General features: G+C 47.1%; 45 protein-coding genes, 1 pseudogene and 2 riboswitches (2 of these 48 cut by a window edge). Of the genes and pseudogenes, 10 read left to right on the top strand and 36 right to left on the bottom strand.

Features of this window, described 5'->3' with window-relative positions:
* The 4 genes from RS891_RS24780 to RS891_RS24795 form a co-directional block, all read right to left on the bottom strand.
* Positions 1-229, bottom strand: the 5' end (the start) of a protein-coding gene (locus tag RS891_RS24780; RefSeq protein WP_099856847.1) for an extracellular solute-binding protein. Its footprint begins 1271 nt before the window's first position; only the first 229 of its 1500 coding nucleotides appear in the window; its start codon is at positions 227-229; its stop codon lies beyond the left edge, outside the window.
* A 67-nt stretch (positions 230-296) separates the two neighbouring features.
* Positions 297-1169: a carbohydrate ABC transporter permease gene (locus RS891_RS24785; protein WP_113053475.1), complete on the bottom strand. Its 873-nt coding sequence runs from the start codon at positions 1167-1169 to the stop codon at positions 297-299.
* A 45-nt stretch (positions 1170-1214) separates the two neighbouring features.
* Positions 1215-2168: an ABC transporter permease gene (locus tag RS891_RS24790; RefSeq protein ID WP_063566889.1), complete on the bottom strand. Its 954-nt coding sequence runs from the start codon at positions 2166-2168 to the stop codon at positions 1215-1217.
* Between the two features lie 283 nt (positions 2169-2451).
* A complete protein-coding gene (locus RS891_RS24795; protein ID WP_181586578.1) occupies positions 2452-4788 on the bottom strand; it encodes a helix-turn-helix domain-containing protein in 2337 nt (778 codons plus the stop codon).
* Between the two features lie 575 nt (positions 4789-5363).
* Between RS891_RS24795 and RS891_RS24800 the strand changes: the two genes are divergently transcribed.
* The gene (locus tag RS891_RS24800; protein ID WP_315793500.1) at positions 5364-7373 is read left to right on the top strand and encodes an endonuclease MutS2; all 2010 of its coding nucleotides are present in this window, start codon (positions 5364-5366) and stop codon (positions 7371-7373) included.
* Positions 7374-7466: 93 nt separating this feature from the next.
* Entirely contained in the window at positions 7467-7715 is a 249-nt protein-coding gene (locus RS891_RS24805; RefSeq protein WP_315793501.1) for a cysteine-rich CWC family protein, read from the top strand.
* Between the two features lie 52 nt (positions 7716-7767).
* Here the strand turns inward: RS891_RS24805 and RS891_RS24810 are convergent, their stop codons facing one another.
* The 5 genes from RS891_RS24810 to gcvH all read right to left on the bottom strand — a co-directional run bounded on the left by RS891_RS24810 (position 7768) and on the right by gcvH (position 13874).
* A complete protein-coding gene (locus tag RS891_RS24810; protein ID WP_315793502.1) occupies positions 7768-8919 on the bottom strand; it encodes a mannitol-1-phosphate 5-dehydrogenase in 1152 nt (383 codons plus the stop codon).
* Positions 8916-9350, bottom strand: coding sequence for a PTS mannitol transporter subunit IIA (locus RS891_RS24815; protein ID WP_024633110.1), 435 nt, complete (start codon positions 9348-9350; stop codon positions 8916-8918). The genes RS891_RS24810 and RS891_RS24815 overlap by 4 nt, the downstream gene beginning before the upstream one ends.
* Before the next feature lie 2 nt (positions 9351-9352).
* Positions 9353-11452: a BglG family transcription antiterminator gene (locus RS891_RS24820; RefSeq protein WP_397386863.1), complete on the bottom strand. Its 2100-nt coding sequence runs from the start codon at positions 11450-11452 to the stop codon at positions 9353-9355.
* Complete coding sequence (locus tag RS891_RS24825) at positions 11452-12918, bottom strand: PTS mannitol transporter subunit IIBC (protein ID WP_315793504.1); 1467 nt, start codon at positions 12916-12918, stop codon at positions 11452-11454. Before RS891_RS24825 ends, RS891_RS24820 begins: the two co-directional genes overlap by 1 nt.
* Positions 12919-13484: 566 nt before the next feature.
* Positions 13485-13874: a glycine cleavage system protein GcvH gene (gene gcvH / locus RS891_RS24830; protein ID WP_113053467.1), complete on the bottom strand. Its 390-nt coding sequence runs from the start codon at positions 13872-13874 to the stop codon at positions 13485-13487.
* A 347-nt stretch (positions 13875-14221) separates the two neighbouring features.
* A riboswitch (glycine riboswitch) is annotated at positions 14222-14343 on the top strand.
* Between the two features lie 3 nt (positions 14344-14346).
* Positions 14347-14447: riboswitch (glycine riboswitch) on the top strand.
* A gap of 196 nt (positions 14448-14643) precedes the next feature.
* Here gcvH and gcvT point away from each other — a divergent pair.
* Genes gcvT through gcvPB form a run of 3 tightly spaced genes read left to right on the top strand, consistent with a single transcriptional unit; the run spans position 14644 to position 18715 of the window.
* Positions 14644-15780, top strand: coding sequence for a glycine cleavage system aminomethyltransferase GcvT (gene gcvT / locus RS891_RS24835; protein ID WP_315793505.1), 1137 nt, complete (start codon positions 14644-14646; stop codon positions 15778-15780).
* On the top strand, positions 15777-17132 hold the full coding sequence (gene gcvPA, locus RS891_RS24840; protein WP_315793506.1) for an aminomethyl-transferring glycine dehydrogenase subunit GcvPA: 1356 nt from the start codon (positions 15777-15779) through the stop codon (positions 17130-17132). The genes gcvT and gcvPA overlap by 4 nt, the downstream gene beginning before the upstream one ends.
* On the top strand, positions 17129-18715 hold the full coding sequence (gene gcvPB, locus RS891_RS24845; RefSeq protein ID WP_315793507.1) for an aminomethyl-transferring glycine dehydrogenase subunit GcvPB: 1587 nt from the start codon (positions 17129-17131) through the stop codon (positions 18713-18715). The genes gcvPA and gcvPB overlap by 4 nt, the downstream gene beginning before the upstream one ends.
* 209 nt (positions 18716-18924) lie before the next feature.
* On the opposite strand, the gene RS891_RS24850 is transcribed toward gcvPB, so the two are convergent.
* From RS891_RS24850 to RS891_RS24920, 15 genes are all read right to left on the bottom strand, one after another.
* A complete protein-coding gene (locus RS891_RS24850) occupies positions 18925-19659 on the bottom strand; it encodes a (2Fe-2S)-binding protein (RefSeq protein ID WP_315793508.1) in 735 nt (244 codons plus the stop codon).
* Between the two features lie 44 nt (positions 19660-19703).
* A complete protein-coding gene (locus RS891_RS24855; protein WP_315793509.1) occupies positions 19704-20684 on the bottom strand; it encodes an ABC transporter substrate-binding protein in 981 nt (326 codons plus the stop codon).
* 34 nt (positions 20685-20718) lie between these two features.
* Positions 20719-21882 (bottom strand): alpha/beta hydrolase family protein, encoded by a 1164-nt coding sequence (locus RS891_RS24860; protein WP_315793510.1) that lies wholly within the window; start codon positions 21880-21882, stop codon positions 20719-20721.
* 143 nt (positions 21883-22025) lie between these two features.
* Positions 22026-23597, bottom strand: a complete 1572-nt coding sequence (locus tag RS891_RS24865) for an ABC transporter substrate-binding protein (protein ID WP_315793511.1) — start codon at positions 23595-23597, stop codon at positions 22026-22028.
* Positions 23598-23889: 292 nt separating this feature from the next.
* On the bottom strand, positions 23890-25602 hold the full coding sequence (ptsP, locus tag RS891_RS24870; protein ID WP_113053460.1) for a phosphoenolpyruvate--protein phosphotransferase: 1713 nt from the start codon (positions 25600-25602) through the stop codon (positions 23890-23892).
* Positions 25595-25870: an HPr family phosphocarrier protein gene (locus RS891_RS24875; RefSeq protein WP_036617010.1), complete on the bottom strand. Its 276-nt coding sequence runs from the start codon at positions 25868-25870 to the stop codon at positions 25595-25597. The genes ptsP and RS891_RS24875 overlap by 8 nt, the downstream gene beginning before the upstream one ends.
* A 77-nt stretch (positions 25871-25947) precedes the next feature.
* Positions 25948-28005, bottom strand: a complete 2058-nt coding sequence (gene ptsG, locus RS891_RS24880) for a glucose-specific PTS transporter subunit IIBC (RefSeq protein ID WP_113053459.1) — start codon at positions 28003-28005, stop codon at positions 25948-25950.
* A 288-nt stretch (positions 28006-28293) separates the two neighbouring features.
* Positions 28294-29148 (bottom strand): glucose PTS transporter transcription antiterminator GlcT, encoded by an 855-nt coding sequence (glcT, locus tag RS891_RS24885; RefSeq protein WP_315793512.1) that lies wholly within the window; start codon positions 29146-29148, stop codon positions 28294-28296.
* Between the two features lie 165 nt (positions 29149-29313).
* Positions 29314-30864, bottom strand: a complete 1551-nt coding sequence (locus RS891_RS24890; RefSeq protein ID WP_315793513.1) for a flotillin lipid rafts scaffold protein FloT — start codon at positions 30862-30864, stop codon at positions 29314-29316.
* 58 nt (positions 30865-30922) lie between these two features.
* Positions 30923-31459, bottom strand: a complete 537-nt coding sequence (locus RS891_RS24895; RefSeq protein WP_113053456.1) for an NfeD family membrane protein — start codon at positions 31457-31459, stop codon at positions 30923-30925.
* 260 nt (positions 31460-31719) lie between these two features.
* Positions 31720-32883, bottom strand: a complete 1164-nt coding sequence (locus RS891_RS24900; RefSeq protein ID WP_113053455.1) for an iron-containing alcohol dehydrogenase — start codon at positions 32881-32883, stop codon at positions 31720-31722.
* Between the two features lie 91 nt (positions 32884-32974).
* Positions 32975-33562 (bottom strand): MSMEG_1061 family FMN-dependent PPOX-type flavoprotein, encoded by a 588-nt coding sequence (locus RS891_RS24905; protein ID WP_315793514.1) that lies wholly within the window; start codon positions 33560-33562, stop codon positions 32975-32977.
* Positions 33563-33718: 156 nt separating this feature from the next.
* Complete coding sequence (locus RS891_RS24910) at positions 33719-35317, bottom strand: UDP-glucose--hexose-1-phosphate uridylyltransferase (RefSeq protein ID WP_315793515.1); 1599 nt, start codon at positions 35315-35317, stop codon at positions 33719-33721.
* A 15-nt stretch (positions 35318-35332) separates the two neighbouring features.
* A complete protein-coding gene (gene galE, locus RS891_RS24915) occupies positions 35333-36322 on the bottom strand; it encodes a UDP-glucose 4-epimerase GalE (RefSeq protein ID WP_064635876.1) in 990 nt (329 codons plus the stop codon).
* Between the two features lies 1 nt (position 36323).
* A complete protein-coding gene (locus RS891_RS24920) occupies positions 36324-37505 on the bottom strand; it encodes a galactokinase (RefSeq protein ID WP_090809505.1) in 1182 nt (393 codons plus the stop codon).
* A 156-nt stretch (positions 37506-37661) separates the two neighbouring features.
* Here RS891_RS24920 and RS891_RS24925 point away from each other — a divergent pair, with 156 nt between their 5' ends.
* A complete protein-coding gene (locus tag RS891_RS24925; RefSeq protein ID WP_315793516.1) occupies positions 37662-38624 on the top strand; it encodes an AraC family transcriptional regulator in 963 nt (320 codons plus the stop codon).
* 101 nt (positions 38625-38725) lie between these two features.
* Here the strand turns inward: RS891_RS24925 and mgrA are convergent, their stop codons facing one another.
* From mgrA to RS891_RS24955, 6 genes are all read right to left on the bottom strand, one after another.
* Positions 38726-39733, bottom strand: coding sequence for an L-glyceraldehyde 3-phosphate reductase (gene mgrA / locus RS891_RS24930; RefSeq protein ID WP_063566864.1), 1008 nt, complete (start codon positions 39731-39733; stop codon positions 38726-38728).
* Between the two features lie 88 nt (positions 39734-39821).
* The gene (locus tag RS891_RS24935; RefSeq protein WP_113053450.1) at positions 39822-40562 is read right to left on the bottom strand and encodes an NAD-dependent protein deacylase; all 741 of its coding nucleotides are present in this window, start codon (positions 40560-40562) and stop codon (positions 39822-39824) included.
* 21 nt (positions 40563-40583) lie between these two features.
* Positions 40584-41369 (bottom strand): HAD family hydrolase, encoded by a 786-nt coding sequence (locus tag RS891_RS24940; protein WP_315793517.1) that lies wholly within the window; start codon positions 41367-41369, stop codon positions 40584-40586.
* A 60-nt stretch (positions 41370-41429) separates the two neighbouring features.
* Positions 41430-42197 (bottom strand): alpha/beta fold hydrolase, encoded by a 768-nt coding sequence (locus RS891_RS24945; protein ID WP_315793518.1) that lies wholly within the window; start codon positions 42195-42197, stop codon positions 41430-41432.
* Between the two features lie 87 nt (positions 42198-42284).
* Positions 42285-42950: a bifunctional 2-keto-4-hydroxyglutarate aldolase/2-keto-3-deoxy-6-phosphogluconate aldolase gene (locus RS891_RS24950; RefSeq protein ID WP_063566860.1), complete on the bottom strand. Its 666-nt coding sequence runs from the start codon at positions 42948-42950 to the stop codon at positions 42285-42287.
* An 86-nt stretch (positions 42951-43036) separates the two neighbouring features.
* A complete protein-coding gene (locus tag RS891_RS24955; protein WP_113053447.1) occupies positions 43037-44002 on the bottom strand; it encodes a sugar kinase in 966 nt (321 codons plus the stop codon).
* Positions 44003-44223: 221 nt separating this feature from the next.
* Between RS891_RS24955 and RS891_RS24960 the strand changes: the two genes are divergently transcribed.
* The 3 genes and pseudogenes from RS891_RS24960 (at position 44224) to ilvD (ending at position 47639) form a co-directional block, all read left to right on the top strand.
* Positions 44224-45276, top strand: a complete 1053-nt coding sequence (locus tag RS891_RS24960) for an acyltransferase family protein (RefSeq protein WP_113053446.1) — start codon at positions 44224-44226, stop codon at positions 45274-45276.
* 112 nt (positions 45277-45388) lie between these two features.
* Positions 45389-45637, top strand: a pseudogene (locus tag RS891_RS24965) (KGG domain-containing protein); the annotation flags it as partial.
* A gap of 316 nt (positions 45638-45953) precedes the next feature.
* Entirely contained in the window at positions 45954-47639 is a 1686-nt protein-coding gene (gene ilvD / locus RS891_RS24970) for a dihydroxy-acid dehydratase (protein ID WP_113053445.1), read from the top strand.
* A 103-nt stretch (positions 47640-47742) separates the two neighbouring features.
* Here ilvD and RS891_RS24975 read toward each other — a convergent pair whose 3' ends face one another.
* Positions 47743-49143, bottom strand: coding sequence for a polysaccharide deacetylase family protein (locus RS891_RS24975; protein ID WP_315793520.1), 1401 nt, complete (start codon positions 49141-49143; stop codon positions 47743-47745).
* A 186-nt stretch (positions 49144-49329) separates the two neighbouring features.
* Here RS891_RS24975 and RS891_RS24980 point away from each other — a divergent pair, with 186 nt between their 5' ends.
* Positions 49330-50526 carry an AI-2E family transporter gene (locus RS891_RS24980; protein ID WP_315793521.1) on the top strand — a complete coding sequence of 399 codons (1197 nt, stop codon included), beginning with the start codon at positions 49330-49332 and terminating at the stop codon, positions 50524-50526.
* Here RS891_RS24980 and RS891_RS24985 read toward each other — a convergent pair.
* The 5 genes from RS891_RS24985 to mltG all read right to left on the bottom strand — a co-directional run.
* Entirely contained in the window at positions 50505-52313 is a 1809-nt protein-coding gene (locus RS891_RS24985) for a peptidoglycan D,D-transpeptidase FtsI family protein (protein ID WP_315793522.1), read from the bottom strand. The genes RS891_RS24980 and RS891_RS24985 overlap by 22 nt on opposite strands.
* Before the next feature lie 123 nt (positions 52314-52436).
* Positions 52437-54719, bottom strand: a complete 2283-nt coding sequence (locus tag RS891_RS24990; protein ID WP_258530645.1) for a methyl-accepting chemotaxis protein — start codon at positions 54717-54719, stop codon at positions 52437-52439.
* Positions 54720-54954: 235 nt separating this feature from the next.
* A complete protein-coding gene (locus tag RS891_RS24995; RefSeq protein WP_113053442.1) occupies positions 54955-56283 on the bottom strand; it encodes a peptidase U32 family protein in 1329 nt (442 codons plus the stop codon).
* A 17-nt stretch (positions 56284-56300) separates the two neighbouring features.
* Positions 56301-57230 carry a peptidase U32 family protein gene (locus tag RS891_RS25000; RefSeq protein WP_315793523.1) on the bottom strand — a complete coding sequence of 310 codons (930 nt, stop codon included), beginning with the start codon at positions 57228-57230 and terminating at the stop codon, positions 56301-56303.
* 15 nt (positions 57231-57245) lie between these two features.
* Positions 57246-57671: the 3' end of an endolytic transglycosylase MltG gene (mltG, locus tag RS891_RS25005; RefSeq protein ID WP_258530644.1), read on the bottom strand. Its footprint extends 615 nt past the window's final position; 426 of the gene's 1041 nt are visible here — the last part of the coding sequence; its start codon lies off the right edge, out of view; it ends in the stop codon at positions 57246-57248.

Raw genomic sequence — 57671 nt, forward strand, 5'->3', positions numbered from 1 at the left:
AAGCCGGAATCCACTGAATGTCCAGCTTGGTGTTCGTATACGCCTCGATCTTTTGCTGGACCTCATTGCCTTTGCTTGGTACATCACCGACCTGTGCTATTGCAATGGACACGTTCTGCACGCCGCCCTCGGCAGCCTGACCTTCATCCGATCCGCATCCTGCCAGCAGGCCTGTTACCAATGCCAGTGTGCTCAAGACAGCTACGGCTTTCTTTTTTGTTGCTTTCATTAAACGAAAACCTCCCCTTTTTTTTATACAGTCATGAACCCGTTCTGATGTACAACCATGCGCAATTTCAACCTTTTACCGATCCCAGCATCACTCCTTTGGCAAAGTGTTTTTGCAGGAACGGATACACCAGCATGATTGGAATCGTGGAGAACACGATAACGGCCATGCGAATGGTGAGTGGCTGAATCTCGGTTTCTTCAATACTCGTATCCCCAATACGGCTCTGAGCCAGAATGACAATTTCCCGCAGCCACACCTGTACGGGCCATTTTTCACTATCATTGATATAAATAACAGCGTTGAAGAAGCTGTTCCAGTGAGCCACCGCGTAAAAGAGAGAGAATGTAGCCATGGCTGGCATCGACAAAGGCAAAACAATACGGAACAATACGCCCACATCGTTGCATCCATCCATTTTGGCGGCATCCTCCAGTTCGTCCGGAATGGCTTGGAAGAAGTTCTTAAGTACGATCAGGTTGAACGCACTTATGGCGGTAGGTAGCATCAGAGACCATAATGTATCGGTAAGGTGCAATGATTTTACGACAAAGTAGGTTGGGATCATTCCGCCGCTGAACAGCATGGTGAACAGTACACCCAGCAAGATCGGCTGACGTCCACGCAAGTATCTTCTGGAGAGCGGATACGCCATCAACGACGTGAACAACAGATTAAGCAGTGTTCCGATGACGGTGATGTAGATGGATACACCCAGACTGCGAATCAATGTGTCTGTAGAGAAAATGTAACGGTAAGCAGCGAGGGAGAATTCTTTTGGAAAAAGAATGAATCCTCCCTTGGCCACTTCATGCGGGCTAGTAAACGAGACGGCCAAAATATAAATGAACGGGATAACGGTCACGATTCCGATCAAAAGTAGAAAACCATGATTGAGGATATCAAAGATCCGGTTGCCCCACGTTTTATCCTGTTGCATTTTAATGTTCACTCCTGTCTGGTGAAGAACGTCTGCAGCCAATCATTAGTAGACGCCTTCCTCCCCGAATTTTTTGGCCATCGTGTTGGCACCCAGTACAAGCGCCAGTCCGACCACCGACTTGAACAAACCGACAGCAGCACTGTAACTGTACTGTGCCTGTGTGAGACCTTTGGTGTAGACGTAGGTATCAAATACCTCTCCCACATCCCGGTTCGTCGGCGTCAGCATCAGGAAGATCTGTTCAAAGCCTGTATCCAGGAAGTTCCCCAGACGCAGAATGAGCAAAATAATGATCGTACTGCGGATGGCAGGCAGCGTAATATGCCATGTCTGGCGCCAACGATTGGCACCATCCATCCGTGCAGCTTCATAGAGCTGTGTATCTACACCGGAAAGTGCCGCCAGGAAAATAATCGTGCCCCAGCCCACCTCTTTCCAGATGGATTGTCCAACAATCATCGTTCGAAACCAGCCAGGCTCAAGCAGGAACGCCACTTTTTGTCCCGTCAGGTTATAAAGTAATTCGTTAATAGCGCCGCCCTCGGTTGTGAACAGCATGTAGAACACACCAACCACAACAACCCAGGAAACAAAGTGCGGAACATATACCAGCGTCTGTACAAATCGTTTGAACCGTTCACGGCGAACTTCATTCATCATGAGTGCCAATACAATGGGCAGCGGGAAGAAGAACACCATATTATAGATCGCTAACAAAAACGTATTTCGGAACAAGGTCCAGAACTGCGGTTCCCCGAAGAAACGCTGGAAGTGCTTGAACCCTACCCAGTCACTGCCCAGGATGCCCTTGTAAGGCGTGTAATCCTGAAAAGCCATCGTAATGCCGTACATGGGTATGTATTTGAAAATAACAAAGTAAAGCACGCCCGGTATCAACATAATATAGAGCCACCGGTTTTTGATGATGTCCCTCCACAGCAGGTTTTTGTCACTGCGGGTAGCGGGTCGTGTTCGAGCCGCCGTTTCGGCTTTCATAATGTCTTCCTCCCCACATTGGAAACGATTACAAAATATCACTTCCTGAATTCATGTCTTCATTGTGGAGGATAAACGGGTGACTGGCTATCGTCTCGTTTTAGCTTCTTATTTTCCCTTGTGCAGCAAGGGTTTAAGGCATTGGTAACTCTGCGCTGCTCTCCTGAATGAACCACTTTTAACCTTCGATACTCCCGTCTTAACTCTGCTCCAAACACAGAACAAAGGATGACCATAAAACAAAGAAAAACCTGCCTGCCATGGCAGGCAGAGCAGGTTGCTTTTATCGCTGCTGCTCCCGGTATTTTCCGGGGGTAGTTCCCGTAATTTTACGAAATGTACGGATAAAAGCGGTAGGGTTCGTGTAATTGAGTTTCTCGGCAATCTCCGATATTTTCAGATTGGTCGTCTGCAGCCAAGTCTTGGCTTTTTCCATCCGGTATTCCGCAAGGTATTCCGTAAAGTTCACACCAGCCTCCTTCTTGAACACACGGCTCAGATAAACCGGATGAAAATTCAGTTCTTCTGCGCAAGCTTCCAGTGACAATTCACGATCATATCGCTCCTCGATCAGCCGAATCATGCGCCGGGCAATATTCAAATATTGAGACTCTTCCTGCTCGCGCCAGAATCGAATGACGGGTCGAAATAAACATTTGCGGAACCAGTTCGTCATTTCATCCAATGTGGACAACTTCAGCAATCGTGCCATGGAGGCCTTTTCACCCAATACTTCCGCAACATTCCCACCCTGCTCCTGTACAAGCTGATACACACGGGACATCAACTGAACCATGATAACGGGGTATTCGCTGAAGTGCAGCTTCTTGTCTGCGAGCAGACCGAGATATTGTTTAAAGTACGCATCGGTTTTCTCCTCGTCCCCTTGCTTTAGCGCAGAAGCCAACTGGTCTTCAATCATCCTGAGCTGTGTATATAGTGCTGCTTCTGTCTGACCGCGCGGCTGAATATCCTCGTAATGCAAAATAATACGGCTACCCAAACTAACCCTGCCTTGCAGAGCCTCCCGACTTTCCTGGTAAGCCCTCGGTGAATCACCTATTGCAGAATAGGAGCGACTAATACCGATACTTACAGGCAGATTCAGATAGGTCACGACCCGCTCACGGATCAATTCCGCTTGAGTGTGCGTCCACTCTTTGAGTTGTACTTCATCATCCAACACGGATGCCAATACCGTAACCTGGGCGTCATCAATCATGACAGGTGCGAAACGAATCTCAGAGGGCAGCAGTTCACCGACCATATTGTTTAACGCGAACAGCAGTAGATCCCGGTCCTGCTCTTCATACCTTGTCCCTTCAAGGGTATCAATCTGAAGGGTAAGTACCCCAAGTCTAGACCATGAGGTTGGAAAATCGTATAACTGGCCCTGATATCTGAAGTCATCTTCCGATATTTTGCCTGTAAGCAGTTTGGTCATAAAAAATTCCTGCAAATGAACATGCTGGCCCTTCATCTGCTCACGCATCGTTTTCTCCGAGCTGAACAAGGTCGATAATCGCTCTTCAATGTATATAAATTCATCCTGACGACGTCCCGACGGAGCCATTGGAGAATCCAGCCCTTTCGTAAACTGCAGTAGTCTGGAAATGGGAGAATACATCTTGCGGCTGCCATAGAAGGCTACTAGTCCCGTCAAACATAACATGACCAGTGTAGCCACACCTGTAACCAATGCAATTTTCTGGGACTGGGCGGTTATCTGACTCAGCGATACAACGGAAACATACAACCAGCCATTAAGTGGTGACTGCCTGTAGCTAACCGCCACCTGGCTTCCTTCCACCTCTGCGCTGAAGAAACCCTCCGACTGTCCCGTCGTTTGTACCTTTTCGTGGATTTCCTGATTCAGCGTATCGTATTTCCCGTCTTGTTCTGTGTCGTTGAGAAAATATTTCTGCTCCCGATCAAGGACGTACATATCCCCTGAATTCGGATTTCGACTTAGAAATGTACTTAGCTCTGTATCCGCTATGTCTATAACCAGAAATCCCTTTGGTTTCACATTCGTGGGTATCATTGGAATCTTGAATACCATGCTGACCACATTGTCGGATGAAATAAGGGTAGGCGCAGGTTCTTGTGCCGCTTCACCGACTCCGGCCGATACCGGTATACTTTCTTTGGTTGAACTCACATTTTGCGTCACCCAAAACAGGCTGTTTGTATATTTCAAATAGGAACCAATCCGGTCCCGAATACTGAAATCATCCAATTTTCCAAAGGATCGCATCGAAACGACCCAGTCTTCATCCAGATTCACAAGATAGGCCTGATCAATATTTGTAACCGATTGCAAATTATTAAATCCGGAAGTCAGATCACGAATTTCCTGAAATTCGCTGCTGTCCAGCGGTTTTTTCATCGCTTGTAATACCAGTGGAGAATTCACATATTGGATGGACGATAATTGCAGGCTACGCAATACTTGTTCTACCCGCATTTGGGTCTGATGCAGAATCTGCAAATTACTCTCTCGCACCTTCTGTTCAATGTCACGTGAAGCAATCGAATAGGAGACCGAACCAATAACAATGACTGGAAGGGCTCCGAGTATCATGGTAAAACAGAGCAAACGCAGCAGGTATTTAGGCAAAAAGAGCATCCTCCTTTGTGCATTTTGCGTGGTTTGAACGAGAACGATTTCGGAATCACTTCTCGAACTAATGCAAAACGTATGTATAATATCGCTTTCATTGGATTAATTTACTATTGTTATTTTAAAACCCATTGTTATTCAAGTCCACTATTTATTCTTAAAGGTTGACTTCAAAGCAATTTCCAGTTTATATTAGTTGCATATTCCTCAATCAAAGGAGAGATTTTGATGTCGGTGAGCGTTCTTAACTAACAAGTTTCATATTCAGGAGTTTGGCCTTCGATTCACTTGTGCCTTGTGGCATACGTGTATTTCATGATGCGCCATTACCCTGTACTTAGTTAAGAACAGCGGATATCATAAATCGCCTCCGGGATTGTACTTGTCCGGGTCTATTTCCGCGCTGTGTTCAGCGTGGATTTTTTTTGTATAGACCTATAACGGGCCTTACTTTCCCTTACGTTAAGGGCGGAGAATGACGTTTGTTCATTCTCCGCCCTTTTTGCGTTTTCCGGGAATATGTTCCATCGCTTTAACCGAAATTCCATTTTATATCCAAGGAGAGATCAAGCATGAATGAAAAAACTTTAACCAGTCTGGGTTATCCCCAAATTCAAAAAAATGTTGCCGCCTGTGCCCTATCCTATTTGGGCAAACGTTATGCAAGAGACATGAAGCCAATGGTAGACGCTCCTCTGATCCAAATGCGTCTGGAAGAGACCGCTGAAGCCGCTGCTTTGATTCGTAACGGCGCCAGTGTGCCCATTCCTTCACTGGATGGCATGGAGACCATCATGGATCTGCTGGGCACCGGTTATTTATTCACGGAACGTGATTTCAGCCATCTCGCCCAATTTCTTCGCAGCTGCGCGCAGCTTATGAAATACATGGAGGGCAAATCCGAAGTGGCCCCGACAGTTAGTCGCTACGCTTCATCCATGATATGGATGGAAGCCTTGCTGAGCGAGATTGAACGCTGCATCCATAGTGGACGCATTCAGGATCAGGCGAGCAAGGAACTGATACGTATTCGTAAAAAAATGACTGTGAATGAGGAACGCATGAAGCGCAAGCTGGATTCTCTTATAAGCAAACACCGCTCCATCATGCAGGAAAATGTGATCAGTCAACGTGGCGGAAGAACTGTCCTGCCCATCAAGAAAGAATTCCGCAAACATGTTAAAGGCAGTGTGCTGGATGAATCGGGAAGTGGCCAAACCGTATATATTGAGCCTGCTGAATTAGTAGGTCTGCAAATGGAGCTGGCTTCACTCCAAGCCGAGGAATCACGGGAGGAGATGAAAATCCTCGGTGACTTAACCTCCCTTGCAGAGTCTTATAACCGAGAAATCTCACTAAACACCGAAACGGTAGGAATTCTGGATTTCCTGTTCGCCAAAGCGAAATATGCAGCCACCATGGACGGACGGACTGTACGTGTCAATGCCAATGGACGGGTTCTGCTTCATCATGCCCGCCATCCGTTTATGGGTTCATCCATGGTTCCGCTTGATTTTGCAATTGGTCAGACGTATTCCTCACTAATCATTACAGGGCCGAATACGGGTGGCAAAACGGTTGCACTCAAAACATTGGGTCTGCTCACCTTGATGATGCAATCCGGTCTGCTTGTGCCTGTCGCTGAAGATGGCGAGATGGCCGTATATCATGAAGTCGCTGTGGATATCGGTGATGGACAGAGCCTGGAGCAAGCACTCAGTACCTTTTCTGCACATATTCGTAACATGATTGGCATCCTGGAGCAAGCCAATTCATCGACACTTGTGCTTATTGACGAGATGGCCTCCGGTACCGATCCCGGTGAGGGAGTGGGGCTCTCCATCGCCATGCTGGAGGAGCTGCACAGCCGCGGAGCTACCGTTATCGCCACAACCCATTTTGGGGAAATCAAACATTTTGCAGCAGGTACGCCTGGATTTGAGAATGCCCGAATGGAATTCGATACGGTCTCTCTTCAACCTCTTTATCGATTGCGGATCGGAGAAGCCGGGGATAGTTATGCCTATTCCATCGCACTGAAATTGGGTATGCCACAGCGTATTATTGAGCGCTCCAAACTCATTTCAGATCAGGGTGTCCCGCAAAGTGTCTCTTCCAGCTTCACTCCATCCGTGCCTAACGTAAATTCGTCGTCAACGCAAATAAACAGCACGGCGGAACATGAACACTTGAATAAAACAAAGAACAAGATGAAACCTGTCAGCCCGTCCGTACAAACCGGAACAAGAAAGCACTCTGCTGATCGGTCTGAATCAGTAGAACCCACCACCCCTGCCAAAGTATTCCGAAAAGGGGATCGCGTCTATGCAGCTTATCTGAACCAATCAGGCATCGTATGTGATGTGGAGGACAGTCGCGGAAATATCGGAGTCATGCTGCGTGGACGCAAAGTCAAAATTCACAAGAAGCGTCTAACTCTGCACATCTCCGCAGATGAACTGTATCCGGGTGACTATGATCTCGACATTGTGCTGGAGACCAAAGAGAACCGCAAAAAACGCAAACTGATGAATCGCAAGCATGTGGAAGGACTGAAGATTGAATTGCCCCCTGAAGAATAACCACAGGATTGATATAATAGGTTGAGTTGCTATACTTTAATAAACCTTATCGATCGTTCGTGGTTAGAAATTCATTGGGGAAGGAAGACTCATATGTCTGTTGAGCAGGATACAAAGAAAGTCACTCCAGAAGTTCTCATATGTCCTTTGTGCGGGGAGCCCAATGGCTGCTCCTATGCCGCTGGCCGTCCTCATTCAGAATGCTGGTGTAACCGGGCTGTGTTCCCAGAAGGGGTATTTGACCCCATTCCGGCAGAACAGCGAAGGAAGTCTTGCATCTGTGAGGCGTGTCTGGATACGTATAAAAAGAAGACAGATCAAAATAAAGAGCCCCACAGTTAACCCTGTGAGGCTCTTCTTCTATCGATATGATTTTGTATTGAAATACAGACCGTTACTTCTGCATTTGTTGATAATGCGCTACAGCCTGCTTCAATACAGGATGACTCTCATCCATGGACGTATACTGGCTGAGTGCTGCTTCAATTCCTTTTTGCTTGATCGTAGTCTGGAGTTCTACGGCTTCCGGGTCTTCGGAAATGTCAAACTTGCAGGCAGCGGCCATACCCATTGCCAAATGTGTTGTCTCCGTTCCGTACTCGTAAGCCTGGAGAGCCGGGCGAACCAGACGGTCATTCGGGGATAGTTTCCGCAGTGGAGAACGTCCTACACGAGTTACCTCATCTGTCAGATGTGGGTTAACGAACCGTTCCAATATTTTGGCAATGTACAACTGATGATCGTCGGCATTGAATCCAAAACGCTTCACCAGAACTGCTCCGGTTTCCTGCAAGGCACCATATACGATGGATTTGACTTTTTCATCAGCAATAGCCTTCTGAATTGTATCAAACCCGTTCACATATCCAATATAAGCGGCAATACAGTGTCCGGTATTTACGGTAAACAGCTTCCGTTCGATATAAGGCTCCAGATCATCAACATACATTACACCCTCAACCGGTTTGAACGCAGGAGCCATCTGTGAACGGTCCACAACCCATTCATAGAAAGGCTCTACCTGTACATGCAATGGATCTTCATGATGCTGAATCGGCACAATCCGATCCACGGCAGAGTCCGGGAAATACACATACTGATCCGCAAGCAGGCGAGTACGTTCATCAAGCAGACCATATACATGTTCTTTTAACTGAGTGCTGGCACCAATTGCATTTTCACAAGCAATAATGTGAAGGGGCTGGAAGACATCACCTGTTCCAAGTCTGGATGTAAGTCCTTTGGCAATACCCGGAGCAATATGTTTCAGAATGTTCACACCCACTGCGGTTGTGATCAGTTCAGCTTCTGCAACGTTCTGAGCAACAGTATCCAGATTGGTTCCATCGATTGCACTCACACCGGTAACTGTCTCCAGGTCCTTGGCCTCGTTAGCCAGTTCAACCTTGTATTCTCCACGCTGCTCCAGAGCCTTAACCAGCTCCTGGTTAACGTCCGAGAAAACGACATTGTAGCCTGCACGGGACAAAATCAAACCGATAAAGCCACGTCCAATATTACCTGCTCCAAAGTGAAGGGCCTTCATAGTTCCATTTCACTTTCCAAAATAGTGATGACTTCTTCAGCGGTTTGAGCATGACGCAAAGCTTCCATGTTCTCTTCCTCGGCGCAGATGACTGCGATGCTGGTGAGGATCTCCATATGTTCTCCGCCCTGAGCAGCGATACCAATGACCATATACGCCTTCTCTTCGCCAAAATCAACACCTTGCGGGAACTGAATGACCGATATACCTGTGGACAAAATGAATGATTTGGATTCCTTCGTGCCGTGTGGAATCGCAAGTCCGTTGCCGACATACGTGGAAACAATCTCTTCACGCTCCAGCATTTTGTCAATGTATTCAGCAGTGATATGTCCCGCGTCTTTCAAAATTTGACCTGCCATACGAATCGCTTCGTATTTGTCCTGAGCCGTTGCATTCATGATGACTTTATCTTTAGTTAACACACTCATGTTTAAATACCTCCAATTTCGGTTTTACTGCGGTAAAATCCCGCAAGTTCTTGGGACAAGTAATGAATAAGATCATCCCGGTTGCCTTTTTCAAGTAATGTGATCATTTCTTCTTGCAACAATAGTGCACTGATCTCACTCAGTACCTCCAAACTTTCCTTCGATAACTGTCTAGGTCCTAGCATCAAGAGCACATGGCTGACACCTGTCGGGTCTTCCGGCGTACGCAGAAGCGGCTCTGTCAACTGGAACAACGTGATTGAAGGACTGTGAATGCCATCACTGCGTGTATGAAACAGAGCGAGGGAAGTCCCGGGAATTTTCTGACTTCCAACCGCTTCACGCTCCTCCAGCAGCCTGGCAATCTCTTTAGGATTATTTAACACACCCGATTGATGTAAAACACTGCACATCGCATAGGCCGTTTCCAAAAATCCGATCTCCCGATTATCCAGCGGGAACACCTGAAACTTGCCGATAATCTGTACGATTTCAATCAGGGTAGCTTCCAGTCCAACCGGATCGGAAATTCGTCCTGTTGTCCTTGAATCTGCCTCAGTTGGGGGACTATGTTCCCGCTGAAGCGTGGTTGTCCTGATGAAGTGCCTTAAACGTTCGCTTTCTTCTGCCGTCAGCAGTGGGCTCACCTTGTAGTATTGATGTTTATCCATTGGCAGATCCACAGTAGAGAGAACCAGATCATATTCCGCCTTCGGTATACGTGCGGCTTCATACCAGGACACACTGTCCACAATCCGAATCTCGGGAATTTCCTTGGACAGACGGCTCGATAACATCCGTGAAGATCCGATCCCACTCGTACAGACGACGACAGCCCTGATTTCACGTTTCAGCACCCGCAGTCGTTCAATGGAAGCACCGAAGTGCATCACCAAAAATCCGATCTCCTCATCCGGAACATCCGTATTGGGCCAAGCCTCTCGAACTGCTTGCTTTACATCCTCAAAGAGTGATTCATAATCCTTGCGGATCTGTTGAAGCAGCGGATTACGGATGAGCTGCCGCTCATCCATTCGTTCCAGTACTGGCTCCATATGGGCAATCAGACCTTCACGGAGCAGACGATCCTCATGGAACGAATAATGAGTTTTCTGCTGCATCCGATCTGTGAGGGAACGAACCATGTCAAGTAAGACCAGATCGTCTACGGGCAGCAGACGCGAGGAATGAATCGAGTGCTCGATTTCAATCAGCAGCCTGTGAAAATAAGCCTGCTCCTCGCTCACAAACTCCAGTCCAAGCTGGGCAGATAGAACACCGCACAAACGGGAGGCTAAATATTCCGGTACTTTCCGCTCGTCTTGCAAAGGCATTCCAACGTCTTTTTTGTCCTGTTGAGTGCACCGACCTATGCCAAAGCCTTTGCGAATCCGCACAACGGCTACAGATAATTGAATCAGCAGCTTCATGTATTGACGCTCCGGTATATTTTCCAACCACTCAATATCCGGCTGCCATAATGCATTTTCGATCGTAAGTACATCCTCATGCCCTATCATTTCCAGAAGCTTGCTGCTTACTTTGGAAACTCCTTGGTCCGCTTGTCTACCGAACAAATCGGATTCATCCAGATATTCAAGAGCGAGCGCGGAAATAGCCATGCGATGAGCCAGCTCGCTTCCGTTGATCTTGACCCCATATCCGCGCCTGCGAACCAACTTCAATCCTGCCAGATGAATGCGTGGCTCCAGATCGTCCAGATCATTGCTTGCCGTAGACACGGTAACCTTCAGATCTGAGGCTAACGCAAGCAGCTTCACAGGCTCGGATTCATTCAGCAAAATACAAAGCATGAAGAGTTTACGCTCTTCGGGCGTAAACTCCACATATTCGTTAAGCTCAAGTTGTTGACGCAATACGGCCAAATCATCGGAACCGGGATCAATTCGAACCCCGGTTCCTGATTTTTTTTCCAATCTCATGCCAAGGGGCTCAAGCCATTGTTCAATCATCTGCAACTCTCGATGTACGGTACGAGTGCTTACTTTGACCGCAACAGCTATATCGCCAGCAGTTACCTCATGAGGATGCTCCAGCAGGAACTCCACGATCTCACGCTGTCTCCTTGTAATATTACTCATCAGGAGTCGGATTTGAGGCGCTCCACCAGTGCCTCATATTCAGGACTCTTCAGGAAGTTATCGATGGAAATATGCTCTGCATTAGGAGCCACGGATTTGGCCCGGTCTGTCAATGTTTTCTGTGTGATGACGATGTCGGCATCTTGTGGAATCTCACTGATCGCCGTGTTGGTTACAGCGACATCCACACCGGCTGCCTTCATTTTCTTCCGCAGAATCGAGGCACCCATGGCACTCGAACCCATACCTGCATCACAGGAGAATACAATTTTATTGATATCCGTTTTCACTGCCGAAGAAGCAATATCGGCTGCACGGTCAGCTTCACGATTGTCTTTATCAACGGTGAGGTTGCCCGTTTTGCCCTGATTTTTCATATCTTTCATGCGGTTGGAAGCACTGTCCAGATCTTCGTCGTCCTTCTTTTTACCTGTTTTGAGCAGCACAGATGCTACGAGGAACGAGATGATCGCAGCTACGGCTACCCCTGCAAACATGCCAAGGTATCCACCCTTAGGTGTTAACAATGAGTAGGCAATGATACTTCCCGGTGACGGTGCGGATACCAAACCAGCTCCAGTCAGCATGAAGGTCAATGTACCTGCTACCCCACCAGCCATCGCAGCCAGAATCAGTATCGGTCTCATCAGAATGTAAGGGAAATAAATCTCGTGAATCCCGCCAAAGAAATGGATGATTACAGCACCTGGAGCGGAAGATTTGGCTGATCCGCGACCGAAGAAGCAGTATGCCAGCAAAATGCCGAGTCCAGGTCCTGGATTGGATTCAAGCATGAATAATACAGATTGGCCCAGTTCTCTTGCTTGATCCGTACCAATTGGTGTCAGAATCCCGTGGTTGATCGCATTGTTCAGGAATAATACTTTTCCTGGCTCAATGATCAGGTTGACCAGGGGAAGAAGACCAGCATTCATCAAAGCTTCTACCCCAGCTGATAACACCTTGCTAATCGCTTCAACGAAAGGCCCGATGCCTTTAAGGGCCAGAAGGGCCAAAATCCCACCAATAATTCCAGCGGAGAAGTTGTTAACCAGCATCTCAAACCCTGATTTGATTTTGCCATCGACAGCCTTGTCAAATTTCTTAATGACCCAGGCTCCCAACGGCCCGGCTATCATGGCGCCAAGAAACATTGGAATGTCACTGCCGACAATAACCCCGATGGTCATGATCGCACCGACTACACCACCACGTTGGCCGTGTACCATGGTACCGCCGGTGTAACCGATAAGCAAAGGCAGCAAATATTTGATCATTGGATCAACCAATAATGCAAAATCTGCGTTAGGGAACCATCCTTTTGGAATGAACAATGCCGTAATTAAACCCCAGGCGATAAATGCACCCATGTTCGGCATAACCATACCACTTAGGAAACGTCCAAACTTCTGAACGCCGACCCGTATTCCTCCGCTTTTTTCGGACTTTGCGTCCACTGAACTCATACTGAAAACCTCCTCAACATATTAAACCTTGATTCCACTGAATTTTGACAACGATGATCCAGACGAACGAAGGTACAAATCTGCAATAAATCTTAATTTACAACCATATCGTAAATGAAAACGGTATCTTCTACAACGAAATGAAAACCTACTTCCGTCATGAACGTTGATGACAAGATTTAAATTTAAAGGATTGTTCCATATTTAAACCTGTATATGGAACGAAACCTGTTATTCCCTTTCATGTATCATACCCACGAATTGCCCCATTTTAATGACAAATGCAAATGTAAATTTATTCTATTTTGTCAAGCCGGTTCTACCTCATTTAGAAATGATGATTAACATGTTAGATTGATATTTATTTCATCTAATTCGGCGAGTAACAACGAAAAAAAAGCGCAATTGCCTCATCCTGATTCAGATGAGGCAATTGCGCCTAAGTATCTCCGAATGAGTACTATCACCATTCGGGTCTATAATCAATTAATTCATTTTTATCAAGTAAAACGGACGTTTACATTAAGCTGAAACTTCGTATCTAGCCGAAATTTGCAGCTTTAATATTATTCCGTATGTTTACGATACGCATCCGCGTTCATCAATGTGGAAAGTGCTGCTGTCAAGTCGCCCTCAACACGAATCTCGATCATCCAGCCTTCCTCATATGGAGAGTTGTTAACCAGCTCCGGTGAATCCTGCAATGCGTCATTCACAGCAATAATCGTTCCACTGACAGGAGAAAACAAATCCGAAACGGTTTTGACGGATTCAATCGTTCCAATGCCCTCTTCCGCTTTTACATCCGATTCAAGGTCAGGCAATTCCACAAACACAATGTCACCCAGCTGATGCTGCGCGAACTCGGTAATACCAATACGTACGGTATCCTCCCCTACGGTTTGCACCCATTCGTGCTCTTCACTGTACAGGAAATCACTTTTCAATTCGCTCATCGATATCCGCCTCGCTTTTCATTAATGAGTGCATGCGTTTCTTTGACCTTAACCTTTTTCCCAGAACATAGCGTATGATATTTTCAATCCAAATGTCAAGATACCTCACAATTTATTTATTTTTCTTCCTTATATGCCTGTAACTCAAATGGACCCTCTCTACATATAATGGTGAATATTAGAAAAGTAAGCGCACTCTTTATAAATAGACGAACGTTATGAAGCGAACCAAAAATATCATTCGGATTTTTTATTGATTTCTATGATATCGTTCTTGACATCACTAGACGATTCAGGCTTTAATGAGAGTAGTAAATGTGTTTAATTGGTCTATGCAATACCCGCGGATGAATGTAAAGGGAGAGATTACCCTTGACACCGAATCAGGGTGTACATGCGGTAACGCCGAAGGAGTAAACCACCGACAAGCGGAGGTGAATCTCTCAGGCAAAAGGACTTTTACGGGACGCAACTCTGGAGAGCATCTAATCGCCGTGTGTGGGCGTTATGATCACCCAAGGGGAAACCTGCTGCATCATGCGGCGGGGTAACTCTCAGGTACCAAGGACAGAGCCTAAGAATACAGCGTGCTTCTGGCATGCCGATTCTTTGGCCTGTCCTTTTCCTTTTTCCCAAAAAACGAAAACAGGTTATAGAGCGGCGCTGCCTATAGCGTCCTTACCTTACTTTTATAATAAAATATGATGCCAGTTTCATTGATCCATGGTTATACACTCGGCCCATTGACGGCCCATGACGAGGTGATTGGATGTCCGATTTGCTTAGAACCCCACTCTTTCCACTCTATCAGCAATATGAAGGGGTACGATGTATTGATTTTGGTGGCTGGGAGCTCCCGGTACAATTCAGTGGAATTCAGAAAGAGCATGAAGCGGTGCGAGAACGTGCCGGATTATTTGATGTATCCCACATGGGCGAATTCACCGTCCAAGGTGAACACGCAGAAGCTTTTTTACAGCACATGACCACCAATGATGTAACAACACTCGTTCCCGGTCAGGCCCAATACACGTTAATGTGTTATCCGGATGGTGGTGTGGTCGATGATCTGCTGATCTATAAACTGAAAGACCAGCATTATATGCTGGTGGTTAACGCCTCCAACATCGACAAGGACTGGGCATGGCTGCAACAGCACATGACGCCAGGCGTAACGATGACCAATGATTCGGATCAAACGGCGCTGCTTGCTCTGCAAGGTCCGCTGGCAGTGGATATTCTCCGAACGGTGACAGACACCGATGTGTCATCGATTGAGCCTTTCCGCTTTGTGGCAAATGCGAAGGTATGCGGCGTTACATTGCTGTTATCCCGCACCGGATATACGGGTGAAGACGGCTTTGAGCTCTACGTTCCTGCGGATCAGGCTGCTGCAGTATGGAACGGATTAATGCAAGCGGGAGAAGGTCACGGACTCGTTCCGACAGGACTGGGTGCCCGGGATACGCTGCGCTTCGAAGCCAAGCTGCCCCTGTATGGACAGGAATTATCTGCAACCATCTCGCCGCTGGAGGCTGGCGTTGGCATGTTTGTGAAGTTAAATGCAGGACCGTTTATCGGACATGAAGCCTTGTTGCAGCAAAAAAATGATGGGCCTGCCCGTAAGCTGGTCGGCATTGAAGTACTGGAGCGCGGCATTCCCCGCCCCCATTATCCGATTTACGCCGAAGGCGTGCAGATTGGTGAAGTGACCACAGGCACCCAATCGCCTACATTGAAACGCAATCTGGGGCTGGCCTTGATCGACAGCAAATATGCTGCACTGGGTACCCCGCTGGAGATTGAGATTCGTGGCAAGAAACTAAAAGCCGAGGTCGTAAAGACCCCTTTTCATAAACGGACACGTGCGCCAAAGACACCTACTCAAGGAGCTGATCAAGCATGAGCAAGCATCGCTACATCCCCATGACCGAGCAGGATCAGAGTGCCATGTTGGCAACCATCGGCGTGGAAACAATTGAGGATCTGTTCCATGACATTCCACAGGAGATTCGCTATCAGGGTGAACTGCCTGTTTCCTCCAAACTCGATGAATATGCACTGACACGTCACATGTCGAAACAAGCGGCAGCGAATGCCAACTTCGAGACACACGCCAGTTTCCTGGGTGCGGGCATTTATGATCACCACGTTCCTTCCGTCATTAATCATGTCATCTCCCGTTCCGAGTTCTATACAGCCTATACACCTTATCAACCCGAGATCAGCCAAGGAGAATTGCAGGCGATTTTCGAGTTTCAATCCTACATCTGTGAGTTGACAGGCATGGCTGTAGCCAATGCCAGCATGTACGATGGTGCAACTGCATTTGCGGAAGCAGGTAATTTGGCCGCAGCGGCTACCCGCCGCAAACAACTGATTGTGTCACGTACCGTGCACCCTGAATCCCGTCAGGTATTGCAAGCTTATGCTCACGGCCTCAATCTGGAGATTGTTGAGATTGGATATCAAAATGGAGTAACAGACTGGGATGCCCTGCAAGCCGCTGTGTCCGATGACACTGCAGCCGTCATGATCCAGAGCCCGAACTTCTTCGGCGCCGTGGAAAATGTAAAACAGGCCGCAGACCTTGCGCATGCGCACAAAAGCCTGCTCGTGGTCAGCGCCAACCCGCTATCGCTGGGTCTGCTGGAAGCCCCAGGCAAGCTGGGTGCTGACATCGTTGTTGGAGATGCACAGCCCCTTGGTATCGCCGCTTCACTCGGCGGCCCAACATGCGGATACTTCGCTGTATCCCAGGCTCATATGCGCCGGATTCCTGGCCGAATTGTAGGCCAGACAACGGACCGCAACGGCAAGCGTGGTTTTGTACTCACGCTGCAAGCACGGGAACAGCATATCCGCCGTGAAAAGGCGACGTCCAACATCTGTTCCAATCAGGCTTTACTCGCTCTGAGCGCCTCTGTCTATATGTCTATTATGGGTAAACAAGGCATGATCGACGTCGCTGATCTGAATTTGCAAAAGAGCCGTTATGCCCTTAATACGCTTACCGCAATTCCAGGCGTCTCTCTTACGTTTACCGCACCAACTTTCAATGAGTTTGTTATTCAACTACCTGAAAGAACAAATGTGGATTCACTGCAACTGAAATTGCTCAATGCAGGTTTCATTGGTGGTTATGAGCTTGGACGTGATTATCCTGAGCTCGCCGGACATATGCTGATTGCGGTTACTGAACGGCGCAGCAAGGAAGAGATCGACGAATTCGCACATGTATTGGAGGGATCGCTGTGACTCAGGAAACAACAACAACAAAGACAACGACGACATCAGCACAAGGACAATCGGAAACGGTAACCTCTACCTCCACATCTGGCCAACCTGATACTGTCACAACAGTTACTGCTCAAGCCGCCTCTCAAGCACCCGAGCAATCGTTGATTTTTGAACTCAGCAGTCCGGGTCGGGTCGCTTACTCCTTGCCTGAATGCGACGTTCCCCGTCAAGCTGTAGATTCCCTGATTCCCCGGGAAATGCTTCGGTCGGAAGCAGCAGCACTACCCGAAGTTTTTGAAGTGGACGTCATTCGCCACTACACTGCCCTGTCCCGCCGTAATTTCGGGGTCGATAACGGATTCTATCCGCTGGGCTCTTGCACGATGAAATATAATCCGAAGATTAATGAGGATGTCGCCCGTTACAACGGGTTCGCCAAAATTCATCCATATCAGCATGAATCCAGCATTCAAGGTGCACTTGAACTGCTCTACACGTTGCAAAATGACCTTGCCGGACTAACCGGCATGGATGCCGTTACGCTGCAACCGGCCGCTGGTGCACATGGCGAATGGACCGGGCTCATGATGATCCGTGCCTACCACGAAGGTCGTGGTGAACAGCGCACGAAAGTTATCGTACCGGACTCTTCTCACGGGACCAACCCGGCAAGTGCAACCGTAGCAGGTTTTGAAACGGTAACGATTCCTTCCCGCGCAGATGGTCTGGTAGATCTGGATGCACTTCGCGCAGCTGTTGGTTCGGATACCGCAGCGCTGATGCTGACTAATCCAAACACACTTGGACTTTTTGAGAAAGACATTCAGGAGATTGCCTCCATTGTGCACCAGGCAGGTGGCTTGCTGTATTACGATGGAGCCAACTCCAATGCCATTATGGGCATCACCCGGCCTGGAGATATGGGCTTCGATGTTGTGCATCTCAATTTGCATAAAACAATGAGCACTCCGCACGGCGGGGGTGGACCTGGTGCCGGCCCGGTTGGCGTAAAGAGCCGCTTGATTCCGTTTCTGCCAAAACCGATGGTTATCAAAAATGATGAGGGCATATATGCATTGGATCGCGAAGGCGATCAATCCATTGGCCGGGTCAAAGCTTACTATGGTAACTTCGGTATTTTGGTCCGTGCCTATGCCTACATTCGTACTTATGGACCTGAAGGCTTACGCCGGGTATCTGAATGTGCGGTGCTCAACGCCAACTACATGATGGCCCGTCTCGCACCTTACTACGAAATTCCGTATCCAGGCGTGTGTAAACATGAATTTGTGATGTCTGGCCGAGGCTTAAAGCAGTATGGTGTACGCACGCTGGATGTTGCCAAACGATTGCTTGATTTTGGATATCACCCGCCAACCGTGTACTTCCCGCTGAACGTTGAGGAATGCATCATGATCGAACCAACGGAAACCGAAAGCAAAGAAACACTTGATGGATTCATTGATACGATGATTCGCATTGCCAAGGAAGCAGAGGAGACCCCAGAATTGGTACTCAATGCCCCTTATGGCACGCCGGTTACCCGTTTGGATGAAACAACGGCAGCCCGTAAACCTGTACTGAACTGTGCTTGTAGTTAAAATCTAACCTAGTAAATTTGCATATAATTATGCCTGCACGACATCCGAACTAAGTGATGATCCCGGAATTGGACACGATCTTTACAATGAAAACAAAATTCAGTCGTTGATAATGATTAATAAATGCCAAAACAGCCGCATTTTGCTTTCTGCGCGGCTGTTTTTCTTTTTGCTTATTAACTTGTCTGCTCTATATTATCTTATCCGGCCTAAGGCTTCCAATTGGCTCGTTCCTTCTTGCCCAATCGCGGACAGGTGTAACAATAGGAGCGACCTTGTCTTAAATATTGCAGGCAACAGACATTTTTGATCGCAAGTCTCTTCGAAGGATCCAACGGATGATCAATCATCCGAACCCTGACACGAAGTGGATTCTTGGCCAGACCAAATACATCAGCTTCCAGACCATTTTGTACCACCTGTTCATCAGCGGCAAACTGACGCAAGAGAGCTTCATCGCCTTGATGCGTATTATGGATATTCTCCCTGTAGTTTTGCAAAGCTGTTGGCAACTGACCCCACAACATGCTTACATGCAACCCGGAAGCTTTGGCCAAACACTCCATGAGAGGACGAGCAGTTTGACTGTAAAAACGTCTTAATTCTGCGTCAAGCCAGACCGTTCTTTCCTCCGAATCCTTCGGAGCGAGAGTGACGTCGATGTTTTCAAGCTGAAAAGCAATTCGTGTATACCCGGTTTCCTTCATCAAATGTATACTCAGATTGGATAGCGAGAAATTCGGAGCTGCATGATGGACGGATACGGTATATTGTAGCGCAGCTGCCACATCACCGAACCAACTGGTGAAATAGGCTGCGGCAACCGTTAGATCCTGTCCCTCGATTAACTGTTGGTACGCGGATAGAAAGCTGCTCATTGCCTCCGGATCAACAATAGATTCTGCCCAGAGCGATGCCACGGGTACAATATGCAGTTCCTGCACAAGATTAAAGTGCTCCCCCAGTTCCTCACGAATCCGGTCAATCATCATTCGCCGAACAAACGATTCAGGTCATCCAGCATGGAAGTAGCCGCATTGGGTCCATACCCGCCAAACCACGAATCTGAAGCCACCTGAAATACCTGATTATCTTTAACAGCCTTCATGTTTTTCCAAATCCCCAAGGTCTGCAGATTGTTATAGATCTCTTCATTATCATTGATAAGGATAATATAATCCGGATCGATTTCTGGCAGCTTTTCATTAGACAACACTTCATAGCGACTTTCAGCGCTGGTCACTGGGAAAACAGCCGGTCTGGAGAAACCGAAATCATCATAAAGCCATTTGTAGTCCATATCTCCGTAATACCGAATATCATTTCTTATCCGCAATACCATCAGTGTCTTACCCTCTGCTTTGGCGTGAACTTTTTGGATTGCCTCAGCTTTATGCGTTTCATAGGTATTTATCACTTCTTCTGCCTTTTCGTTCAAACCAAAGGCCGCCGCGGTAGCTCGAAATGCCGTCTGCCAATCAGGTGCCACATATCCATTCTCAAGCATGGCGGTTGGAGCAATTTTGGCGTAATTCTCGTATTGCTCTTTGCTGTTCGTATCCGTCACAATCAGGTCTGGTCCAAGAGAGAGCATTTTCTCTGCACTTACCTTACCTTGATCCCCGATGATAGCCACATCATTCAAGAATGGCTTCAAATATAATGGAAAATCTTCGTTCTGTGATTTCACCGTAGCTTTTGGTGTCATGCCAAGTGCAATCAGGTGATCCGTCAAATATGTCACCGTGGAAGCAATATTTTCTGGCTTCTGCGGTAATGTCTGCTCACCATTTGTATCCTTAAATGTAAACGTGGCATCTTGGGACTCTTCCGATCCCGCTTGTTCCTGTTTCGTCGGTTCTGCCTCAGACGAACCTGACTTCTCTTTGTTGCCGCAGGCTACAATCAATAATAGCATCGCAAGCAAAACTGCTGTTAAAGTGAGATAGCGTTGATTTCGTTGTTTCATGTTCTACAAATCCCCTTATTCATTCGTTATTCTGTTATTTTGTTTTCTTCTCTGTCATTCTCTCATTTCTCATTACGCGTGTGCTCGTGATCCAGCCCTTTTTATTTCTTAGATTCATAAAAAACGAACTCCCATGCTGTGGAAGACGTATGAGTGCCCTGCAGTTCGCCCTATCCAACGAAGCGGGAATGGACTCCCATCTTGCGGTTCTCCAATTACGATCATCCACGCACCAATAAAGATTGGCCTCCAGGACAGGAAGGCATGAATCATACCGAACGACAAACCAACCGTCCTCGTGCTTCTCCTCACATATTTCAATAAGCGCAGATTTCGCTTTAACGATGCTGTCCGCAAAAGCGAAGACCTCCTCACATGCCCAAGCCTCCTTATAAGAATGCCCGAGACCGGGATGAAGGCTTAGTCTGCTGTTGTTTTTCGGATGGCACTCCAAATGCTGTTCATAAGACTTATTAAATATGCTCAACGGAAAATGGGTATCATTACTACCATTAAGCCATAACATCGGCAAGTGGCTTTCAGACAGATACGTAGATGGATCCCACAATAGACGAATACGTTCTGCCTCTGCCTCGGGCATCGATGCAAAGCTAAGCCCATAATAGGAGCCCGGTTCATGCAGATACGCACAGCCATAAACGGGCATGGCAAAAGAAAGCCTGGTGTCTAACCCCGCAACCAAACTTGTGATAATGCCTCCCCATGAAATTCCTGTTATGCCTATGCTCTGCTTGTCCACTCCTTGATAAGAGCGGAGCAGCGAATGAGCCAATATTACAGCAGCTACGGCATGATACATCCATTGATCATCAACAGGCTGTTCGTAATCCGCAAACACACCCTGCTTCTCCGGACCACCCCATGAATGAGAAGGCCATTCCATCCGTTCGGTGTGCTCTTCATCCCCGAATGGAACATGACCTTCCAGATCCATGGCTATCGCAGCATACCCTCGTGCCATCCATTCTTTTACCCAACTGCTAAAGGCTGTTCCCGCACCCCCGTGAACCAGAATCACCGCGGGAACTTCCTCGTTAGGAGAGACCGGACGCGGGATGCCGTAGTAGGCAAATATGCGAGTACCACGACCTTTATATGACACACCCTCATAGAAGCAGGCGTGTACGCCGGTATGTTGATCTACGGAAACAGGGTATAATCGAGGTACTTTAAACAATTGCTCCAGATTCCAAGGCGGCTTTCCAGAAATGGAATGTCACCTCCCTTTGAACTGATAATGATTTTCTTTCTCAATACGTATCATATCATTCATTGCTTCAGCTAAACATGGATATTTAAACGGAGTGAACTGGACTTTAGTCAGCCAAACAATCGCAGAAAATAGGTCAGCGCCCGATCATGCGACCAGGCTGAATACTCAAATAATTTTTCTGTCCCAACCTCGTACACATGTCCATGCCGAACAGCTATCAATCGATGCCACTGCTCGCTGGCCTGAAGCGCCTTCCATTCCCGGGCAGCCTGCTGTGTGGAATCTACCATGATAATCAGCATATCTGCGTCGTATTTTTCCAGAGCTTCTTTGGCCACCGCTTCAAAAACATTGATGTCATCAAGACGATGCGTAGCTGCCAATCTAAAATCATTATAAAGGACCGCCCCAGCATTACGTTTGCCATATATCCGATATTCCGAATCTGTGATACGCCATATGTTAACGGTAGCTCCACCGATGTTACGCCTTACTTTGCGGTAGACCGCTTCCGCCCTGCCATCATATTCCGACAGCCATGTCTCTGCTTCTGCCCGATGCTCCATGACTTCTGCAATCGTTCGAAGCTGCTCGCGCCAGTCTGTGGATAACCAAGGGATGGCAACTGTAGGTGCAATCTGTTCCAGCTCTTTTCGCGCCCGCTCGGCCAGAATGTCGGTGCAGAAAATAAGCTCCGGCTCCGACGCACGCAATTGATCCACATTTTCTTGCCAGATCTGCCCTTCCCCAAGCTCATAAGAATGCAGACGAGTCATTCGGTTGTATAATTCATGATTTGGATAAAAAGCAGCAGCTTTCGGAAGCAGGCCAAGAGCCAGTAAACTGCCCGAGATTGGATCAGAGACACTTGCGATACTATATCTGCGACTTTTGACAAACGCGTTAGGCGAAAGTCCCATCTTCTGTTTGAATCTGCGGCTAAAATAAAATTCATCTTCATAGCCCAATCGAACCGCAGTCTCTTTTACACCGTCACCTGACAAAAGGAGCTCCTTGGCTCGTTTCATTCTGACATCCATCAGATAGGCCGTGGGGGTCTTTCCTGTATATTGTTGAAATGCCCACGAAAAATACCCTGGACTCAGGCCTGCAAGCATGGCCAATTCATCACGTTTTAACTCATGATCCAGATGCTCATTCATATAATCGGCAACACGGGCAATCGCAGAAGCGGTTGGCTCAGTGCTTTCCGGCTTAGCCTCCGCTTGAACAAGTAAAGTCATCAGACCGTATAGTGCCGCCTGTCTATTGAAGTGCTCCTCGTCACCAGCAACCTCCATTTGAAGCAATCGATCACAAGAGAGCGCGAGTTGCTCGCGGTCTTTGCACCAAAACAACCCCTCCATGAAAGCATGGGTAGCGGTCAACTGCTGTTCTCCACCATATTCGTATACTTCGAAACGAACTATACAGCCTTTTAACGCCTGCTCATCCGCCGCCAGCTTGAACCTTTGTCCAGGAGCCAGCAAATAAACTTCCCCTTCATTCAATCGGGATATGTGTTCGTTCGATACCAAAGTTCCTGAGCCACTTGTACAAAGAATAGCGGAATGTTCCGCTGTCGCAGCATGAACCATTTCTCCATTCCAGGACACTTCAAACGAATCGATACTGCTATATTTAAGCATCTTGCCTGCCTTTTTTTCGTTGACCTTCATGGTAACCCTACTTTCTCCCCCAGCATGATGTCCATTGATTGAATTGTTCGAATACCTTAATGATAATGATTTTCAACCAAGATACAAATGGAAAAATGTAAATGACAAATAGTAGCGTTTCGCTCTCTCTCCTGCTGATTGAAACACGCTCTTTGGTTTTATGCAAAATGCACAAAACAAAAAAAGCCGATATCTGCTGTAACAACAGATACCGGCAAAACCGCTGCACGACTGCAGCTTTTTATCGGAAAAAGAAACCCTTAAAATCGGGTGGAAACCCCATAAAATTACATTACGCTTGAATGCTTTGAACCAATTCAACGACTTGTTCAGCCGTTTGCATATCCAGTGCTTTGACAGCAAGCTCTTGCATGTCTGCACGGGACAGCTTGGTGATCTGACTGCGAGCTGGCAGAATGGACGTTGCGCTCATGCTGAACTCATCCAGTCCGAGACCGAGCAGCAATGGAATTGCTGTTTCGTCTCCCGCCATCTCTCCACACATGCCAACCCATTTGCCTTCACGGTGCGCTGCATCAATTACCATTTTAACCAAACGCAAGATGGCAGGGTTGTATGGTTGATACAGATACGACACACGCTCGTTCATACGGTCAGCAGCCATGGTATATTGAATCAGATCGTTCGTTCCGATACTGAAGAAATCCACTTCTTTGGCAAATTGATCTGCCAGAACCGCAGTCGAAGGAATTTCGACCATGATTCCCAGTTGGATGCTGTCTGAAACAGCAATACCTTCAGCAACCAGCTTTTCCTTCTCTTCGAGCAGGACAGCTTTGGCTTCACGGAATTCACCCAGTGTTGCGATCATTGGGAACATAACACGCAGGTTACCATGTACGCTTGCACGCAATAATGCACGCAATTGAGTACGGAAAATATCCAGACGGTCCAGACACAGACGAACTGCGCGGAAACCGAGGAATGGATTCATTTCTTTTGGCAGATCCAGATATGGAAGCTCCTTGTCTCCACCGATGTCGAGTGTACGAACAACAACAGGTTTGCCTTCCATTTTTTCCAGTACAGCCTTGTAGGCATTATACTGAATGTCCTCAGAAGGAAGCTTGTCTCTGCCCATATACAGGAACTCGGTACGGTACAGGCCTACAGCCTCGCCGCCATTCTCCAGAACACCAGCAACATCATTCGGTGTACCAATGTTGGCTGCCAGTTCCACATGAACGTTGTCCACCGTTACCGTTGGCTCATCACGCAGTTTTCTCCACTCCGCACGTTGTGCATCGTATTGCTCCTGTTTGGAACGATACTCAGCAATTACATCATCCGTTGGATTAACCAGCACGTGACCGTCCAAACCGTCAACGATAATCATATCGCCTTGTTTCGCTTGAGCCAGAATATCCTTGGTTCCGACTACAGCCGGGATTTCAAGTGAACGAGCCATGATCGCGGAGTGAGAAGTACGTCCACCAATATTGGTTGCAAAACCTTTAACATATTGACGGTTCAGTTGAGCCGTGTCGGAAGGTGTAAGATCCTCCGCAAGCACGATCACTTCTTCACTGATCTCAGCCGGACTCATGAATTCGATACCAAGCAAGTGATTTAGCACACGTTTGGTTACATCACGCATATCCGCAGCACGTTCCTGCAGATAAGCACTCTTCATGTTTTCGAACATTTCGATAAATTGCGTTGCTGTTTCGTTCAATGCGAATTCCGCATTAACCTTATCATCTGCAATTTTCGCTTTAACCGGATCAATCAGTTCCGGGTCATTCAGAATGAGCAAATGCGAAGCAAAAATCTCAGCTTTTTTCTCGCCAAGCTCTTGTAAAGTACGCTCTTTGATCGCCTCAAGCTCAGCCTGGGATTTGCCCAGAGCTGAGTCGAGTTTCGCGATCTCTGCGTCAACGTCGTTGATTTCGCGTTTTTCTACAGAGTAATTGGGATGCTCCAAGATAAACGCCTTGGCGATAGCAATACCCGCCGAAGCCGCGATCCCAGAGACATTAAGCATTAATTTCGCCCAGCCCTTCGTTAACCATAACGTCTGTCAGAGCTTGAAGAGCTTCAGCTTCTCCTTCGCCTTCAACGATGATGCTGATGGTGTCGCCTTGTTCCAGACCCAGGGAAAGTACGCCCAGGATGGATTTCAAAGTTACTTTTTTACCGTTAGCTTCTGCAAAGGATTCTGCACCTTTGAATTTGTTTGCTGTATTAACCAGGGCTGTCGCCGGACGTGCGTGGATACCATCTTCGTCTGTAATTCTGAATGTTTGTTGCATTACAATCATCTCACTTTCAATAATTTAATTTAGGCATTGCATATATTTACACTTGCTTGCCATCGTCGTAACACTTCTTATTTTATCTCAATAATCGGCTGATCGCCAATTTTCAGTAACCCACTTTTCGTTAGCGTTACTGTCGAGCCTTCTGGCAGGTTGGTGAAAATGACCGGAGAGATGATCGACGGAGCATTGGCTTTCACATACTCCAGATCCACTTCCATAATCGGCTGTCCTGCAGATACCAGGTCGCCTTCCTGCACGAGCACGTTAAAGCCCTGACCTTTCAGCTTCACCGTGTTGACACCTATATGAACAAGCACTTCCTTGCCTCCGTCAGACATAATGCCCACGGCATGTTTGCTTGGAAATACGTTAAACACCTTACCATATACAGGAGAAGTAATCTTGCCATCATGAGGTAGAACAGCAAAGCCATCGCCTGTCATTTTCTCAGCAAAGACCGGATCAGGAACGTTTGTGATATCCATCAATTCGCCGTTAACTGGCATAACGATGTCTTCCGCAATAATTCGTTCGCCTTCTTCACCTTGCGCCTTTTCCTGTTCAGGAGCTGGCTTAGCTACAGCTGCTGGAGCTGGTGCCGGTGTCCGTCCTGCAATGATATCCTGCATTTGAGATTTAATCGTATCTGAACGTGTACCGAAGATGGCCTGTACATTATTACCCACTTCAAGTACGCCAGATGCACCCAATTGTTTCAAACGATCTTTATTTACACTGGATTTCTCATTTACTTCAATCCGCAAACGAGTAATGCAGGCGTCCAGATGTTTGATATTCTCTTGCCCACCGAATGCAGCAAGAATGTTGTGAGGCAGATCATCTGTTGAACCTGAGCCTCCACCACCCGAAGCTGTTTCAGGTGTTGCCTCTTCACGACCTGGTGTTTTGAGGTTGAATTTGCGAATGATCAATCGGAATCCGAAATAGTAGATCACTGCCAGAATCAAACCTACGATGATAACATCCCACCAAGGCGTGCGGTTCGGGATAATTCCGAAGATCAGGAAGTCAATGAATCCACCGGAGAATGTCATTCCGATTTTGACTCCAAGAATTTGCATTGTCATGAAAGACAAACCTGCAAAGATACAGTGTACTGCAAACAGGATTGGCGCTACAAACAGGAATGAAAACTCAAGCGGTTCTGTAATCCCTGTGAGGAATGAAGTCAGCGCAGCTGACCCCATGATCCCTGCAACATACTTTTTGTGCTCCGGTCTTGCTTCATGGTACATCGCAAGCGCCGCTGCTGGCAAACCGAACATCATGAACGGGAATTTACCAACTTGGAACGTCCCCGCTGTGAGGTTCACACCATCACGCAGTTGATTGAAGAAGATTTGCTGGTCTCCACGAATGACATCTCCAGCTTTGTTCACATATTCACCGAACTCAAACCAGAATGGTGAATAGAAAATGTGATGCAGACCGAACGGAATAAGTGACCGTTCTACTACTCCGAATATGAACGCCGATAATGTCGGACTTGTATCTACCATGAAGTGAGATACAGCATTCAGCCCATTTTGAATCGGAGGCCAGATGATCACCAGAAGCAACCCGATTAAGAGGGAAACGACTGAAGTGATAATTGGGACAAATCGTTTACCTGCAAAGAAACCAAGGTAAGACGGCAATTCGATTTTGAAAAATCGATTGTAGCATAGCGCGGCGGTAATACCAATGATGATACCTCCGAACACGCCGGTACTCAATGTAGGGATACCCAAGATGCTCGCATAACCTGGTACTTCACCGATCATGGCTGGCGTAACACCAACAGCTGTACCCAGAGTCACGTTCATGACCAAGTAACCGATGATGGCCGCAAGACCTGCGACACCTTCGCCTCCGGCCAGCCCGACAGCTACACCAACAGCGAACAGCAATGCCAGATTATCAAATACGATCTGACCCGCATTCATCATAATCGTCGCGATTGAGCTTACCCATGGGGTATCTAGCACGGTTGCATACTGCAAAAAATCAGGATTCACAAGCATGTTGCCAATCCCTAGCAATAAACCTGCCGCTGGCAAGATTGCTACAGGTAGCATAAGAGCTTTACCTACTCTTTGCAATACACCAAAAAGCTTTTTAAACATTGCGTCGTATCCACCCTTTCGTTTAAGTTTATATGTCGTGATGCAAGCAAGGGAAAACAAAAAAGGCATGAATTAATAAAGTGAATTGTGCCAACCTTTGGGTATAGCATACCCGGATAAAGGTAAGAACAATCACACTCTAATTAACTCATGCCTGATCGAATCAGTAACACGTCGTTTGTGTTTATTCAGTTGCTTGATTACGGAAACCATTGTAGCACCACTTCAAAAACGATGCAAGCCTTTACACGAAATTTCTCAAATTAGAGTTCCACTTGTGGAAATATTTCACTTGCTCTCTTCTTCTTTTCTTTGGTTCAAGCGCTGCAAGTGAATGGTTAGATAGCCTACTTCAGCAGGATACACTGGAAGATTCAACCTTTTTTCCATCACCTTCGTTAGCTTCCATGCAAGCGAGTACATTTCAGGATATTCCAATTTTAGCAGGGAATCCAGTTTGTGAATTTCTTCCACTTTGTCTCCCCGACGGACACGTTCCAAGGCAAAGCGAAGATGAGTTAGTAACCGGGAGTAATCCAGTGATTGCGTCTCAAACGAATAATCCAGTTGGGTGGACACCAGGCTCACCAGATCGGTAATCAATTGCGAATGTTCGCGAACTTGAGAAATATTTTGGTTGGTCATGGCACTGTAGATGTGAAGTGCAATAAAACCGATTTCGTCCATGCCCAGATCTACACTCAGTTTTTCTTTAATCAAACGAACCGCATATTCACCCATCCGATATTCATCAGGATAAATTTCACGGGTCTCATATAGAAAAGGATTCTGGATGACAATCCCTTGTTCTTTCCGTTTTAATGCAAAAGAAATATGGTCGGTCAATGCGATATGAATATGTTCGTTTAAAGGAACTTCCGTATGCTCAGCAATATACGTAATGACTTCGTTAATAATCTCGATCAATGCTTCATCCACTTGGGGAAGAAGCTGTTTATACTGCTCTTGCTCCTGCTGGTTTCTCAAAATGAACATCTTTTCCACAGCCATTAGTGGAATAATGTCATTCGTTTTCCGATTGAAGCCGATGCCTTTACCAATCACGACAACTTCTCCATGTTCAGGATGCTGTGCAATAATTACATTATTATTTAGCGCTTTGGCTACTTGCAGGCTACTCAATATTTGCACCTCTTTTTCACACCATCTTAAGTGTGATTCAGTCACACCCTAGTAAGAAAGAAAAGACATCCGGAAGCGGGCAAACCGCGCCGGACGTCTCGCTTAAAAAGTAACAAAAATTCGCCTTAAGGTCAATAGAACATAAGTGCTTTATAATTCGTTGTCTTACTCATCAACTCCAGCTTTTTCCACAATCTTATCGATTATAGAGGGAGTCGTTACAGGTTCGCTCTGTTGAATAGCAACTGGTGCTGTTGTTTTATGTTTGGTGAGACCTTTAATTAACTGCTCCACATCAATGCCGGAGACACTTTTGAGCATCTCAGGGGCTGTCGCCATGAGCTCAGTTACATAATTACTTACACGAGTGGCGCCTTCACCCTTACCTGTGTCCACAACGGTCAGCTTATCAATTGCAGAGATCGGCTCTGCAATTTTGCCAGCAAGTTCAGGCAGCATTTTGACGATGATATCGAGCACGGCAGCTTCGCCAAACTTTTGGAACGCCTCGGCCAGTTTTTCCTTCGCTTCTGCTTCCGCCAGACCCCGGAGACGAATAACCTCTGCATCCGCTGTACCTTTGGCACGTTCAGCATCTGCCATCGCTTGACCTTCAAGACGCTTCTGCTCAGCAGTAGCTTTTGCATGCGTTTCAATGGAGTACTGTACCGCATCGGCTTCACGCATTCTTTTGGCTTTATCCGCTTCGGCAGCCTGCTCCACCGCATAACGATCCGCTTCTGCCTTTTTCTTCACTTCAGCATCATACTGCTTCTCACGTACAATAATTTCTTTCTCTTGCAGATCAATCTCACGTTCTTTACGAACGAGCTCAACCTTCATCTCTTCCTCCACCACGGTTTGTCTAGCACGTGCTTCGTGGATATGGTAAGCCTGATCCGCTTCCGCTTTTGCAGTATCCTGATCACGCTTAAACGTCGCTACTTTCAATTCTTTCTCTTTTGCAGCTTCAGCGATATTCGTATCACGCAGCAACTCGGCTTTTTGCCCTTGCTCTTCTGCATTAGCCTTCTGAATACGCGCATCCCGCATCGCTTCCGCTTCCGCAATTTCGGCGTCCCGCTTGACGGCTGCTATTCTCGGTTTACCGAGGGCATCCAGATAACCTTGTTTGTCACGAACATCTTTGATGGTAAAAGAGACAATTTGCAGTCCCATTTTTTTCAAATCTCTGGCAGCTACACCTTGAACCTCTTGTGCGAAGCGATCACGGTTACGGTATACTTCTTCGACCGTCATCGTTCCGAGAATGGCCCGCAAATGCCCTTCCAGAACTTCCTGTGCTTCGCCTCTTAATGATTCTACGGGCTTACCGATGAATTGTTCCGCTGCAGTAGCCACGTCTTCTACAGAGCTTCCAACCTTGATAATGGCGACACCATCGGCTATGACCGGCACGCCTTGTTCCGTATATACTTCCGGTGTGGAAACATCCAGCTTATGGGACAACAAAGAGATAAATTCTGACTGCTGGAACACTGGCAATATAAATGCGCCGCCTCCACGAACAATTTTAATTTTCCGTCCGGAGTCATCGTCGGAAATATTTTTGCTTCCTAGGAATGAACCCGTAACGATCATGGCTTCATCCGGCCCAACCGTTTTGTATCTCGCCCAGAATGCCAAACCAAGAATCAGAATAACACCGACAACGATTCCAGGAACCAACAACACATCCATATCCAGATTATTCATTCCACATCTCTCCCCTTATTCATACATGAGTGCTTACACTGCTAACGGACAAACTACCTTAAACATTTTTAAGTACATCTTCATCCCATTCCGACACACGCAGTACACCTTCGGTTACATCCACAACTACAACACGCGCTCCCGCCGCAATGGGACGATGTTCAAAGCTGGATGCCGTGTGCACCGTATTACCGGCAGCAATCTTGATCATGACTTCACCAAAACCTTTTTCCGGTACCGGAATGGTAATTTCTCCAATTTTCCCAGATAGCTCTTTCATGGAAAATGCAATGGAAACGTCACTGTTACGCATCGGCTTGATATATGCAAAGAATACCAGCATGGCTGCAGCAATACCTATAAGCAGGGATAGTATCAGTGCCGAAATCGCACTAATCGAGCTATAACGTGTCAGCATAATGCCGGCTCCACCAAAGGTTGTTATGGAACCAGCCAGCACAACAGGTTTGAAAAAATCAAGGCCTGGCAATTCAAAGGCCCCGTCCAGCAAGCCATCAATCAAGTCACCTAGCACAAGGCTGACGACTGCAAATATGGCTCCTCCGATTAGACACCCCCAATAGATTGACTCCATTCCCCGTTCCTCCTCTCTTCTGCCGCAATTCCATCCAACTGGGCATTCCTCATGTAAATAAATACGTAGCAAGGTGCCGTTATGTTTCAAAATCTTTCCTCATTTGTATTCTAGACCCGATAATGGTTATTCTCATCGCAATATGGTCCAGTTCCTGGAACATTCTCCAATTCGCTCTTATTCACAACAAAGAACCGCAAATCTCCGTTAAAGGAGACATGCGGTTCCAGAACACATCGCTGTGTTTTTATGTTTTAATTTTATAGAGAAGCCTTGTAGATGGATACAACATCTTCACGTTGCAATTTTTTGAAGTTACCGAATGGGCCAAAGAGCATAGCTTTGTCAGCCATAACTTCGATCTGGCTGTCATCGATATCATAATCAGCCAGACGGTTAGGCGCACCAATGGATGTCCAGAATTTGCTCAATGCATCGATACCTTCTTCAGCAATCTGTTTGTCCGATTTACCTTCAGGATTAACTTCGAACACATTGATCGCGAGACGTTTGAAACGATCCACATTTACGTCCACATTATGCTTCATCCAATGCGGGAACAGAATCGCGAGCCCTCCGCCATGCGGAATATCATACACTGCGGATACCGCGTGTTCAATATTGTGAGTAGCCCAGTCACCAGCGAGACCCATGTTCAGTACGCCGTTCAATGCCATCGTTCCACAATAAAGAATCGTTTCACGCAGTTCATAGTTCTCCAGGTCTTCAACCAGACGAGGCGCTGCATCCATAACTGTGCGCAGAATCGTCTCACAGAAGCCGAGCTGAACCGGTGTGTTGGCATCCAGATGGAAATAATGTTCCAGTACGTGAGACATCATATCAACCATGCCGTAAACCGTTTGGTCCAGAGGAACGGTATATGTATTTACCGGATCAAGGATCGAGAACGCAGGGAACGAATACGCACTGCCCCAGCCCAATTTCTCCTGTGTATCCTGATTCGTGATAACCGAACCGGAGTTCATTTCCGAGCCAGTTGCAGCCATTGTCAGCACTGTACCGAGTGGAAGAGCATCCTGTGCAACGGCTTTGCGCTGAGCAAAGTCCCACATGTCGCCGTCATACTTGGCGCCTACGGCAATCGCTTTGGCACAATCCAGTACACTGCCGCCGCCTACAGCGAGGACCAGGTCAATGTTGTTCGTTTTGCAGAGGTCTACACCTTTGTGCACTGTCGAAAGACGTGGGTTCGGTTCTACACCAGCCAGCTCCGTAACCTCAGCTCCAACTTCCTTCAGCAGTCCGATCACCTGATCGTACAAACCGCTGCGTTTGATACTGCCGCCACCATATACAAGCAGAACCCGCTTGCCGTATTTCGGTACTTCGGTTTTCAGTGCTTCCAGCTGACCTTTACCGAAAATCAATCGGGTTGGATTATAAAATTGAAAAGATCTCATATCTATGTCGCCTCCAATGGAGATTCATATTTTAGTGCAACTCCCATTATAGTACCCCGATTATACAAAAACAAATCGATAGCCACTCACTTTATAGCAATCCGTTGATTTGCAAGTGTGCACGGAACATTTCACTGGTTGACGGCAAGCTTTCTTTATCCACCCACGTCTCAGACGACCATAATCCCGCTTGTTTAAATGCTCGTGGACAATGAATGAAGCATTCTTCCACTTCCACAATGACAGCTGCCCCAATGGTTTTGCCGCTCCAATCCATACTCGCGATAAATTTCTCATCCTTCGTAATTGAAGCCCTCCCATTAATGCGCAGCACCTCGTTCATACCTGGAATTAGAAAGAGCATGCCCACGCCTGGGTTGGACAAAATGTTTAGTAAAGAATCGATTCTTCGATTGCCAGGACGTTCAGGATAGACAAGCCGATAGGGATCTATTACTTTTACAAACCCTGCTCCGTCTCCCCTCGGAGATGCATCACTCTTTCCTTCACGATCAGAAGTGGAGAGGAGAAATAAAGGAGAAAGCGATATAAAGTTCTGAACATGTGCATCTACAAACGAAATTGCCTTGTTACGTACATGCTCGTGGGGTTCACCCACCATATTTTGCAATTCCCCGGCATCGGTAACCAGCGGTATATCCAAACCCTTTTTTTCCATTTTCGTATCCCCTTTTTTTAATGATAAGGAGTATCCATGACTTTTCTTCTAAATATTATACATGTGTACATAGTAAAGAAGTATTTTTCGATCTCACATTGTCAAATAAACCAAAGCACCAGCCCTTATAGGGCTGGTGCTCCAGGTTGTTCATGTTTATTCGGTGTATCCCATGCTGGTCACAAAACGACGGAAGGCTTGGCGTCCTGCCTCATCATATTTGTAGACACCTGCATGTTCGAGAATCTCCGCGAATTTCAAGCCGACTTCCTGTTGTACAAGCGCAACAGCTTGCTCCTTGTTCAGGTTGGGACCGAAACGTTCGATCAGTTCTTCTGCCCAGCCCAGATGTTTGTTCAACACATGTTCGGAAGCTTTGGCCGCCTCAGCAAGTTTGGTATCCCCAGCGAGAATATCCGCGATGCTGTCCAGCTCTTCTTTCAAACGACCTGGCAGGATTGCAAGCCCCATCACTTCGATGAGTCCAATGTTCTCTTTTTTCAAATGATGCATTTCGCGGTGCGGATGGAAAATCCCTTCGGGATGTTCATCATTCGTGCGATTGTTCCGCAGAACGAGGTCCATCTCATATCCTCCGTCCGCACTGCGACGAACGATTGGAGTCACTGTATTGTGTGGAATCTGTTCTCCGTCAACCTCACTGAAGGCCTCAATCTCCACCGTAGAATCGCTGTACACCTTCCATGCTTCATAAACGGCATTCCCCGCTTCGAGCAACTCTGCAGGATCGTGTGAAGCCAGCCGCAGAACGGACATTGGCCATTTCACAAGACTAAGCGTAAGCCCCGGCGAACCAGCATGGCGGAATACCGCCTCTGGCTTCGCATTTTGAATGGCAAAGGTATGGCGTCCACCCTGGAAATGGTCATGAGTCAGGATGGAGCCGCCAACGATAGGCAGATCGGCATTGGAACCGATAAAGTAATGCGGATATTCCCCCACGAAAGCCAGCAGCCTACGCAGCGTATCCTTGGTTAATTTCATCGGCACATGATCGTGATGGAAAATAATGCAGTGCTCGTTGTAGTACACGTATGGCGAGTATTGGAAGAACCAAGGTTCGCCGTTCAATTCCAAAGGAATGATACGTAGGTTTTGACGGGCCGGGTGGTTGACCCGTCCCGCATAGCCCACATTTTCACGACAAAGTTGGCATTTCGGATATACCGGAGGCGGAAGCAGCTTTGCCATCGCGATTTCCTTTGGACTTTTCTCCGGCTTGGACAGGTTGATTGTAATCTCCATATCTCCATAAGCTGTATCCTGTGTCCAATACACATTCTTGGAGATACGGTCCATCCGAATGTAGTTGGAATGAATTGAAAGCTCATAAAATTGCGAGGTAGCCGCCTCAATGCCTTCGGTCTGCTCCGTATGACGGAATGCGCGCACCACCTCAGATGGACGTGCCATCAATTGACCCATAATTTTCGCATCGAGCAAATCACGGTACGTGTCTGTATTTTCAGGTATAAGTCCAATTTCGAATCCATAATCAATCAGCGTATCCAGCAATGGTTGGGGGCCATCCAACACCGTCTCGTTCAATACTCCTGCATACGGCTCGGAGAACCCAAACTGTTCCAGCAGTAGATTACGGCTGTAATCCCGATCGGCTTCTTCAATCAATTTGTTCTGCAAGGAAAATGCTACCAGACGTTCAATGGCATGCAGTGCTTCCTGCTGCTCCGGTGTCCGCTCTGTGGCACCTGCTGCAAGTTGAGTCTGTGACATATCGATGTTCGCCTCCTAGTTTTTTCCGTAGCCGTCAGGGTGGGACTGATGCCAGCTCCATGCGCTTTGAATGACATCCTCCAGATTGGTCCATTTTGGATTCCAACCCAGTACGGATCTTGCTTTGGCAGACGAAGCCACCAGTACAGCTGGATCACCCGCACGACGTGGTTCCTGTACAACCGGAATATCCAGTCCGGTTACTTTCTTAGCCGTCTCAATAACCTGTTTAACAGAGAAGCCTTGACCGTTGCCCAGGTTGAACACGTTGCTGTTCTCCCCTTTACGGAGATAATCTACGGCCCGCAGATGCGCATCCGCCAGATCACTTACGTGGATGTAATCACGTACACAGGTTCCGTCTTCAGTCGCGTAGTCGTCACCGAACACGGCGATGTGTGGACGTTGTTTCAATGCCGTTTGCAGTACGAGTGGGATAAGATGACTCTCCGGCTGGTGATCTTCACCGATTTTGCCGCTATCATGGGCTCCGGCAGCATTGAAGTAACGAAGGGAGACGTATTTGATTTCCTGTACTTTATCGAACCAAGACATCATGCGCTCCATCATCAGCTTGGTTTCACCATATACGTTCGTAGGCTCTGTGCGATCGCTCTCTTCAATCGGCACTTTCTCCGGCTCGCCGTAAGTAGCAGCCGTGGAGGAGAAGACGATGCGACGTACATTCGCTGCATTCATCGCTTCCAGCAGGCACAATGTCCCAAACACGTTGTTGTCATAGTATTTCACGGGATCTTTCATACTCTCGCCAACCAGTGAGTTAGCCGCAAAGTGGATGACTGCATCAATGGAGTTCTCAGCGAACAGCTTCGCCAGAAGTTCCTTGTCACGCAGATCACCTTCATACAATTTTCCGCCCAGCAGAGCTTCACGATGCCCTGTCTGCAAGTTATCCAGTACAACTACCTCTTCGCCACGCTCCAACAAAGCCGCTACCGTATGAGAACCAATATATCCTGCTCCACCTGTCACCAAAATCGCCATCTTACTTCGCCTCCTTCAATTCTTTAACGCCGTCGCCTACTCCGCATACATAGAACTCGCCTTTGAGACTGGTGCGTGCTTCATATGCCGCTCCAACTTCGCTTACAAAACGCTCTACATCGTCCTCATGCACAAGGGATACCGTACATCCACCGAATCCTGCTCCTGTCATGCGTGCACCCAGAGTGCCTGGAATCCGTTGAGCTTCTTCAACCATCACGTCCAGCTCTTCGCAGCTCACTTCATATAGATAACGAAGGGATTCATGAGAAGCATTCATCAGCTTGCCGAAGGTTTCCAGATCGTTATCACGCAGTGCATCCACTGATGCAAGTACACGTGCATTCTCTTCCACGACGTGCTGGGCACGCTGTCTTACCTTCTCATCCTTGATGTGATCCTGTAGTGTAACGAATTGTTCAGGTGTAAGTTGCGCCAGATAGTTCAGTGCAGGCAGTTGTTCTTTCAAAATGGCAAGTGCTTGCTCACATTGGGAGCGACGTTCGTTATAAGCCGAGTCCACCAACCCCCGACGTTTGTTCGTGTTACCAATGACCAGCTTGTAGGCACCCGTACGGAATGGTACTTTTTCATATTCAAGGGTGTCACACATCAGCAGGATCGCATGATCCTCTTCTCCATTAGCTACAGCGAACTGGTCCATGATGCCACAGTTGACACCAACGAATTCGTTCTCTGCCTTTTGGGACAGCAGCGCCAATTGAACCGTATCAATATCATTCAAACCTTCAAGCGACTGGATAGCAAACCCGGTAAGAACCTCCAGCGATGCGGAAGAGGAAAGTCCTGCGCCGTTCGGAATTTCTCCATGATAGAGGAAGTCATAACCTTTGGTTACTTTTACGCCTTTGCCTTGCAGTTCAACCATGACGCCTACCGGGTAATCCGTCCATTCCCCTGTTTTCTCTTTGCCAATGGAGGACGTATCCAGCGTTCCTTCATAGGGCATATTCGTGGAAGCCAACTGCAACTTGTTGTCCTCACGCTCACGGATAATCAAAGTGGTACCGAATTCAAGCGCAGCCGGAAGCACGTACCCCCCGTTATAGTCAATGTGCTCACCGATCAGATTCACCCGCCCAGGGGCATGGAACACACGGATGTCCGCTCCACTCTCTCCGTACTTGTCAATAAACTTTTGTTTCAATTCATTTATGTTCATTGCTGCTGCACCCCATCTCAATGTTGTTGGTTTTCTTAATGTTATTATACAAGAAGGCGGTTCCTCTTGAAATGCAACCATGTGTGTTCCATATGGATAAATGTGACCTTTCGACGTATAATGAATGGAACATCCAGGAAGGAAAGGAATGTCATCATGACTGAACAACGTAAGGAAGGTCTAACGGGGGATCCGATAAAACAAATTCCGGAAACCTCTGGCAAAAGTGGAGCACTCAGCTATTCGGTTGCCTCCAATCCTGTTTATTATGAAAAAGGGGCATTGCATGTCCTCTTTGCAGGGGCAAGCCAGACCCTTCCCGGTCACGCCCTTGGCCCGAAGCTATACGATTATTATCTATTGCATTATGTAGAAAAAGGAGCCGGTACGTTCCGTACTGAACTACATACCTACGAACTGTCCGCAGGAGACTGTTTTCTCATTCAACCGGGACAGCTTGTAAGTTATCAATCCCATGCCCGGCATCCCTGGCAATACCGCTGGATGGCCTTTACCGGCAGCCAGGCTGCGAAGCATATAGAGGAAGCAGGCTTCCGTCCGGAGAAATCCGTCTTTCATGCCGGTCCTTCCTGCGGTATTACCGACTGGTTATCCGTGATGCAGACGGCTTTTGCCGAGCGAAAAGAAAGCTCTCATTTTACATCACTGGGTACGTTATATATGATTCTAGCCGAGGCACAAAATCACCTTTCTCAGGGGCAAACCTTAATACCAGGTGAATCCTCCATACGACGAACGGTAAAACAGATGATTCAATACATGTCTACTCAATATGCTTACCCTGTCTCGATTGAGCAAATGTCGGCCAGTCTTGGCTATAATCGTGCGTACCTTTCCCGCATTTTCAAACAGGAGACCGGATTATCGCCAGTCACCTACCTGCTTAAACTGCGGATCGATAAATCGCGCCAGCTGCTGCGGGAACGTCCGGATCTGTCCATCGAACAGGTATCCGCCTCCGTGGGCTTGCCAGATGCGCTGTATTTCTCCAAACAGTTCAAGCGATTCCATGGGGAAGCCCCTAGTCTGTACCGGGAGAACATTCTTAATAGTCCCTTGCCTCAAGGTTCACGCCAAGTACCACCGCACCAGAGATAACCCTGTAATCAAAAGTAGGATCTCCTATTCCGTAGGTCTACATAATAAAGGAACAAAAAAGGTGCATCCCGCCATTATGGCTAAGATGCACCTTTTGAACTTTATTTATGATCCGGTTCCGGACGGAGAATCGATTCAATGCGTTCCAATTCCTCTGAGGAGAATTCCAACTGACTGAGAGCAGCGACATTCTCTTCAATCTGCGAAGGACGACTTGCACCAATCAGTGCAGAAGTTACCTTGCCATCACGTAATACCCAAGCGAGTGCAAACTGGGCCAGACTCTGACCACGTGATGCTGCAATTTGATTCAGAGCACGAACTTTGCGCAATGTCTCTGGCGAGATGTTGTTTTCATTCAAAAATACAGACGGGCCTTTGGCACGTGAATCTTCTGGAATGCCATTCAGATATTTGTTGGTGAGCACGCCTTGTGCCAATGGACAAAAAGCGATGCTGCCTGTTCCATACTCATCAAGTACATCCTGCAGTCCATCCTCAATCCAGCGATCCAGCATGGAATATTTGGGTTGATGAATTAACAGAGGTGTACCCAGGCCTTTGAGAATTTCGGCCGCCTGCTTCGTCTGTTCTGCAGGATAGTTGGATATGCCGACATACAAGGCTTTGCCGGAACGTACAATATGGTCCAACGCCATCATCGTCTCTTCCAGAGGTGTTTCGGGATCATAACGATGAGAATAAAAGATGTCTACGTAATCGAGACCCATTCGCTTCAAGCTCTGATTGAGACTGGAAACCAGGTTTTTACGAGAACCCCATTCACCGTAAGGTCCAGGCCACATATAGTACCCGGCTTTGGTGGAGATGACGAGTTCATCTCGATATGGCTTCAGATCCTGTGCCAAAACCTGACCGAATAACTGCTCTGCCGAACCTGCCGGCGGACCATAATTGTTGGCAAGGTCAAAATGCGTAATGCCAAGATCAAACGAACGGGTAATCATATTTCGGCCGTTCTCCGCATTATTAATGCCACCAAAATTATGCCATAACCCAAGTGAAATCGCTGGCAGTTTCAATCCTGAACGTCCAACGCGGTTGTATTTCATTGTTTCGTAGCGTGCATCGCTGGCTACGTAGACCATCATGAATCCCTTCTTTCCCCAGGTTCCGCCTCTAGTACCCGGTCCGTATGCCGGAGAATGCGGTTATTCGGATAATGTTGACTTACGTTTAACCAAGAAGCTGGTCCACCTTATTCATTACCTCACCAATAGGGTCTGTAATCAACAAATCAGCCCGCCTGTCGTAAGCCGTAGGTGTAGCGTTAAGCAAGACCGTATGTTTCCCTTGAAAATACGTAATCAATTGTGCGGCAGGATACACGGTTAGTGAAGTTCCACCAACCAGCAGCAAATCCGCTGAGGACAGTGCATCAACCGAACGATATAATATCGTCTGGTCCAACTCCTCTTCATACAGCACGACATCCGGTTTGATCACGCCACCACAAGCCGTGCAACGAGGCACCTTATCTTTTGCGGTAATAATATCATCCAGCCCATAAAACCTCTTGCAATCCATACAAGCGTTTCGATGGATTGAACCATGAAGCTCCAAGACATTGCTGCTGCCAGCCTTTTGGTGCAGCCCGTCGATATTTTGCGTGATAACCGCCTGAAGTTTTCCTTCCTGTTCCAATCTGGCGAGCAGTCGATGACAGCCGTTGGGCATCGCATCGGGATGAAGCATTTTGCCTCGATAAAAATCATAAAAAATATCCGCATGCTGGTCAAAAAAATGTCGGCTCAGCAGCTCTTCCGGTGGATAGGGTGAATGCTGCTCTGTCTGGTATAAACCAGCCGCAGAGCGGAAGTCGGGAATCCCGCTTTCCGTTGAAGTTCCGGCTCCTCCGAAAAAAACAATATTTGAACTTTCATTAATCCAGGCAGCCAGTTGTTCTGTTGCGTTCATCCTCTCTCCTCCTTTACGAGATCACCCCTGTGAGGAATGTTCAGAGATGATTTTTAACTCATGATAATGTTGGATAATGGTATCAGCGTCATGTAAATAGTGACTTTCCTCGATTGCTGGACAGAAACCAATCTTACAGGACACCCCTGCGTTACGTCCCATCTGCATATCTCCATTGCTGTCACCGATCACAACAGCCTCCTCAGGAAGAATATGTAATTCTCGGCAAGCCAGAACCGCAGCCTCTCCATCCGGTTTGCCCCGCGTCACCCGATCACTGCCAACAATCGATGTAAAATACGACCGGATGCCCATCCACTCTAAATGTTCCTCGGCAGCAGCTGTGCTGTCCGAAGTGACCACTGCCATCGGAATCGATGCTTCCTGGCAGCTCTGCAAAAATGCATTTAATCCAGGCAGCGGTTCAGCCATTTTTCTCTGCCTTACCTCACCCATGGCGACACTGGAAAAACGGCGGATCGTTGTGATTGCTTCATTCCATGGCATGCCTGCTGCATACAACTGCCCTGCAAGCAAACCGTTGCTCTCATCCACCGTGGCAATAGCCAATGGCCCTTGAAGGTCATATCCGATCAGTTGACCCTCGAGATTGCGGATCGTACCGAGAACTTGCTCACGCGCTACCGTGAACGAGGCCCCAAGCTCTGACAGCTGTGATTCCAACTGATCCAGCAAAGACTCCGCCCACGGCCCCCATAACTGTAAGAAATCCAGTAATGTTCCATCCTTATCAAAAAGAATGCCTCGGCAGGGAACTTGCTTCTCACGGATTTGAAGCATGGACATACGTATCACCTCCAGTTCCCTCTGCTATGGATTAGTCCCTTTCACCGTTGAACTTGCAGGTTACTTGATTGTATCCAGCCAGCCTAAAGTCGTTTTAACCGTTTGGGACAGTTGCTCCTCTTCACTGACTCCAGGTTCGCCGTCACCGCTCTGATGGCCATAGTCACCAAACTGTGAATGGTTGCCACCTTCAATGGTGTAATACACCGTATCTTCTGGTAAATATGCCCGACCATTCTGATACTTTGTTGCATTCACAACTTCATCATTCGTACCCAGTATGGATAACGCTGGTATCCCCAATGACTTCACACTGCCTTTTTCATCCGGATAGGATGCGAGGAAAAAGATGCCCTGAAGTGCAACAGGATGGGAAGCCGCATAACGTGCCGCCATCGATCCACCAAGAGAGTGGCCTCCCATAACAAATTGTTCATCCGGATAAGCTTTAATAATATCATCTGCGAGATTCTGCTTGAGTACCGCGAGATTAACCGGCATTTTCGCAATAATGGTATGATGTCCTGCTGCCGCAAGTTCATGGGCAAGAGGTGCATAACTTTCCGGTTTAACCAATCCACCTGGATAAAAAATAACACTCACCCCAGCAGATTTGTCCGGTACAAAATCAATCCAGCTGTCTTTTTCAGTTACTGTCACCTGATTTGCAGTTTCCATTGCTGTCTGAGCCATCTCCTGTGGTCCATAAGGCGTAAACAGCTTCCAGGCCACAAACCCACACCCAATGACAATGAGCGCCAGAAGAACGAGCAGGAATTTCCCGATGCCCCTTTTCTTACGCCCTGTATTATATCGGTTTCTCAACATTCATCACCTTTCTGCACTTCCGCAGGTGCCGCGGCTTGCAGAATGGGAGCCTTCATTCCTGAGGCTCCCATTCTCCATCATTCATCGCTATTCAGCCTTGGCCTTGCGGTAAGCATCCATATATTGTTCCGCTTTGCGGCGAACATGACTCAAGTCCCCCGTCTTCACTGCTTCCGCTGTAAGGTCCGACCCAATACCTACAGCAACGGCGCCTCCCTTGATCCAGTCACCCAGATTGGACAAGGAAACCCCACCGGTTGGCATGAAATTCGCTTGCGGCATAGGTCCCTTCATTGTTTTAATTATAGATGGATCGTAGAGATTACCCGGGAACAACTTCACAATATCCACGCCTAGTTCCAACGCACGTTGTACATCCGCAATGGTCATCACCCCTGGAAGAATCGGAATCCGATACAAGTTGCAGATTTTCACAGTGTCCGGGTTCAGAGAAGGACCTACAACAAACTCGGCACCTGACATAATCGCGGCACGCGCTGTCTGGGGTTCAAGCACTGTTCCAGCTCCAATAATGGCAAATTTCTCTGGATCTTGTGTGTTCCAATGGTATACACGGCTTAATTTCTCGATGGCTTTGAGGGCACTAGGCACAGTCATCGTAATCTCGATAATCTTGATGCCACCCGCGATGGCTTGTTCGGCCATGGCGATAACCTGATCAGCAGAATCTGCACGCAGAACCGCAACAACCCCACTGTCCGTTATTTTTTGCAGCAGCTGAAGCTTCTTCATTTCATTCTCTCCCTTGTCAATGTGGTTGTCTATTACAAGCCTTACATTAATGAACGAAGATGAGACATATATGATATCAGCAGCGACTAGCGCTCAACATGAGCTACATTGTTCAGCTTGGCCTCGACCTGCTCCCACGTCGGGAGCGCCTCCCAATCGCCAACAGCCTGTATAACCATGGAACCGGTCAAATTCCCGAGACGGGTCGCCTCCTGCGGAGAATATCCTTTAATAAGTCCGGACAAAAAGCCCGCACAGAATCCATCTCCTGCCCCGACCGTATCCAGGACATGATCTGCCTTGAAGTACGGAACTTCCGTTAGGGTACCATTCACCAATACGTAGGTCAAATCAGGACCGCCCTTAACGATGCAGACTGCTTTCATGGCGGACAAACGCTCAAGTACTTTTTGATCATCTTCCTCGTTATACAGAAGTTTCATCTCGTCCAGACCCGGCAAGAAATAATCAGCTTGCTCTGCCAGACGAAGCAGAACAGGCCGCGCTTCTTCAGCTGACCACAATTTAAGACGCAGATTCGGATCAAAACTCACTTTCACACCAGCCTGCTTGGCTATATGTATAGCAGCTTCAACAGTAGCAAGTCCCGATGCGCTTATTGCTGCAGTGATGCCTGTAACGTGAAGGATTTGCGCACCCGCAATATAATCCGGGTCCAGGTCTTCAGGAGTAATTGCACTTGCAGCGGATAGCTTCCTATAATAGTGCACCGAGGCTTTCCCGGAAGCGTTCTCACGAATCATCAAACCGGTGGACTCTTTCTCACTCATCCTTGCTCTGGATACATCTACACCTTCACCACGAATAGCCTTCAAGATCATGTTACCGATCGGATCATTACCCAGACGGCCAAACCAACCACTGGTATGCCCAAGCCGGGATACACCAATGGCCAGATTACTCTCTGCGCCACCAAATGATTTGTCTAATGTCGCTGCATATTCGAGGCCTCTTGTATCCTTTGCTGTCAGCAAACCCATGCTTTCCCCAAACGTAACAATTTCAGGGCTTCGGCGGGTATTCGTCGACATGAATTCTCCCCTCCTTATATTTACAATTCCTCATCTTCTTTCCCCATTGTCAGCCTCTATGCAACCGTTGTCAATCCCGGAGCGTTCATTTTGTTGTCACAGCTTTGAGAAAGGATAGCGCTTTCTCATGTGAAATATATCACAATGAATATTACACATCCATATTACCCTTATTACAGAACCAGATTGCAATCGCCAAGGGTTATCAGGGGGGCTACAACATGAACAAACCGACTAACATTCACAACGATCAGGATTCCTTTTTTTACAACTTGCGCTTTATGCTTATTGTCTGTGTACTAGCGGGCAATGCTCTCGAACCAATCATTACGCGTTTTGCAGGAGCAGAGGCTCTGTTTCTGTGGATATATACGTTTCACATGCCGCTGTTTGTATGGGTAACCGGCTACTTTGCCAGACATTCACTCAAAGGTACATCTGGCCGCAATGTGCTTAAACAGATTGCATTACAGTACCTTCTGTTTCAGTCCCTCTATGCAGTAATGGATTTCACCGTATTCCATACACCGCATATGCGTTTGTCTTTCTTTGCACCTTATCTATTGCTCTGGTTTCTGGCAAGTCATTTTTGCTGGCGACTGTTGCTTCGTCTCACACTCTCCTGGAAACCGATCTACAGACTACTCGGTGCCGTGATGCTGGGGGTATGTGCCGGATATTTACCCATTGACGGTTTCTGGCTGAGCTTCAGCCGAACATTTGTATTTCTTCCTTTCTTTGTTATCGGGTATGACTACGGAGCGTCCATCCGCTCCCGTTTGCGATCCGGCTGGGGTCGTAAAATTGCAGCTACGTTGTCTGCTGCTCTTCTTGGTTGGATCGGACTCGGAGGGCTCAACATTTCACCAGGCTGGTTACTGGGAAGCATGACTTACGCAGAGCTTGGACATCATGAGTGGTTTGCAGGAATTTACCGCCTCGGAATTTATGCACTTGAAATCGGGTCAGGCGCATTATTTCTCGCATGGGTCCCTCCATTAACATCCAGATTGACTGAATTGGGACGACGCACGCTGTATGTGTTCCTTCTACATGGATTTCTCGTTCGCTTGGCGGTCTGGTCCGGGGTTTACAACTATATGGAGACCAGCTTGTACATCCCGGTGATTGTCTCCATTGCGTTACTGTTCGCTGTAACGCTGGCCCACCCAGCCATCCGTCATACCTTCCGCCCTCTCATTGAGCCCGATATTTCCCGCTTCCAGTTCAATCGTCAAGGGGTATTAAAACGTTCAGCATCCTGGTTCAGATGAACTGAAATCCTGCTCCTTACCATCCAAATCGACTTGTTTCAGGCTGGAAAAGTTGTGGTAAGTAGGAATACGCGCTACAACAATCTACTTATGATATAAGGAGTGATTTGTAATGGCACGTCCACAGACGTCTGAACACAAAATGAGTCGTGAGGAAGCCGGTAGGTTAGGTGGCAAGGCCACATCCAAAAAGCATGATCGGAGCTTCTACCAAATGATAGGTAAAAAAGGTGGTGAAGCGACTTCAGATGCGCATGATTCTCAGTTCTATAAGGAAATTGGAACCAAGGGTGGAGAAGCAACTTCCGAAACTCATAATAAAGAATTCTATCGGGAGATTGGCCGCAAAGGCGGGAGTAGTTAGCCAATCCCCATGGGCAGCGGTGAAAGATCACCTGAGCCCGTGCATCAAATCAAGAAAGCTTCATTCCACTAATGGATTGAAGCTTCTTTCTATTGAATTGTAGAAATATGACGACGGTTGTGATAGACTCTATAGAAAAACCGGGTTGTTCACGGGTTTAAAGCAGCAAAGAACTTCACAAACTACGGGAAGCTCGAAACCAGTATCACTGGTCTATTTTTTTAGAGTACGGATGAAATTAAACGACAGATGCACTGCCATTTATATTTCCATTCATGTTGCTCAATATTATAAATTTGGGGGGAAATACACCATGTCAGCCAAGAAGATGCGTTCCGATATGATCAAAAAAGGTTTTGACCGTGCACCGCACCGCAGTTTGCTCCGCGCAGCGGGCGTTAAAGAAGAGGACTTTGGCAAACCATTTATTGCCGTATGTAACTCTTACATCGATATCGTGCCCGGCCATGTCCACCTGCAGGAATTCGGTAAAATTGTAAAGGAAGCTATTCGTGAAGCCGGTGGCGTTCCATTCGAATTCAACACCATCGGAGTTGACGACGGAATTGCCATGGGACACATTGGTATGCGTTACTCGCTGCCAAGCCGTGACATTATCGCGGATTCCGTGGAAACCGTTGTATCTGCACACTGGTTCGACGGCATGGTATGTATCCCGAACTGTGACAAAATCACACCAGGCATGATGATGGGTGCACTCCGCTGTAATATCCCTACCGTGTTTGTCAGCGGTGGTCCAATGAAGGCAGGTCGTGACAGCAACGGTAAAGCATTGTCCCTGACTTCCGTATTTGAAGGCGTAGGTGCTTATCAAGCTGGTAAAATCGATGATAAGAGCTTGCTTGAACTTGAACAGTTCGGTTGTCCAACATGTGGATCATGCTCCGGTATGTTCACTGCGAACTCCATGAACTGTCTGGCTGAAGCGATGGGACTGGCTATGCCAGGTAACGGAACCATCCTGGCTGTTGCTCCTGAGCGTCGTGAGTTTGTTAAACAATCCGCTAAACAACTGATGGAACTCATCAAAATGGATCTGAAACCACGTGATATCGTTACTGTAGAAGCCATCGACAACGCTTTTGCACTGGATATGGCTATGGGTGGTTCCACAAATACGGTACTTCATACATTGGCACTGGCTCATGAAGCAGGCATCGAGTATCCAATCGAGCGAATCAATGAAGTTGCTAACCGCGTTCCTCACTTGGCAAAATTGGCACCTGCTTCCGATCTTCACATCGAAGACGTTCACAATGCGGGTGGCGTAAGTGCTGTTCTGAACGAATTGCTCAAGAAACCAGGTGCTATTCACGGAGACTGCATTACTGTAACGGGTAAAACGATCCGTGAGAACGTTGAAGGTCAGGAAATCCAAGATACAAATGTCATCCATCATCTGGATAATCCGCACTCGGAAAAAGGCGGACTGGCTGTATTGTTTGGTAACCTTGCACCACAAGGAGCTATCATCAAAGTCGGTGCTGTTGACCCATCGGTTGGCGGATACCACAAAGGTCCTGCTATTTGCTTCGACTCCCAGGAACAAGCGCTTGAAGGCATTGCGAACGGCAAAGTAAAAGAAGGACATGTTGTTGTTATCCGTTATGAAGGACCGAAAGGCGGACCAGGTATGCCTGAGATGCTCGCTCCTACTTCCCAGATCGTAGGTATGGGCCTTGGTGCCAAAGTAGGTCTGATCACCGACGGACGCTTCTCTGGCGCATCCCGCGGAATCAGTATCGGACATATCTCTCCGGAAGCTGCTGAAGGCGGTCCAATTGCTTTTGTTGAAGAAGGAGACATCATTGAACTTGATCTGAACAACCGCATCATCGAATTGCATATCAGTGACGAAGAATTCGAACGTCGTCGCGCAGGTTGGAAAGGCTTTGAACCGAAAGTAAAAACCGGTTACCTCGCTCGTTATTCCAAACTGGTAACGAATGCAAGCAACGGCGGCGTACTGAGTATCTAATTCAAGTAATATCTGGTGAATTTCTATACCAGAAACATAAATAAAGGGTTGCTCTTCAGCCGACTTCGGCGAAGGGCAACCCTTTTCTTTATTCATTTCGCAATCAGTTTCGTTCAGGTACAAGATCCTGTTCAGGAACCAACAATTCCTCTGATGACTGTTCCGCTGTTGCTGCTACCAATGCGTGCTGACCATATCGATCCAGCAGCACATCAAGCGGCATGGCAATCATTTTTGGAACCAATTGTTCGGATCGCTGCTTCAGTCGTTTTGTTCCAGCCGGATGAATGACGCTTAGCAGAAGTTTCAGATACACTTTGGATGCAGAACTGAATGGCCCAGGAGCCAACTCCCGAACCGTAAACCCAAATTTCTCCGGTCCCCGGTTAATCATACTCACACCGTACAGAGCCTTGGCTGAACGAAGTTCAGGTTCAAGTGCGACCTGCCGGGCCAAATCAGGAAGTTGCTGTTCCATGGCCCGAATCATGCGAATGGCCAGATGCATACTTGAGCGTGATGTCATACCCAGATCGAAAAGCTTTTTATTATCAAAATGAAGTTCAATAACCGGATCTCCGTTACGAATGACATGACCGTCGTTCATTTCAACCAATGCTCCATGATATACGCGGGAGCGGTAGTGTAATAATGGGTCCTCTGGTGATGCAGTATGCAAATGATATACCCAATGAAACAACTTCTCCCAGCCTAGCCATAACGCAACAACCATACGTTTCCAAGGTGATAAAAGTGTTTGTGGTTGACCTGCATTTTTAGATTCGCTCACCGTAACGCCTCCCATCAACGTATCGATGCGTACACTGTGCAACTGCTGCCTGTTTGCTTCCTGCAATACGACTTCGAGCGCCTGAAGCATCTGCTCCGGCGCGTGTGCATCAGCGCCGAGGGTAGTCCCTCGATCATGCAGTAACATGACCTCTCCGCCCCTTAGCTCCTTCAACATTCGTTCCGTCAATTTCTCAACGCCCACACTGCTTCTCCAGTCCTCAAACATGGACGACCACAGAATAATACGGCGATCTTTTTTACTGAAGAAATCAAACAGATTCATAATGCCCCATGGTGGACGATAATAACAAGTTCTCACCCCCGTTACCCCTTGAATAATCTGACCTGTTCGTTGAATCTGATCTCGAACCGTACGCGGCCGCATCAACCAATTGGTTTTATGAATATAATTATGAATTCCGAGAAGATGACCTTCCTCATGTATGCGCTGGATGAGCTCGGGATGACGGGCTGCATGCTCCCCGACTACAAAAAACGTTGCCTTTGCTTCATACTGACGCAGTAAATCAAGCAATCTGGGCGTGTATTCCGGGTCCGGCCCATCATCAAATGTTAAGGAAAACTCCGTCTCACTTCTCCCGCGCCTGAACACACGAAAACCGAAAAGTCTGCTAACCAAACTCGGAATAAAGGCGTAAAACGATGAAATGTACAATAACCACAGTAATATGCTCTGAAGTAAATTTGTCATGCTACAAACTCCCCGCTTCTCTTGCTGAATTACCGTGCCATAATATAGCACTAACCAAAATAAACCGCCTTTAATTTTATCATAATTCAGCCTTTTCTTGAATCCTCTTTTCCCAAAAAGATTGCTATCGTGTACAATAAATGCATCCTAATTTTTACCTTAATGACGTATAAAGGAGCCCTGCCCATGCTGCCGCTTTACAAAAAATACGGGCGCACCGTCTTTGACATTGCGCTGCTCGTATTAACCGTGTACTTTATCATGTACGGTTTTAGTCGATTATATCAATTGGCTGCGCCAGTTTTTCTTTCATTTATAGTGTATTGGATGATCGAACCTCTGGCAAGATTTCTACATCGTAAAGGATTGCCCAAAACCTTGGGTGCCGCCGTTTCAGTATTATTGTTTCTTGCAGTTATTGTTGCTGCTTTTTTTGGATTGGGGTTAATTATCGTATCCCAAATTTCTAATTTGCAGGATAATTTCCCTTATTATATCGAGTTGATTCAGCATGAATTCACCAATCTGGTTTATTTCATCCAGGACAAGTCTGATGCCTTACCTAACGGAATAACCGATAAGGTTAATGACTATTTTGCGACACTGACCGGATTCCTGTCCAAATGGGTAACCAGCGGTGCGCAATTCGTGATCGGTTTTCTCAGTTCATTTTCTTCCTTTATTACTAATTTCGGGATTGCCATCATTCTCGCGTTCTTTCTCAGCATTGAGATTGAATCGTGGCGGAAATTTGCCCGCGCCAAAACACCAAAAACGTTAAAGCTGGCTCTTGAATTTATGCGGAATCATGTGTTCAAGACGATCCGTTCGTATTTGAAGGCCCAGATGATTATGATGCTGATTACTTTTGTATTGATTTATGCAGGCTTGTTAATTCTGGGAACTGCCAATGCCTTCACCATCGCAGCCATCTGTGCCGTTTTTGATCTCGTTCCATTGCTGGGTGTTCCTGTTATTTTCATTCCGTGGATTGTGTATCTGTTCATTGTGGGAAATAGCAGCCTTGCGATTGGCTTAATTGTAGTCCTTGCTGTAACCATGCTGACACGCCAACTGCTGGAGCCCAAAATATCGGGTAATTCAATCGGGGTTTCTTCCGCTTACTTGATGCTTTCTTTTATGCTGATCTCGCTCTCTGTCTTTGGTCTGGCTGGCGTGGTATTGTCTCCCGTGCTGCTGATTCTACTCAAAGAACTGCTGCAACAAGGATATCTCCAGCAATGGATCCATTTGCCGAAGGATGAATTCGAATCTTCCCCATTAGTGATGGACACACCGGGCAGCACCACCCCTGATATGAATGTTGAGCCTTCGGTGCAAGAGCCTGCTTCTCCCGGTAATCACGAGGATTCAGCCAAATAGTCCATCACTTTTCTGAACATCGCCGTTGCTTGATGACGGCTGCTTGGAGCAACGTTTTGGACAAGGACAGCTACAGCATATTTGGGTTGTTCCGTAGGCCCATACCCAATAAACCATTGATGGTTACGTTTCTCTCCGTGCTGCTGTACCTGTGCTGTGCCTGACTTCCCTGCCACCTGCCACCGTGCATGTTGCAGGGATTTTCCCGTTCCGTCACTAACAACCTTCTTCATCCAGGATAACAGCTGATGCGCTGTAGCTGGAGAGATCCGTCCTGCTGAAGATGGTGAATCATGTATCGGCATATCCAGCATCGTATCTCCATCGGCATATCGGATACGCTGAACGAGGCGTGGAGCGCTCACTTTGCCATCATGCAAAAGCGTAACGATCAAATTGGCCGCTTGTAAAGGAGTAACCAGAACGTCCCGCTGACCGATAGCCGTCTGTACCTTGGCTCCTTCATCCTGAGGAGAGACGGAAGGCAGTCTCACTCTTCCTGCATCCTCATGATCGAAATGATGCAGCACCGGCATACCTGAAGCCTTCTTTCCCTCCCAGCCAACTGTACGTGCCAATCCCAAAGCATCCGCCGTACGTTCCAGCTGCTCCATACTGAGCCGACGTGCAGTCTCAGCAAATACAATATTACAAGACTCGGCAAATCCCTGCTCCAGATTCAATGTCCCATGCCCATGCTCCTTCCAGCAGGACAGACCGTATTTCCCAAACTCGCCATCACAATGGAAAGTTTCCCCTTTGGATACAGCGTGATATTCCAGTGCGGCCGCTGCTGTAACGATTTTGAATATTGAACCCGGTACAGCTCCCTGCACGGCACGATTTGCCCAAGCCGTTTGTTTAGGGTTCACATGCTGCGGATTATAGAACGGCGCCGAAACCATTGCACGTACGTCTGCATTGGCTGCATCCAGCACAACGATAGCCCCTTCCTTCATTCCGGACTTCTTCACAATCTGCTCTATCCCTTGCTGCACATCGATATTGATCGTCGTCTCTGCACGCAATGGGTAGTGTGTATTAGAGGGTGCAATCACGCGTGGCTGGATATCCTGAATAACTTCTCCTGAACCTGTAACCATACGAGTTAACAAGGTAGGCCCAATGCCCATCAATAAAGGTTCCATTGTTCTTTCCAACCCGGCTGCTCCAGATTTCATGGTAAAAGGCTGCTTGACCTCATTTTTGTGACCCAACTGTATATTTGAGAATCCAGGCTGTTCAGCAAGATAACCCAACCATTGCATGCCCGTAGCGGCTTGTCCATATCTCGTCATAAAAGGATACACACTCGCTCCGTCTGCCTTCAATTCACGTAGTCGGGCAACCTGAGAATTGGTCAACGTTCTGGGCTGGTTGGCACCTGCTGTCCAGAAATGGGGTGCGTTTCCTTGATTCCATTCCTTTTGTAACGACTTCACATCAGTATGTAAGAGAGCAGCCAATTCCTTAACCTCCGAATTTGCCACTATGGATGGATATGAATGACTTGTTTGATTTGGATGCGGAAAAAGGACCAACCCCCATTCCAGCTTGCCTGTTAAGGGTTGACCCTTATAATCGGTAAATTGGCCTCGTCCCGTATCCAGTACCACTCCTCGCTCTCGCTGCAATACGGACATTTCACGAACGGTACGTTGGAATCCTGGCATCGTGCGGTTGATTTGAACGCCCTGAACCCAAGCTAAACGAATCATAAGCAAAATAAATAAACCCGTAAGAAGAATACATGTAATATAAATGCGCCGCTTCAGTTGTAAAAGCATCAGGACACCCCGTTCAGCGTTTTGGCATAGTATTCTTCATTCGGAATGGAATTATTCGGTAACAACAAGAAAACCTGTCCCATATTAGGGACAGGCTTCTCAATTGAAGCAAACAGGTTCGAATTAGACTGTAAAGCGAGACAATGTATCTTTCAATTCTGTGGACACATTCTCCAGTTTTGCAGACAAATTCACCAGTTGGTTACTGATATTTTGTTGTTCACTACTCAAGGAGGCAACTTCCTGGGACGTTGCAGAAGATTGTTCAGCTACTGCGCTGACATTACTCATCGCTTCGGACAACGTACCTTGAGATTGATTCAAATCTCCGATTGAGCCGGTGACCATGCTCAGACTCTCAACAAAAGCACCCATTTGTTGCTGTACTGAAGCAAATATTACATTGGTATCTTTTACGGCATCCATCTGTTCCTTAAATAATGGATAAGCTGCAGACAATTGATCCACCGTCTCATTCATTTCGGTCATAATCTTGTCAGTAATGTCGCCCACCATATCAATGGACTGTCTGGATTGTTCAGCCAACTGACGAACCTCATTTGCTACCACCATGAATCCGCGTCCAGCTGTACCGGCACGAGCGGCTTCAATTGTTGCATTCAAGGAGAGAATATTTGTTTGTTTGGTAATATTCTGCATGACGTCAAGCACCTTCAGAACAGAGGACGTGCTCTCTTTCAAGGAATCTACCTTATTTACCAACGCACCAATCATTTCTTCTGTCTTCTGCGTTTTGGTCATCAACTGGTTCAAATGCTGTGTACCTGTTTGACTGGATTTCTCTACATGACGGGCTGAATCACCCATTTGTTCATTCGCGGCGACCACACTCTCCATCTGACGGGAGATATTGTCGGTCAATTCGTTTCCACGCTCCGCTTCTGTTGCCAGACTGCTTGCTCCACCTGCAATTTCTTCAGTGGCTACGGCAATCTCTGAAGCGGAGACTGCTGTTTTCTTGGATGCGCTGCTCAGCTCAGAAGCGGTATCCAATACTTCCTGTGCGGAACGGTTGGTTTGCTCCACAAGTTTCGTAATTTGCTCCATCATCAGGTTGAATGCAGCCGATAATTGACCAATTTCATCCTGGGAGCTATAAGGTGTACGCACCTTGAGGTTCCCTTTTGCACCTTCTTGCATCAGATCTTTCAATTTGCCCATTGGGCGGGCAATCATGCGAACCATCCAAATACCGATCAGTATCGCAATAACGGCATCAATCAATGCCATCCACAAAGTCAGTGTAAGAATACCCTTGGCATCTTTAACCAGGATCGAAGTTGGAACCATCCCGATCAGTTTCCAATCGGATGTATCCATGGTGCTGTATGATGCCAGCATATTGGTTGAATTTCCATCCATCGTATACTCCGTATTCGTGCTGCCGGATTTTTCTTTCAAATCTTTTATGAAAGCCAAATCCGTATCTTTCCCTGTACGATCAGCAATCGTTGAAGCTACTACCTTGTTGTCCGGAGCAATGAGCTGGAGGACTGCGCCTTCACCCAAGTCAAGTGATTTCAATTGCTGCTCCAGAACCTCCAATTTCAATTCAATGATTAACACATAGGACTGGGTTGTCCCTTGCAGATTCTTCATTGAACGGGCAATTCGGAACGTTGGTGTGCTGCCATCCTCTTTGACTTCCGTTGGAAGCCAGCGATATCCACCTGCTTGTACCAACTCGTCGTACCAGCTCTCATTCCGGATGTCGCCCATGGAAGAACTGCTGTTACCTGTGCCCATGGTAGACCTTGTTTCGTCTGTAGGCACAAGATAAATCGCTTCCATAGATTTATTCGTAAAAGCAATATTCGATAATTGTTTGTTGATGGAGCTTGAATTCACAAACGTATCATATGCCGACAAATTCTTATCAGACATCTTCTGAAGCAAGGACTGCATTTCCGGATCGAAGAAAATTTGTGTGGATGTATCTACGAACCGTTCCAGGATAATGTCCATTTTTTGTTTGGTTTGTTCAATGGTTTCCTGATTTGATCGGGATGCATTCTTCTCAATCGTATCTTTGGCTTTTGCATAGGATAATAGACCTAGACCAATGACAAAAAACATGATTCCTACGAAAAAGACCAAAAACAGCTTAACGCCTACCGATTTAACGGGATTAGCCTTCTTAATCTGCGTAAACGTTGTTCCCCCAACATCTTTCCAGTTTTGATTCTTCAACTGGTTTTTGGTCTTGTTCCACCCCGACTTCAGCTTACCTGAGCCCAATGTAAAAGACTTTTTGCCTGAGGTATCCCCTGTCTTACTTTTAACACCTTTTTCTTTCTTCACTTTCTGAACCTTCTCGGGCTTAACCTTCTCGGGTATTGTCAACTCTTCCCCACTGTCCTTCTGCTTCTTTTGAACCAATCCCATTCACCTGCCAGTAATTTACTTGTTGGATTTTTCTTTCTCTCCCCTATAAATATGTAGTATTCGACAGCTTTCTCCTTTCCCCTTTCGTTTTCTCGAAATTTATTACAACTTTTTTCCTATTTTTCTATAAAAAAAAGACCCCCATATACCGATATACGGAGGTCGAATTTGTAAATTTTATAACACTATATTGTTAAAACATAACATTATTTTGTTAAAAACTAGGCATTTAAACCTACTTCTTTTTTCTCATCATATCAAAGTAGGAAACAGGTTGATCCACCTTCATTTTTACACGCTGTAACGGGTGACGGGCTGCATCGATTACATTGCCTTCTTCATCCTGTAATTCCCCAACCACCTGTTTGAAAAAGTGGCCTCCTGGACCGAAAAATTCGATCTCCTGTCCAGGTTTGAAATGATTGCGCTGTTGAATGGTCGCCATTCCTGTAGCCGCATCATAGTCCATAACCAATCCAGCAAAGTCGAAAGGTACCGCTTTTTCTTCCGGTTCATAGATGTGATCCTCATGATCCGGTGTATCATAGAAAAATCCGGTATTCAGTGGACGATTCGCTGCCTTGTTCATTTCCTCTACCCACTCAGGCTTCAATACATAGTTCTCCGGGTCAGCCATATAAGAATCGATAGCCTGACGATATACGTTAACCACGGTAGCCACATAGTGAATCGACTTCATGCGGCCTTCGATTTTGAAGCTATCCACACCAACATCAATCAGCTCAGGAATATGCCCAATCATGCACAGATCCTTCGAACCCATGGAAAAAGAATTGTCCTGCTCCTGGAATAGGGGCAGCTGGTTCTCTCCCAATTTGAATGGTGCAGGTGCCTGCATTTGCATTTCTTCTTCGCTGACCCACACGGTATCTTCCCGGGCATCTTCAAACAGATCATACTTCCAGCGGCAGGATTGGCAGCAGCCACCCCGGTTGGAGTCACGATCCGTAAAATGGTTGGACAACACACAACGTCCGGAATAGGACGAGCACATCGCTCCATGAATAAAGGCTTCGATCTCGATATCCACATTAGCCTTGATTTCTTCAATTTCTTCAAAGCTTGTCTCACGTCCAAGAACGACGCGTGGAAGGCCTTCATCCTTCCAGAACTTCACAGCTTGCCAGTTCAGAGTGGATTGTTGTGTACTCAAATGCACTTCCAGACCCGGTACTGCACGCTGAGCAACTTCAATAATTGCTGGATCTGCTACGATAATAGCTGCAATTCCTGCATCATACAAGTTTTGCAAATACGCTTGAATACCTTCGATATCTTCATTATGTGCATAAATATTGGTTGCCACGAAAACTTTGGCTCCATATTTTTTGGCAAATTCCACACCTTCACGCATTTCTTCAAAGGTAAAGTTATCCGCGTTGGAACGCAATCCGTATGCCTGTCCACCGATATACACAGCATCTGCACCATAATGGATTGCAAATTTGAGTTTTTCAAGATTGCCCGCCGGAGCAAGCAACTCCGGTTTGTCCAGACGGTTACGTTTACCCGAGAACTTCCGCTGTACCGCCACTGTTTCCATGTTGTTCACCTCGTCTATTAATACACCTGTTCTTTATAGAAAAATCCAAACGACAATTCCCGTTCAGGGTCCTGCAATTGACGAACCTCGTCCAGCCATTCCTCACAAAATGCATAAGCATCGGCATCAGCCGCATAACTGTCCAGAGCTATACGGTATGCACGTACAACAGCTTCGTTATACGCAAGTGGTTTTAACATACCTTCAATTTTAAAGCTGTGTACCCCGGCCTCCATCAACAGATGAAGATCTTCGAGAATACAGATATCCTCCGAACTCATGATATGAGTTCCGTTCACATCTTCATAGATCGGAAACTTCTCATCCCGGCGTTCAGCCTCAATCAGAAATAAACCACGTTCTTTACCCAAATGCCCTTCTACAGGACGCCCTTGATGGGACATATAACTTTGCACCAGACTCCGTTTGGAATGATAAATGTTCGTCATGCCATGAACCTGTACCTGAGCTTCCACCTTCAAAAATGGAACCATTTCTGTCAGCTCGTCCATATTCAATTCCCGAGCAAGCACAACACGACTCGCCCCTTTGGTTCCCCAGTAGTTGGCTGTTGCATAGTTGGTCGATGTCATCTCAGCGTTCCAGTGCAGCTGGATATGAGGAGCATGCTCCTTAATAGCGGCGAGCACAGATGGGTCGTTGAACTCCACCCCATGAATACCGATTTTACCCAGTGCTTGAACATATTCAGGTAATTCCTTTAGCAACTCATTGGACATCAGATTGTTCATAGACACGTATACACGAGCCTGATGTTTCGCTGCAACGGCAACGACTTCTGCTGTTTCTTCCACACTGAAGCTGCCAGGAAGACGCATGCCGAAGCGATCATCCCCAATTAACAAAGCATCTGCTCCTGCTTGGAGCAGCACCTCTGCCTCTTTCACATTTGCCGCCGTAACGAGCAGTTCATGTTTCGTACTCATATACATCCCCTCCGCTTATTGCGCAGCCTTACTTTTGGCTATATTTTGCTGATGTTCCTTATACGTTTTGGCAAACAAATGTCCGAATGTACCATCCTTCTTGGTCACATAGAACAGGTAATCCGAAGCTTCCGGTTCCAACGCTGCCTCAATGGATGCCAGACTTGGACTTGCAATCGGTCCTGGTGGCAGCCCTTTGTTCAGATACGTATTATAGGGACTCTGTACCTTCAGATCCTTGAAAAGCAGTCTGGCCTTCGGCTTATCCAGTAAATACTGCACTGTCGCGTCGATCTCCAGTTTCATATCCTGCTTGATCCGATTATAGATCACACCTGCCACAAGCGCGCGCTCCTGATCCACCACGACTTCTCTCTCGACGAGCGATGCGATCGTTAACACTTCATGCAAAGACAGATTTCTCTCCTTGAGTTTGGATGC

This window comes from Paenibacillus sp. BIC5C1 (assembly GCF_032399705.1).
GTDB lineage: Bacteria > Bacillota > Bacilli > Paenibacillales > Paenibacillaceae > Paenibacillus > Paenibacillus taichungensis_A.

Bases quoted from the DNA above. Each gene is read 5' to 3' on its own strand.
- RS891_RS24995 (WP_113053442.1), bottom strand. From the start codon at position 56,283: ATGGAAACAGTGGCGGTACAGCGGAAGTTCTCGGGTAAACGTAACCGT.
- RS891_RS24925 (WP_315793516.1), top strand. From the start codon at position 37,662: ATGACTGAACAACGTAAGGAAGGTCTAACGGGGGATCCGATAAAACAA.
- gcvPA (WP_315793506.1), top strand. From the start codon at position 15,777: ATGAGCAAGCATCGCTACATCCCCATGACCGAGCAGGATCAGAGTGCC.
- RS891_RS24855 (WP_315793509.1), bottom strand. From the start codon at position 20,684: ATGAAACAACGAAATCAACGCTATCTCACTTTAACAGCAGTTTTGCTT.
- RS891_RS24825 (WP_315793504.1), bottom strand. From the start codon at position 12,918: ATGAGTTCAGTGGACGCAAAGTCCGAAAAAAGCGGAGGAATACGGGTC.
- RS891_RS24920 (WP_090809505.1), bottom strand. From the start codon at position 37,505: ATGAACATAAATGAATTGAAACAAAAGTTTATTGACAAGTACGGAGAG.
- gcvT (WP_315793505.1), top strand. From the start codon at position 14,644: ATGTCCGATTTGCTTAGAACCCCACTCTTTCCACTCTATCAGCAATAT.
- ptsP (WP_113053460.1), bottom strand. From the start codon at position 25,602: ATGCTTAATGTCTCTGGGATCGCGGCTTCGGCGGGTATTGCTATCGCC.
- RS891_RS24950 (WP_063566860.1), bottom strand. From the start codon at position 42,950: ATGAAGAAGCTTCAGCTGCTGCAAAAAATAACGGACAGTGGGGTTGTT.
- RS891_RS24960 (WP_113053446.1), top strand. From the start codon at position 44,224: ATGAACAAACCGACTAACATTCACAACGATCAGGATTCCTTTTTTTAC.
- RS891_RS24790 (WP_063566889.1), bottom strand. From the start codon at position 2,168: ATGAAAGCCGAAACGGCGGCTCGAACACGACCCGCTACCCGCAGTGAC.
- RS891_RS24810 (WP_315793502.1), bottom strand. From the start codon at position 8,919: ATGAAGGCCCTTCACTTTGGAGCAGGTAATATTGGACGTGGCTTTATC.
- mgrA (WP_063566864.1), bottom strand. From the start codon at position 39,733: ATGGTCTACGTAGCCAGCGATGCACGCTACGAAACAATGAAATACAAC.
- RS891_RS24800 (WP_315793500.1), top strand. From the start codon at position 5,364: ATGAATGAAAAAACTTTAACCAGTCTGGGTTATCCCCAAATTCAAAAA.
- ptsG (WP_113053459.1), bottom strand. From the start codon at position 28,005: ATGTTTAAAAAGCTTTTTGGTGTATTGCAAAGAGTAGGTAAAGCTCTT.
- RS891_RS24890 (WP_315793513.1), bottom strand. From the start codon at position 30,864: ATGAATAATCTGGATATGGATGTGTTGTTGGTTCCTGGAATCGTTGTC.
- RS891_RS24895 (WP_113053456.1), bottom strand. From the start codon at position 31,459: ATGGAGTCAATCTATTGGGGGTGTCTAATCGGAGGAGCCATATTTGCA.
- galE (WP_064635876.1), bottom strand. From the start codon at position 36,322: ATGGCGATTTTGGTGACAGGTGGAGCAGGATATATTGGTTCTCATACG.
- RS891_RS24985 (WP_315793522.1), bottom strand. From the start codon at position 52,313: ATGCTTTTACAACTGAAGCGGCGCATTTATATTACATGTATTCTTCTT.
- RS891_RS24935 (WP_113053450.1), bottom strand. From the start codon at position 40,562: ATGAACGCAACAGAACAACTGGCTGCCTGGATTAATGAAAGTTCAAAT.
- RS891_RS25000 (WP_315793523.1), bottom strand. From the start codon at position 57,230: ATGAGTACGAAACATGAACTGCTCGTTACGGCGGCAAATGTGAAAGAG.
- RS891_RS24975 (WP_315793520.1), bottom strand. From the start codon at position 49,143: ATGACAAATTTACTTCAGAGCATATTACTGTGGTTATTGTACATTTCA.
- RS891_RS24875 (WP_036617010.1), bottom strand. From the start codon at position 25,870: ATGCAACAAACATTCAGAATTACAGACGAAGATGGTATCCACGCACGT.
- RS891_RS24900 (WP_113053455.1), bottom strand. From the start codon at position 32,883: ATGAGATCTTTTCAATTTTATAATCCAACCCGATTGATTTTCGGTAAA.
- RS891_RS24940 (WP_315793517.1), bottom strand. From the start codon at position 41,369: ATGTCCATGCTTCAAATCCGTGAGAAGCAAGTTCCCTGCCGAGGCATT.
- RS891_RS24820 (WP_397386863.1), bottom strand. From the start codon at position 11,452: ATGAGTAATATTACAAGGAGACAGCGTGAGATCGTGGAGTTCCTGCTG.
- RS891_RS24980 (WP_315793521.1), top strand. From the start codon at position 49,330: ATGCTGCCGCTTTACAAAAAATACGGGCGCACCGTCTTTGACATTGCG.
- RS891_RS24905 (WP_315793514.1), bottom strand. From the start codon at position 33,562: ATGGAAAAAAAGGGTTTGGATATACCGCTGGTTACCGATGCCGGGGAA.
- RS891_RS24910 (WP_315793515.1), bottom strand. From the start codon at position 35,317: ATGTCACAGACTCAACTTGCAGCAGGTGCCACAGAGCGGACACCGGAG.
- RS891_RS24805 (WP_315793501.1), top strand. From the start codon at position 7,467: ATGTCTGTTGAGCAGGATACAAAGAAAGTCACTCCAGAAGTTCTCATA.
- gcvH (WP_113053467.1), bottom strand. From the start codon at position 13,874: ATGAGCGAATTGAAAAGTGATTTCCTGTACAGTGAAGAGCACGAATGG.
- RS891_RS24815 (WP_024633110.1), bottom strand. From the start codon at position 9,350: ATGAGTGTGTTAACTAAAGATAAAGTCATCATGAATGCAACGGCTCAG.
- RS891_RS24990 (WP_258530645.1), bottom strand. From the start codon at position 54,719: ATGGGATTGGTTCAAAAGAAGCAGAAGGACAGTGGGGAAGAGTTGACA.
- ilvD (WP_113053445.1), top strand. From the start codon at position 45,954: ATGTCAGCCAAGAAGATGCGTTCCGATATGATCAAAAAAGGTTTTGAC.
- RS891_RS24785 (WP_113053475.1), bottom strand. From the start codon at position 1,169: ATGCAACAGGATAAAACGTGGGGCAACCGGATCTTTGATATCCTCAAT.
- RS891_RS24955 (WP_113053447.1), bottom strand. From the start codon at position 44,002: ATGTCGACGAATACCCGCCGAAGCCCTGAAATTGTTACGTTTGGGGAA.
- RS891_RS24865 (WP_315793511.1), bottom strand. From the start codon at position 23,597: ATGAAGGTCAACGAAAAAAAGGCAGGCAAGATGCTTAAATATAGCAGT.
- RS891_RS24945 (WP_315793518.1), bottom strand. From the start codon at position 42,197: ATGTTGAGAAACCGATATAATACAGGGCGTAAGAAAAGGGGCATCGGG.